This window comes from Micrococcus sp. TCR-5, assembly GCF_052220525.1.
Lineage (GTDB): Bacteria > Actinomycetota > Actinomycetes > Actinomycetales > Micrococcaceae > Micrococcus > Micrococcus luteus.
Window position 1 is genome coordinate 227,467 of sequence record NZ_JBQPDO010000001.1, and the last position, 56,750, is coordinate 284,216.

The 56,750-nt window shown below is 74.4% G+C and carries 50 protein-coding genes and 1 pseudogene (2 of these 51 only partly in view); 43 read left to right on the forward strand and 8 right to left on the reverse strand.

Annotation, left to right across the window (positions count from 1 at the left end; all coding sequences use genetic code 11):
- Positions 1-1,005, forward strand: the 3' portion of a protein-coding gene (locus ACTSKS_RS01065) for an NAD(P)H-dependent glycerol-3-phosphate dehydrogenase (RefSeq protein ID WP_163720886.1). The gene continues 33 nt to the left of window position 1, outside the view; only the last 1,005 of its 1,038 coding nucleotides appear in the window; the start codon falls outside the window, past its left edge; it ends in the stop codon at positions 1,003-1,005.
- On the forward strand, positions 1,002-2,141 hold the full coding sequence (locus ACTSKS_RS01070) for a D-alanine--D-alanine ligase family protein (protein WP_185194690.1): 1,140 nt from the start codon (positions 1,002-1,004) through the stop codon (positions 2,139-2,141). The genes ACTSKS_RS01065 and ACTSKS_RS01070 overlap by 4 nt, the downstream gene beginning before the upstream one ends.
- A gap of 17 nt (positions 2,142-2,158) precedes the next feature.
- On the opposite strand, the gene ACTSKS_RS01075 is transcribed toward ACTSKS_RS01070, so the two are convergent.
- Positions 2,159-2,638, reverse strand: a complete 480-nt coding sequence (locus ACTSKS_RS01075; RefSeq protein ID WP_036312910.1) for a DUF3515 family protein — start codon at positions 2,636-2,638, stop codon at positions 2,159-2,161.
- Positions 2,639-2,727: 89 nt separating this feature from the next.
- Between ACTSKS_RS01075 and ACTSKS_RS01080 the strand changes: the two genes are divergently transcribed.
- The 4 genes from ACTSKS_RS01080 to rsmD are packed head-to-tail and all read left to right on the forward strand — an operon-like array spanning position 2,728 to position 7,638.
- The gene (locus ACTSKS_RS01080) at positions 2,728-3,852 is read left to right on the forward strand and encodes an LCP family protein (protein WP_095347298.1); all 1,125 of its coding nucleotides are present in this window, start codon (positions 2,728-2,730) and stop codon (positions 3,850-3,852) included.
- Entirely contained in the window at positions 3,849-4,889 is a 1,041-nt protein-coding gene (locus tag ACTSKS_RS01085; protein ID WP_144826026.1) for a DAK2 domain-containing protein, read from the forward strand. The genes ACTSKS_RS01080 and ACTSKS_RS01085 overlap by 4 nt, the downstream gene beginning before the upstream one ends.
- Positions 4,879-7,071 (forward strand): ATP-dependent DNA helicase RecG, encoded by a 2,193-nt coding sequence (locus ACTSKS_RS01090; RefSeq protein WP_185194691.1) that lies wholly within the window; start codon positions 4,879-4,881, stop codon positions 7,069-7,071. The genes ACTSKS_RS01085 and ACTSKS_RS01090 overlap by 11 nt, the downstream gene beginning before the upstream one ends.
- A gap of 3 nt (positions 7,072-7,074) precedes the next feature.
- Positions 7,075-7,638 (forward strand): 16S rRNA (guanine(966)-N(2))-methyltransferase RsmD, encoded by a 564-nt coding sequence (gene rsmD, locus ACTSKS_RS01095; protein WP_041103170.1) that lies wholly within the window; start codon positions 7,075-7,077, stop codon positions 7,636-7,638.
- Between the two features lie 237 nt (positions 7,639-7,875).
- Here the strand turns inward: rsmD and ACTSKS_RS01100 are convergent, their stop codons facing one another.
- Positions 7,876-9,129, reverse strand: coding sequence for an aminotransferase class I/II-fold pyridoxal phosphate-dependent enzyme (locus ACTSKS_RS01100; RefSeq protein WP_002856397.1), 1,254 nt, complete (start codon positions 9,127-9,129; stop codon positions 7,876-7,878).
- A gap of 132 nt (positions 9,130-9,261) precedes the next feature.
- Here ACTSKS_RS01100 and coaD point away from each other — a divergent pair, with 132 nt between their 5' ends.
- From coaD to ACTSKS_RS01190, 18 genes are all read left to right on the forward strand, one after another.
- A complete protein-coding gene (gene coaD / locus ACTSKS_RS01105; RefSeq protein ID WP_036334714.1) occupies positions 9,262-9,735 on the forward strand; it encodes a pantetheine-phosphate adenylyltransferase in 474 nt (157 codons plus the stop codon).
- A 68-nt stretch (positions 9,736-9,803) separates the two neighbouring features.
- Positions 9,804-10,718, forward strand: coding sequence for a UTP--glucose-1-phosphate uridylyltransferase GalU (galU, locus tag ACTSKS_RS01110; RefSeq protein ID WP_041103167.1), 915 nt, complete (start codon positions 9,804-9,806; stop codon positions 10,716-10,718).
- 174 nt (positions 10,719-10,892) lie between these two features.
- Positions 10,893-11,465 carry a YceD family protein gene (locus ACTSKS_RS01115; RefSeq protein WP_002856392.1) on the forward strand — a complete coding sequence of 191 codons (573 nt, stop codon included), beginning with the start codon at positions 10,893-10,895 and terminating at the stop codon, positions 11,463-11,465.
- Between the two features lie 2 nt (positions 11,466-11,467).
- Positions 11,468-11,671, forward strand: a complete 204-nt coding sequence (gene rpmF, locus ACTSKS_RS01120) for a 50S ribosomal protein L32 (protein WP_017489305.1) — start codon at positions 11,468-11,470, stop codon at positions 11,669-11,671.
- Between the two features lie 73 nt (positions 11,672-11,744).
- The gene (gene rnc / locus ACTSKS_RS01125) at positions 11,745-12,407 is read left to right on the forward strand and encodes a ribonuclease III (RefSeq protein WP_012750822.1); all 663 of its coding nucleotides are present in this window, start codon (positions 11,745-11,747) and stop codon (positions 12,405-12,407) included.
- 4 nt (positions 12,408-12,411) lie between these two features.
- Positions 12,412-13,329 carry a bifunctional DNA-formamidopyrimidine glycosylase/DNA-(apurinic or apyrimidinic site) lyase gene (gene mutM, locus ACTSKS_RS01130; RefSeq protein ID WP_010078946.1) on the forward strand — a complete coding sequence of 306 codons (918 nt, stop codon included), beginning with the start codon at positions 12,412-12,414 and terminating at the stop codon, positions 13,327-13,329.
- 50 nt (positions 13,330-13,379) lie between these two features.
- On the forward strand, positions 13,380-14,525 hold the full coding sequence (locus ACTSKS_RS01135) for an LCP family protein (RefSeq protein ID WP_144819468.1): 1,146 nt from the start codon (positions 13,380-13,382) through the stop codon (positions 14,523-14,525).
- A complete protein-coding gene (locus ACTSKS_RS01140) occupies positions 14,515-15,687 on the forward strand; it encodes a glycosyltransferase family 4 protein (RefSeq protein ID WP_144819469.1) in 1,173 nt (390 codons plus the stop codon). The genes ACTSKS_RS01135 and ACTSKS_RS01140 overlap by 11 nt, the downstream gene beginning before the upstream one ends.
- An 82-nt stretch (positions 15,688-15,769) precedes the next feature.
- Positions 15,770-16,540 carry a hypothetical protein gene (locus ACTSKS_RS01145; protein ID WP_442927211.1) on the forward strand — a complete coding sequence of 257 codons (771 nt, stop codon included), beginning with the start codon at positions 15,770-15,772 and terminating at the stop codon, positions 16,538-16,540.
- Entirely contained in the window at positions 16,537-18,732 is a 2,196-nt protein-coding gene (locus tag ACTSKS_RS01150) for a glycosyltransferase (protein ID WP_144819471.1), read from the forward strand. Before ACTSKS_RS01145 ends, ACTSKS_RS01150 begins: the two co-directional genes overlap by 4 nt.
- 97 nt (positions 18,733-18,829) lie before the next feature.
- A complete protein-coding gene (gene wecC, locus ACTSKS_RS01155) occupies positions 18,830-20,086 on the forward strand; it encodes a UDP-N-acetyl-D-mannosamine dehydrogenase (protein ID WP_144819472.1) in 1,257 nt (418 codons plus the stop codon).
- A gap of 49 nt (positions 20,087-20,135) precedes the next feature.
- Complete coding sequence (locus tag ACTSKS_RS01160; RefSeq protein WP_442927212.1) at positions 20,136-21,941, forward strand: glycosyltransferase family 4 protein; 1,806 nt, start codon at positions 20,136-20,138, stop codon at positions 21,939-21,941.
- Positions 21,942-22,053: 112 nt separating this feature from the next.
- Positions 22,054-23,364, forward strand: a complete 1,311-nt coding sequence (locus ACTSKS_RS01165; protein WP_144819474.1) for a nucleotide sugar dehydrogenase — start codon at positions 22,054-22,056, stop codon at positions 23,362-23,364.
- On the forward strand, positions 23,361-23,984 hold the full coding sequence (locus tag ACTSKS_RS01170) for an acyltransferase (RefSeq protein WP_144819475.1): 624 nt from the start codon (positions 23,361-23,363) through the stop codon (positions 23,982-23,984). The genes ACTSKS_RS01165 and ACTSKS_RS01170 overlap by 4 nt, the downstream gene beginning before the upstream one ends.
- Positions 23,977-25,080, forward strand: a complete 1,104-nt coding sequence (locus ACTSKS_RS01175; protein ID WP_144819476.1) for a DegT/DnrJ/EryC1/StrS family aminotransferase — start codon at positions 23,977-23,979, stop codon at positions 25,078-25,080. Before ACTSKS_RS01170 ends, ACTSKS_RS01175 begins: the two co-directional genes overlap by 8 nt.
- Positions 25,077-26,063 carry a Gfo/Idh/MocA family protein gene (locus tag ACTSKS_RS01180; protein WP_144824296.1) on the forward strand — a complete coding sequence of 329 codons (987 nt, stop codon included), beginning with the start codon at positions 25,077-25,079 and terminating at the stop codon, positions 26,061-26,063. The genes ACTSKS_RS01175 and ACTSKS_RS01180 overlap by 4 nt, the downstream gene beginning before the upstream one ends.
- Positions 26,063-27,691: a glycosyltransferase family 4 protein gene (locus ACTSKS_RS01185; protein WP_442927227.1), complete on the forward strand. Its 1,629-nt coding sequence runs from the start codon at positions 26,063-26,065 to the stop codon at positions 27,689-27,691. The genes ACTSKS_RS01180 and ACTSKS_RS01185 overlap by 1 nt, the downstream gene beginning before the upstream one ends.
- 77 nt (positions 27,692-27,768) lie before the next feature.
- On the forward strand, positions 27,769-29,817 hold the full coding sequence (locus ACTSKS_RS01190; RefSeq protein ID WP_260446663.1) for a hypothetical protein: 2,049 nt from the start codon (positions 27,769-27,771) through the stop codon (positions 29,815-29,817).
- 55 nt (positions 29,818-29,872) lie between these two features.
- Here ACTSKS_RS01190 and ACTSKS_RS01195 read toward each other — a convergent pair whose 3' ends face one another.
- Genes ACTSKS_RS01195 through ACTSKS_RS01210 form a run of 4 tightly spaced genes read right to left on the reverse strand, consistent with a single transcriptional unit; the run spans position 29,873 to position 36,031 of the window.
- Positions 29,873-32,458, reverse strand: a complete 2,586-nt coding sequence (locus tag ACTSKS_RS01195; protein ID WP_144819480.1) for a glycosyltransferase family 4 protein — start codon at positions 32,456-32,458, stop codon at positions 29,873-29,875.
- Between the two features lie 20 nt (positions 32,459-32,478).
- Positions 32,479-34,269, reverse strand: coding sequence for a hypothetical protein (locus tag ACTSKS_RS01200; RefSeq protein ID WP_442927213.1), 1,791 nt, complete (start codon positions 34,267-34,269; stop codon positions 32,479-32,481).
- Between the two features lie 2 nt (positions 34,270-34,271).
- Positions 34,272-35,147, reverse strand: a complete 876-nt coding sequence (locus ACTSKS_RS01205) for an ABC transporter ATP-binding protein (protein ID WP_002856367.1) — start codon at positions 35,145-35,147, stop codon at positions 34,272-34,274.
- The gene (locus ACTSKS_RS01210) at positions 35,144-36,031 is read right to left on the reverse strand and encodes an ABC transporter permease (protein WP_442927214.1); all 888 of its coding nucleotides are present in this window, start codon (positions 36,029-36,031) and stop codon (positions 35,144-35,146) included. Before ACTSKS_RS01210 ends, ACTSKS_RS01205 begins: the two co-directional genes overlap by 4 nt.
- Before the next feature lie 177 nt (positions 36,032-36,208).
- Here ACTSKS_RS01210 and wecB point away from each other — a divergent pair, with 177 nt between their 5' ends.
- Positions 36,209-37,354 carry a non-hydrolyzing UDP-N-acetylglucosamine 2-epimerase gene (wecB, locus tag ACTSKS_RS01215; protein WP_409480642.1) on the forward strand — a complete coding sequence of 382 codons (1,146 nt, stop codon included), beginning with the start codon at positions 36,209-36,211 and terminating at the stop codon, positions 37,352-37,354.
- A gap of 91 nt (positions 37,355-37,445) precedes the next feature.
- On the opposite strand, the gene ACTSKS_RS01220 is transcribed toward wecB, so the two are convergent.
- Positions 37,446-38,750 carry an MFS transporter gene (locus ACTSKS_RS01220; protein WP_135039968.1) on the reverse strand — a complete coding sequence of 435 codons (1,305 nt, stop codon included), beginning with the start codon at positions 38,748-38,750 and terminating at the stop codon, positions 37,446-37,448.
- A 296-nt stretch (positions 38,751-39,046) separates the two neighbouring features.
- Between ACTSKS_RS01220 and ACTSKS_RS01225 the strand changes: the two genes are divergently transcribed.
- The 18 genes and pseudogenes from ACTSKS_RS01225 to ACTSKS_RS01310 all read left to right on the forward strand — a co-directional run bounded on the left by ACTSKS_RS01225 (position 39,047) and on the right by ACTSKS_RS01310 (position 55,932).
- Complete coding sequence (locus ACTSKS_RS01225; RefSeq protein ID WP_185194693.1) at positions 39,047-40,783, forward strand: alginate lyase family protein; 1,737 nt, start codon at positions 39,047-39,049, stop codon at positions 40,781-40,783.
- 47 nt (positions 40,784-40,830) lie between these two features.
- Complete coding sequence (gene ftsY / locus ACTSKS_RS01230; protein WP_181816366.1) at positions 40,831-42,039, forward strand: signal recognition particle-docking protein FtsY; 1,209 nt, start codon at positions 40,831-40,833, stop codon at positions 42,037-42,039.
- 234 nt (positions 42,040-42,273) lie between these two features.
- Positions 42,274-43,539 (forward strand): ammonium transporter, encoded by a 1,266-nt coding sequence (locus tag ACTSKS_RS01235; protein WP_044659143.1) that lies wholly within the window; start codon positions 42,274-42,276, stop codon positions 43,537-43,539.
- Positions 43,540-43,662: 123 nt separating this feature from the next.
- A complete protein-coding gene (gene ffh, locus ACTSKS_RS01240) occupies positions 43,663-45,249 on the forward strand; it encodes a signal recognition particle protein (protein WP_060973685.1) in 1,587 nt (528 codons plus the stop codon).
- Between the two features lie 200 nt (positions 45,250-45,449).
- Entirely contained in the window at positions 45,450-45,896 is a 447-nt protein-coding gene (gene rpsP, locus ACTSKS_RS01245) for a 30S ribosomal protein S16 (protein ID WP_020628324.1), read from the forward strand.
- A 2-nt stretch (positions 45,897-45,898) separates the two neighbouring features.
- Positions 45,899-46,138, forward strand: coding sequence for an RNA-binding protein (locus ACTSKS_RS01250; protein WP_029248213.1), 240 nt, complete (start codon positions 45,899-45,901; stop codon positions 46,136-46,138).
- 105 nt (positions 46,139-46,243) lie between these two features.
- Positions 46,244-46,750: pseudogene (gene rimM, locus ACTSKS_RS01255) on the forward strand (ribosome maturation factor RimM); the annotation flags it as partial.
- A gap of 84 nt (positions 46,751-46,834) precedes the next feature.
- A complete protein-coding gene (trmD, locus tag ACTSKS_RS01260; RefSeq protein WP_060974134.1) occupies positions 46,835-47,581 on the forward strand; it encodes a tRNA (guanosine(37)-N1)-methyltransferase TrmD in 747 nt (248 codons plus the stop codon).
- Positions 47,582-47,829: 248 nt separating this feature from the next.
- On the forward strand, positions 47,830-48,183 hold the full coding sequence (gene rplS, locus ACTSKS_RS01265; RefSeq protein WP_002853821.1) for a 50S ribosomal protein L19: 354 nt from the start codon (positions 47,830-47,832) through the stop codon (positions 48,181-48,183).
- A 36-nt stretch (positions 48,184-48,219) separates the two neighbouring features.
- On the forward strand, positions 48,220-48,963 hold the full coding sequence (gene lepB / locus ACTSKS_RS01270) for a signal peptidase I (RefSeq protein ID WP_020625066.1): 744 nt from the start codon (positions 48,220-48,222) through the stop codon (positions 48,961-48,963).
- On the forward strand, positions 48,960-49,559 hold the full coding sequence (gene lepB, locus ACTSKS_RS01275; protein ID WP_020625065.1) for a signal peptidase I: 600 nt from the start codon (positions 48,960-48,962) through the stop codon (positions 49,557-49,559). Before lepB (ACTSKS_RS01270) ends, lepB (ACTSKS_RS01275) begins: the two co-directional genes overlap by 4 nt.
- A complete protein-coding gene (locus ACTSKS_RS01280; protein ID WP_044659137.1) occupies positions 49,556-50,308 on the forward strand; it encodes a ribonuclease HII in 753 nt (250 codons plus the stop codon). The genes lepB (ACTSKS_RS01275) and ACTSKS_RS01280 overlap by 4 nt, the downstream gene beginning before the upstream one ends.
- Before the next feature lie 116 nt (positions 50,309-50,424).
- Positions 50,425-50,748 carry a DUF2469 domain-containing protein gene (locus ACTSKS_RS01285; protein WP_041103130.1) on the forward strand — a complete coding sequence of 108 codons (324 nt, stop codon included), beginning with the start codon at positions 50,425-50,427 and terminating at the stop codon, positions 50,746-50,748.
- Between the two features lie 134 nt (positions 50,749-50,882).
- Positions 50,883-51,302, forward strand: coding sequence for a YraN family protein (locus tag ACTSKS_RS01290; RefSeq protein WP_041103128.1), 420 nt, complete (start codon positions 50,883-50,885; stop codon positions 51,300-51,302).
- Positions 51,299-52,903 (forward strand): YifB family Mg chelatase-like AAA ATPase, encoded by a 1,605-nt coding sequence (locus tag ACTSKS_RS01295; RefSeq protein WP_041103126.1) that lies wholly within the window; start codon positions 51,299-51,301, stop codon positions 52,901-52,903. Before ACTSKS_RS01290 ends, ACTSKS_RS01295 begins: the two co-directional genes overlap by 4 nt.
- Positions 52,900-54,174 (forward strand): DNA-processing protein DprA, encoded by a 1,275-nt coding sequence (locus ACTSKS_RS01300; protein WP_020624515.1) that lies wholly within the window; start codon positions 52,900-52,902, stop codon positions 54,172-54,174. The genes ACTSKS_RS01295 and ACTSKS_RS01300 overlap by 4 nt, the downstream gene beginning before the upstream one ends.
- A gap of 43 nt (positions 54,175-54,217) precedes the next feature.
- Positions 54,218-55,258, forward strand: coding sequence for a tyrosine recombinase XerC (locus ACTSKS_RS01305; protein ID WP_020624514.1), 1,041 nt, complete (start codon positions 54,218-54,220; stop codon positions 55,256-55,258).
- Between the two features lie 170 nt (positions 55,259-55,428).
- Positions 55,429-55,932: a DUF3145 domain-containing protein gene (locus ACTSKS_RS01310; protein WP_020624513.1), complete on the forward strand. Its 504-nt coding sequence runs from the start codon at positions 55,429-55,431 to the stop codon at positions 55,930-55,932.
- Positions 55,933-55,960: 28 nt separating this feature from the next.
- Here ACTSKS_RS01310 and fabF read toward each other — a convergent pair whose 3' ends face one another.
- Positions 55,961-56,750, reverse strand: the 3' portion of a protein-coding gene (gene fabF, locus ACTSKS_RS01315; protein ID WP_144825294.1) for a beta-ketoacyl-ACP synthase II. Its footprint extends 455 nt past the window's final position; 790 of the gene's 1,245 nt are visible here — the last part of the coding sequence; its start codon lies beyond the right edge, outside the window — the gene reads right to left on this strand; it ends in the stop codon at positions 55,961-55,963.

Sequence of the window (56,750 nt, forward strand, 5' to 3'; positions counted from 1 at the left end):
GCCGGCAGCTGGGGGTCGGCCTTCGCCCGCGTCCTGGGCCTGAGCACCAGTCCCGAGTCCGCCCGCGCGTCCGAGATCGTGATGTGGTCCCGGCGGGCCGAGGTCGCCGAGGCCATCACCGAGCGACACGAGAACCCCGAGTACCTGCCCGGCATCACGCTGCCCACCTGCGTGCGCGCCGTCACCGACGCCGCCGAGGCGGTCCGGGGCGCCGGCGTCGTGGTGGTGGCCGTGCCCGCGCAGCATGTGCGCGAGACGCTGCGCACCGTGCGCGCCGACCTGGCCCCGGACGCCGTCGTGGTCTCCCTCGTCAAGGGCCTCGAGCGCGGCACCGACGCGCGGATGTCGCAGGTCTGCGCGGCGGAGCTGGGCCTCAGCCCGGACCGGTTCGCGGTGGTCTCCGGACCCAACCTCGCCCTTGAGATCGCGCGCGGCGAGCCCACCGCCACGGTGGTCGCCTCGGCCTCGCGCGCGACGGCGGAGCGCATCGCCGCCCTCACGGCCGGCCGGACCTTCCGGCCCTACACGAACACGGACGTCGTGGGCGTGGAGATCGGCGGCGTGGTGAAGAACGTCATCGCGCTCGCCGTGGGCATCTGCGACGGGCAGGGGCTGGGGGACAACTCCAAGGCCTCCGTCATCACCCGGGGCCTGGCCGAGACCACCCGGCTGGCCGTCGCGCTCGGCGGCGACCCGGCCACCATGGCCGGGCTCGCCGGCCTGGGCGACCTCGTCGCCACGTGCGCCTCGCCCCTCTCCCGCAACCGCACGGCCGGCCGCCACATCGGCACCGGCCTCAGCGCGGAGGAGGCGGTGGCCGCCATGAGCCAGACGGCCGAGGGCATCAAGTCCGTCTCCGCCATCGTGCACGCCGCCCGCGCCCACGGTGTGGAGATGCCCATCAGCGAGCTGATGGACCGGGTGGTCGCCGGGGACGTGGCCGTGGACCGCCTCGCCGAGCTGCTGCTCGCCCGTGACCTGAAGTCGGAAGGACGCACCGCATGACCGCCACCCCCGCCCCGAAGGCCGCCGCCGGCGCGCGTCCCCGCGTGCTCCTGCTCTTCGGCGGCCGCTCGAGCGAGCACCCCATCAGCTGCGTGACCGCGGCGGGCGTGCTGCACGCGGCCGACCGTCAGCGCTGGGACGTCGTGCCGGTGGGTGTGGCCCGCTCCGGCCTGTGGTCGCACGACGAGCTGGACGTGGCCTCGTTCCGCCTGGACGGCGACGTCCTGCCGGAGGTGCCGGAGCCCGAGGCCCCGGTGAGCCTGCGCGCCCTGCCGGACGGCACCGTCGAGCTGACCGCGGCCGACGGCTCCTCGCTGGGCCCCGTGGACGTCGTGTTCCCGCTGCTGCACGGCCCCTGGGGTGAGGACGGCACCCTCCAGGGCATGTTCGAGTCGCTGGGTCTGCCCTACGTCGGCTGCGGCGTGCTCGCCTCCGCGGTCGGCATGGACAAGCACTTCATGAAGGTCGCCTTCCAGGCCGCCGGCCTCGAGGTCGGCCCGTGGGAGACCATCACCGCCCGCGACTGGGCGCGCGATCCGGAGGCGGCCCTCGCCCGCGCCGGGGCGCTCGCCTACCCGCTGTTCGTCAAGCCCGCCCGCGCCGGCTCGTCCTTCGGCATCACCCGCGTCACCGAGCCCGCGGGTCTGCGCGCCGCCGTCGAGGAGGCCCGTCGCTTCGACCCCAAGGTCGTGGTGGAGGCGGGCATCGTCGGCCGCGAGATCGAGTGCGCCGTCCTCGACGGGCACGGCTCCGCCGCCCCGCGCGCCTCGCTGCCGGGGGAGATCGTCGTGGCCCACGACGAGGGTGAGACGCAGTTCTACGACTTCGAGTCGAAGTACCAGGACACCGGCACCACCCAGCTGTCCTGCCCGGCCGAGCTGCCGGAGGAGGAGATCGAGCGGCTGCGCGCCCTGGCGATCCGCGCCTTCGAGGCCGTGGACGGATCCGGCCTGGGTCGCTGCGACTTCTTCTTCACCCCGGATGGGCGCTGGGTGGTCAACGAGATCAACACCATGCCGGGCTTCACTCCCATCAGCATGTACCCGGCCATGTGGGAGCGGACGGGCCTGTCCTACGACGATCTGATCTCGGAGCTGCTGGACCTCGCCCTCGAGCGGGGCGTCGGCCTGCACTGACGCGGCCCGCGCCGGTCTCAGCCGACGGGTGTGGCGTCCTGCACGCTGACGCAGCCGCCGCTGGACTCGATCTGCGCGACCGCCGAGGACAGGCCCACCATCACGGTGTCCGAGCTGGCCTGGTCCTTGCCGAACAGCACCTCTACGGCCGGGTCACGGCCGTAGGTGGTGATCCGCCAGTTCTCGTCCTCGTCCCGGATGACCCAGTCGATCCCGTCCACGGAGATGCAGCGGTCCGTGGTGGGGCCGGGGACCTCGGCGCCGCAGCGCAGGACGACGGCGGCCGGGTCACCCCACACGGCCGTCGCCTGGCTGTCGGTGGGGCGCAGGTCGAGGTCGCCCAGGGCGTCGGGCATGGCCACCATGGCCGGGGCACACGCCGGGTCAGCGGCGTGGGGCGCGGCCTCCACCGTGGCCACCCGTCCGGTGCAGGCCGTGGCGCCGAGGGCGATCGCGGTCAGGAGGGGCACGAGACGACGCAGACGGCGGGATTCCATCCGCCCAGGATACGTGCGGCGCCGGGACCCGCGGGGGCCCGTGCCCTAGCATGGGCGGGACCGTTCCCGTCCCCGCCTCAGGAGCCCACGTGAGCAGCACCGCGGACCCCCGCCCCCGCCCCCCGCAGGAGGACGTCGCCGTCGGGCGGCGCCGTCGTCGTCGCCGCCCGTGGCTGATCGCCCTGGCGGTGGTGCTCGTGGCGCTGCTGGCCGTGGGCATCGCGGCGGCGGTGTACGTCGGCGGGATCGCCCGGATCATCGACCAGGACACCCAGCGCTTCGACGGCGGCGCGTTCCCCGCCGAGTCGGGCCGCCCGGGCGCCGCGGGGGCGTCCGCCCAGCAGCCCACCGCGCCGCCGCCCGGCATGGACGCGGACCAGGCCGCCGAGGGCGCCCAGGGCCCCGTCGCCCCGGACGCGGACGAGAAGGCGGACGAGCAGGCCCTCGACGTGCTGCTCGTCGGCGAGGACGCGGGCGCGGAGGGCCGTGACTCCGCCGGCCGGTCGGACACCCTCATGTGGGTCCACGTGCCCGGGGACCGCAGCGAGATCCAGGTCATGTCCATCATGCGCGACATGTGGGTGCCGATCCCGGGACACGGGGACCACAAGGTCAACGCCGCCTACCAGTACGGCGGCATCCCGCTGACGGTGGCCACCGCGGAGAACATGTTCCAGGCACGCGTGGACCACGTGATCGCCGTGGACCTCGCCGGCTTCAAGGGCCTCGTGGACGCCCTGGGCGGCGTCAGCGTGGACAACCCCAGCGCCTTCGTCTCCACCGGCGGCATCGACTTCCCCGCGGGCACCGTGCAGATGGACGGGGACAAGGCCCTGGCCTACGCGCGGGAGCGGTACAACCTGCCGCGCAGCGACTTCGACCGCGTGGAGAACCAGCAGCGCCTGGTCAAGGCCATCGTGGCCGCGTTCCTCTCCCGCGACACCCTCTCGGACCCGAGCCGCGTGCAGGCCGCCGTCGAGGAGTTCGCCCCCTTCCTGACCCTCGACGACGAGCTCGACTCGAGCACCCTCGCGAACCTGGCGTGGTCCCTGCGCGATGCGCGCGACGCTCCGATCGTGACCAGCACGGTGCCGTCCGTGGGCGTGGGGTACACGGACACCGGCGAGGACGTCGTGTGGCCGGACTGGGCGGCGATCGCCCGCCTGGGCGAGGGCATCCGCACCGGCACCCTGGGGGAGGCCGTCGCGCAGTGAGCACGCCGTCCCGGCCGTCACTGGTACGGCACTGGCTCGCGCTCGCGGAGGAGCTCGTGGGCCGGGCCGCGCCGCGACTCGACGCCCTGAACCTCTTCCCGGTCCCGGACGCGGACACGGGCACGAACATGCTCGCCACGCTGACGGCGGCCCGCACCGCGGCCGACGCCTGCCCCGCACAGGACGACGTCGGCGCCGTGCTCGCGCACGCGGGCGCGGCCGCGCTGGACTCGGCCCGGGGCAACTCGGGCATGCTGCTGGCGGTCAGCCTGGCGGGGATGGCCGAGCCCCTGCGCGGCCGGGAGCGCGTCGACGCGTTCGCCCTGGCGGCGGCGTTCGGGGCCGCCGACCGGGCCGCCCGGCAGGCCCTGTCGGATCCGCGCGAGGGGACGATCCTCACGGTGCTCTCCGCGGCCGCCCGCAGCCTCGCGCGTTCGTCCACCCAGGCCCCCGACACGCCCGCGGTGGCCGGGGACGCGGACCCGGCCGTGCGGCTCGGTCCGGCCGTGGCCCTCATGCTGGCCGACTGCGTGCAGGCCGTGGAGGAGACCGAGTCGTTGCTCGCCCCGCTGACCCGGGCGCACGTCGTGGACGCCGGCGCCGTCGGGCTGCTCTGGGTGTTCGAGGCGCTGCGCGCCGTCGTCACGGGCACGCCCGTGGACGAGGAGTTGGCCACCGCGCTCCACGGCTACGTCGAGGGCGCCCACGCCGCGGAGGCCGAGCCTGCCGCCGCGGCGGAGGCGCCGACCGAGGGGGCCGTCGAGGTGATGGGCACCCTGGCCCTGACCCCGCTCGCCGCGGCCGAGCTGCGCCGACGGCTGACCGACGTGGGGGACGCCGTGATCCTCGCCCCCGTCGGGACCGCCCGTGACGCGCAGGGCCGGGTGCCGTGGCGGGTCCACGTGCACGTGCCCCGCGCCGAGGACGCGATCGGCCCCCTGCGGGCCGCCGGCGACGTCGAGGGCCTGGCCGTCACCGACCTGGCCGAGCCGTCGCACGGCGGCGACGCCGCACCGGACGGGTGCCATGGCCGCTGAGGCCCCCGTCACCGACCTGCCCCTGTCCGAGGTGCTGGGCGGGAAGCTGCCCGCCCGCCTCGAGAAGGAGCTCGGGCTGACCACGGTCGGGGGCCTGCTGGACCACGTGCCGCGCCGCTGGATCGAGCGCGGCGAGCTCACCCCCATCGCCGCGCTGCCCTACGACGCCGAGGTGACCGTCGTCGCCGTCGTGGAGTCGGTGACCACGCGGCGCATGCACAGCCGGCCCGGGTTCATCGTGGACGTCACCGTCGCGGACCCGTCCGTGGCCGGCGTGCCGGGGGCGAGCCTGTCCATGGCCTTCTTCAACGGCCACGACGCCCGCCGCCGCCTCGCCCCCGGGATGACCGCCATGTTCCAGGGCCGCACGACCGAGTACCGCGGCCGGATCACGCTGAACAACCCGGACTTCGCCCTCCTGGACGACGACGTCGCCCCGGGGGAGGTGGACGTGCGACCGGTCCCGCTCTACCGGGCCACGGGGAAGCTGCCGTCGTGGACGGTCCGCTCCGCCGTCGCCCGGGTGCTCGAGACCGTCGACCTGGGACGGATCCCCGAGCTGCTCACCGAGCGGATCCGCGCGGAGGCCGCCGCGGCGCTCGACCTGGACGCGCCGCTGCCGGGCACCGCGCAGGCGTACCGGGACCTGCACGCCCCGCACGACGTCGCCGCCACCGGCCCGGCCCGGACCGCGCTCGCCCTGCGTGAGGCACTGCTCGTCCAGGCCGCGCTCGCCTGGCGCCGGGACCGGGAGCGGGCGGTGCCCGCCGTGCCCCGCCCGCCGCGGCCTGGGGGCCTGCTCGAGGCCCTCGACGCCCGCCTGCCGTTCGCGCTCACGCCCGGCCAGGTGGCGGTGGGGGAGCAGCTGTCCGCCGAGCTGGCCCGGGACGCCCCGATGAGCCGGCTGCTGCAGGGGGACGTGGGCGCGGGCAAGACGCTCGTGGCCCTGCGGGCGATGCTGCAGGTCGTGGACGCCGGCGGCCAGGCCGCCCTGGTGGCGCCCACCGAGGTGCTCGCCGCGCAGCACCACCGTGCCCTGCTGCGCCTGATGGGCCCGCTCGCCGAGGCCGGCACCCTCGGGGCCGGCGACGGCCCGGCCACGAGGGTCGCGCTGGTCACCGGCTCGCTCAAGACCGCCGCGCGCCGCGAGGCGCTGCTGGCCCTGGCCTCCGGCGAGGCCGGGATCGCCGTCGGGACGCACGCGCTGCTCTCCGAGAAGGTGGGCTTCGCCGAGCTGGCCCTGGCCGTCGTCGACGAGCAGCACCGCTTCGGCGTGGACCAGCGCGAGGCCCTGCGGCGGGCCAATCCCGGCACGCACCTGCTCGTCATGTCCGCCACGCCTATCCCGCGCTCCGTGGCGATGACGGTGTTCGGGGACCTGGACCTGTCGGTGCTCGAGGGGCTGCCGTCCGGGCGTCAGCCGGTCACCACGCACGTGGCGCGGATGGCCCACGGTCCGCGCGTGATCGGCCGGGTGTGGGAGCTGATCGCCGAGCACGTGGCGGCCGGCCACCAGGCGTTCGTGGTGTGCCCGCGCATCGACCCCGACGACGCCGACCCGGGCCACGCCAACGTGGAGGAGATGACACCCCGGCTGCGGGGTCTCCCGGCGCTGGCGGGGCTGCGGATCGACGCCGTGCACGGGCGCATGGACCAGGCCGAGCAGGACGCGGCGATGCAGGCCTTCGCGCGCGGGGAGACGGACGTGCTCGTGGCGACCACCGTCGTGGAGGTGGGCGTGGACGTGCCCAACGCGACGGTCATGGCGATCCTCGACGCCGACGACTTCGGCCTGTCCACCCTGCACCAGCTGCGCGGCCGCGTGGGCCGCGGGCCCGGGGCGGCGGTCTGCCTGCTGGCCACGCGCCTGCCGGACGGGCACCCGTCGCTGCGCCGGCTCGAGGTCCTGGCGCAGGAGCAGGACGGCATGCGCATCGCGCAGGAGGACCTCGCCCAGCGCGGTGTCGGCGACGTGCTCGGCGCCGCCCAGTCCGGGCTGGCCTCGGGGCTGCACCACGTGGACGTCATCGCCGACGCCCCGCTGATCGCCGTGGCCGCCGACGCCGTCGCGCAGGTCATGGTGGCCGGCCCGGGGCTCTCCGCCCACCCGGCGCTCGCCGCCGAGGTGGCCCGCTGGGAGGCCGAGCACCTCACCGCCGCCGACTACCTCGAGAAGGGCTGAGCCATGTCCCGCATCATCGCCGGCGCGGCCGCCGGGCGGCCCCTGACCGCCGTCCCCGGCACCGGCACGCGCCCCACCACGGACCGCACCAAGGAGGCCCTGTTCTCCTGGCTCGAGGCCCGCGACTGGCTGGACGGGACGGCCGTGCTCGACCTCTACGCCGGCTCCGGCGCCCTGGGGTGCGAGGCCGCCAGCCGCGGAGCGGCATCGGTGCTGCTGGTCGAGCGGGACCGGAGGGCCGTGGCCGCGTGCCGCGCGAACGCCGCGCTGGTCAACCGGGCGCGCGGGGCCGACGTCGTGCGCGTGCGCGCCGGGAGCGTGGAGCAGGCGCTCGCGGCGGAGGCCGCGCCCGTGGACCTGATCCTGGCCGACCCGCCGTACCCGGTGGCCGGCCCGCCGCTCGAGGCCGTGGTGGAGGCGGCGGCCGAGCGGCTCGCCCCGGGCGGGCTGCTCGTGCTCGAGCGGGCGGCCCGGGACGCGGCGCCGCGCCGGCCGCGCGGCCTCGAGGAGGTCGAGGTGCGCGTCTACGGCGAGACCGCCCTGTACCTCTGGCAGGACGAGCGCTGACCCCACCCACCCGCTTTCGTTCGGGAAACGGCGGCGTCTCGGCCTGCTTTCGTTCGGGAAACGGCGGCGTCTCGGCCCGTTCTCACCGGGGAGACGGGAGGGCGGAACGGACTGGGCTCAGCACGGAACCGCGAGCACGGCGGCCGCCGTTTCCCGAACGAAAATGCTCCGGGGGCCGCCGTTTCCCGAACGAAAGTGCTCCGGGGGCCGCCGTTTCGTCAACGAAAGCGTCGGGGGTCAGGCCGCGCGCAGCCGCGGGGCCGCCTCGGCCAGGCGGCGCATCGCCTCGTCGATCGCATCCGGGGACTTGCAGAACGCCAGCCGCAGCCACGACCGCAGGTGGCCTCCGTCCGGGCGGCAGAGCGCGCCCACGGGGATGCCCGTGACGCCGGCCTCACGCGTCCACCGCACCGCGGCCTCGGCCGCGTCCGTCACACCCCACGGGGCGAGGTCCACGACGACGAAGTAGCCCGCCGCCGGGACGACCGGGTCCAGGCCCGCCTCCCGCAGGCCCGCCACGAGCCGATCCCGGGCGTCGCGGTACCGCTCGCGCTGGCCGGCGAGGTGCCGTTCGGCGTCGTCGGTGGGCAGGTAGGCACCCAGCGCGCGCTGGAAGGCGGGGCCGGAGGAGTAGGTGAGGAACTGCTTGACGGCGCGCGCGGCCCCGACGAGCTCGGCCGGGCCGGTCAGCCAGCCGACCTTCCACCCGGTGACCGCGAACGCCTTGCCCGCGCTGGAGACCGTCAGGGCGATGTCCTCGGCGCCCGCGACCGAGCGCAGGCTGACGTGCTCGCCCTCGTAGACGAGGTGGTCGTAGACCTCGTCCGAGAGGATCAGCACGCCCCGGGACCGGCACAGGGCCACGAGCTCCTCGAGCAGCTCCCGCGGATAGACCGCACCCGTGGGGTTGTGCGGCGTGTTCACGATGAGCAGGCGCGTGCGGTCGGTGATCGCGTCCGCCACCCGCGCCGGATCCGGAAGGAAGTCCGGCGCCTCCACCGGCACGCCCACGTGCCGGGCGCCGGCCAGGGCGATCGTGGCGGCGTGCGAGTCGTAGAACGGCTCGACCGTGACGACCTCGTCGCCCGGGCGCACGAACGCCAGGACCGTCGCGGCGATGCCCTCGGTGGCACCCGTGGTGATCATGACCTGCGTGGCGGGGTCCTCCGTCACGCCCCAGTGGCGCCGGCGGTGCTCTGCAACGGCCCGCCGCAGCGCGGGGTCGCCCGTGCCGGGGGCGTACTGGTTGGGGCCCGCCAGCACGGCGTCGGCCGCCAGCCGCCGCAGCGCGTCGGGGCCGTCGGCGTCGGGGAAGCCCTGGCCGAGGTTCACGGCCCCGTGCTCGACGGCGAGGCCCGTCATCGTCTCGAACACGGTGGGCACGGGGCCGGCGTCACCGAGCAGGCCCGCGGCCGCCGCCGTGCGACGCCACGGCGCGTCCACGTCGACGTCGTGCGGTGCTGCCCCGGGGGTGGGCTGGGTTCCGTCCATGGCCGCACTGTACCCATCGCCGCGGACCGCACACGGCGGCGCACGCCGCGCCCGGCAGGACCGCGACGCGCCGGGGCCGGACCGGACGGGCGTCCGTCGCCGCCCGGCGCGGCCCCCGCTAGGCTGGCACCCATGCGTCGTGCCGTCTGCCCTGGTTCGTTCGATCCCCTCCACAAGGGGCACGTCGAGGTGATCGCGCGAGCCGCGAACCTCTTCGAGGAGGTGGTGGTCGCCGTGTCCTCCAACCCGGCCAAGACGTACCGCTTCAGCGTGGACGAGCGCATCGCCATGATCGAGGCGACGGTGTCGTCCCTCGCCGGCGTCGCGGTCCGGCCCATGGGCCCGGGCCTGCTGGCCGAGTTCTGCCGGCAGATCGGTGCGGACGCGATCGTCAAGGGACTGCGCGGCGGTGCCGACCTCGAGTTCGAGGCCCCGATGGCCGCGATGAACCGCCACCTCACCGGGGTCGAAACGGTCTACCTCCCGGCCGACGCCCGGTACACCCACGTGTCCTCCTCGCTCATCAAGGAGGTCCACGGATTCGGCGGCGACGTCGCCGAGTTCGTCCCGGCCGCGGTCCTGCGCGGCCTCGACGGCGGGGCCTGACCCCGCCCGGCCCACCCGCGGGCCACCCTTCCGCTCGTCCCACCGCATCAACCGCAGGAGAACCGCCGATGACCGTCCCGCCCCCCTCCCGCCCCCGCACCCGCAAGGCCGTCATCCCGGCCGCCGGCCTGGGCACCCGCTTCCTGCCGGCCACCAAGGCCATGCCGAAGGAGATGCTGCCGGTGGTGGACCGGCCGGCCATCGAGTATGTGGTGACGGAGGCCCGGCGTGCGGGCCTCGCCGACGTGCTGATGATCACGGGCCGGAACAAGCGGGCCCTCGAGGACCACTTCGACCGCCATCCCGCGCTGGAGGCCGCGTTGGAGCACAAGGGCGACACCAAGCGGCTCGCGCAGATCCACGAGTCGGACCTGGTGGGGGACATCCACTACGTCCGTCAGGGCGAGGCCCTCGGGCTCGGCCACGCCGTGAACTGCGCACGCCGCCACGTCGGCGAGGAGCCGTTCGCGGTCCTGCTGGGCGATGACATCATCGGCGACGGCGAGGCGCTGCTCGAGCGCATGATCGACGTGCAGCAGCGCCTCGGCGGCTCCGTGATCGCCCTCATGGAGGTCCCGGAGGAGGCCGTCTCGGCCTACGGCGTGGCCGCGGTGCAGGCCGTGCCGGGGGAGGGCGACGACGTCGTCCGCGTCACCGACCTCGTGGAGAAGCCGGCCCGCGAGGACGCCCCCTCCACCCTCGCGATCATCGGCCGCTACGTGCTGGCCCCGCAGGTGTTCGACGTGCTGGACGAGACCCCGCCCGGCCGCGGCGGGGAGATCCAGCTCACCGATGCGCTGCAGAGGCTGGCCACGGAGGACGGCGAGGGCCGCGGCGTGCACGCCGTCGTCTTCGACGGCCGCCGCTACGACACGGGGGACAAGCTCGGCTACCTGCAGGCGGTCATCGAGTTCGGGACGCGGCACGAGGACCTCGGGGCCGACCTGCGCGCCTGGCTCCAGGAGTTCACCGCCGGGCTCTGAGCCGGGCCGGCGAGGCGCGGGCCGCCGCCGGCTTTGGCCGAGGCGGACCCACCCGGTAGGATGGGCTGTCGGTCCGTCGTGGCTGGACCCGTGTCCAGGCCGCATCGCATCCCCGCAGAGGGCGTGCGGACGGGCCGTGTACCCCCGCCGTCCCACCCGCCGAGAGGAGCGACCATGGACAGCATCCAGCACCACGGCGCCGACTCGCCGTGGGTGATCCCCGTGCGCGATCTGACGCGCGGGGCCGGAGTCCAGCGCGAGCTGACGGCCGAGTGGCCCGCCCCCGCGGGCGTCTCCACGCCGCTGCTGGGGATCCCCGAGGGGGACCCCGTCGAACTGGACCTGCGTCTGGAGTCGGTGCACGAGGGCGTCCTCGTCACCGGCACCGCGGACGCGACCCTGAAGGGCGAGTGCGGCCGTTGCCTGCGCCCGCTGCACGAGGGGATCACCGTGGACCTGCAGGAGCTGTACCTCACCGGCACGTCCGAGGACGACGCCGGCGAGCAGCCGCTCGTGGTGCGCGAGACCGTGGACCTGGAACCCGTGTTCCGGGACGCCGTGGTCATCGCCCTTCCGTTCCAGCCGCTGTGCCGGCCGGACTGCGAGGGCCTGTGCGCCGACTGCGGCATCCGCCTCGAGGACGCGCCCGAGGGGCACGCCCACGAGCGCGTGGACCCGCGCTGGGCCGCCCTGGCCCACCTCGCGGGCACCTCAGAGACCTCCATCACCGAGACAGAAGAGAGATAGTCGTGGCAGTCCCGAAGCGGAAGATGTCCCGTGCCAACACCCGTGCCCGCCGGTCGCAGTGGAAGGCCACCGCGCCCACCCTGGTGAAGTCCGTCGAGAACGGTCGCGTCTCGTACCGCCTGCCCCATCAGGCCGAGCTGAAGACCGACGCCGCCGGCACCCCCCTGTTCTTCGAGTACAAGGGCCGCAAGGTCGCCGACGCCTGAGATGGCGTCCCCAACGGCTCGCCGCGGGCCTGAGCCCGCGCCCGAGCCAGAAGAGCTGTTCGAGCGTCTCGGCGTGCACATCACCGCCGGGACGCTCGAACGTGCTCTGACGCACCGCTCGTTCGCCTATGAGCAGGGCGGGCTGCCCACCAACGAGCGCCTCGAGTTCCTCGGGGACTCGGTGCTGGGCTACGTGGTCACCGACCACATCTTCACGGTGTACCCGGACCTGGCCGAGGGCGACCTCGCCCGCCGCCGGGCCGCCGTCGTGTCCACGCGTGCCCTGGCGAAGGTGGCGCGCCGGATCGGCATCGGCCCGTTCGTGCGCCTGGGCACGGGGGAGCGCCGCACCGGCGGGGCGGACAAGGACTCGATCCTCGCCGACACCCTCGAGGCGCTCATCGGCGCCGTCTACGTGGACCACGGGGCCGTGGCCGCGGCCGCACTCGTGCACCGCCACGTGGTGCCGCTGCTGGACGAGCCGGACCTGCTGCGCGAGAGCACCGACTGGAAGACGGTCGTGGCCGAGGCCGCCAGCCGCCATGGTCTCGGCGCCGTCCGCTACGCGATCGAGGGGCAGGGCCCCGCGCACGACCCCCGCTACCGGGCCACGCTCGTCGTCGGCGAGCGCGAGTACGGCTCCGCCGTCGCCAGCTCCAAGAAGCAGGCCGAGCGGGACGCCGCGGCCGCCTCGTGGCCCGCCCTCGAGGCGGATCTGCCGGCCGCGGGGCGCTGAGCCCGTGCCGGAGCTGCCCGAGGCCGAGGTCGTCCGGCGCGGCCTGGCCCGGTGGGCCACGGACGCCGTCGCCGCGGAGCTCGAGGTCCTCGACCCCCGCTCGCTGCGTCGCAGCCCCGGCGGTGCGGACGCCCTCCGGGAGCGGCTGCGCGGCGCCCGGCTGGCCGAGCCGGCTCGCCGCGGCAAGTTCCTCTGGCTGCCCCTGGCCGAGGGCGACGACGCCGTCGTCGTGCACCTGGGGATGAGCGGGCAGATCCTCGTGGACGAACCGGGGGCCGCCGACCAGCGTCACCTGCGCCTGCGCCTGCCCGTCACCGCGGCGGACGGCTCCGCCCGCGAGCTGCGGTTCGTGGACCAGCGGATCTTCGGCGGCTGGTGGCTCGACGCGCTGCGGCCCGACGACGCCGCCGGGGGCGAGCGGATCCCCACCACGGCCGCCCACATCGCCCTGGACCCGCTGCACCCGCTGTTCGACCCCGCGGCCGTGCACGCGCGCCTGGCACGGCGCCGCTCCACCCTCAAGCGCGCGTTGCTGGACCAGTCGCTGGTCTCCGGGATCGGCAACATCTACGCGGACGAGGCCCTCTGGGGCGCCCGCCTGCACCCCGAGCGCCCGACCGAGCGCATGCGCCGGGCGGACACGCTGCGCCTCCTGGCGGCCGTCCAGGACGTGATGCGCCGGGCCCTGGAGGTGGGGGGCACGAGCTTCGACGCGCTCTACGTCAACGTGGACGGGCGATCGGGCTACTTCGCCCGCTCCCTGGCGGCCTACGGGCGCACCGGGCAGCCGTGTCGCCGCTGCGCCGCCGAGGGGGTCGACTCCCGCATCGTGCGCGAGCCGTTCATGAACCGTGCGAGCCACCTGTGCCCGCGCTGCCAGCCCAGGCCGCGCCGTCGCCGGGCCGCGGCGGCCGACGCCTGACGGGGCGTCCGTAGACTGGGCTGACCCCCGACCTCGAGCAGGAGACCCGAGTGAGCCATCCCCCGGCCGCGTCCTGGACGCCCGAGCCCCTGCCGCGCCCCGAGCCCCCGCGCGACGACGCCCCGCCGGTCGCGCGGCGCCGCCGGCGCTGGCCGTGGGTCGTCGGCCTGCTCGCCGTCCTGCTCGCGGCGCTGCTCGGCCTGGGCGCCTGGTACGCGGGCTCGCTCGGGCGCACCTTCGACGACCACCGGCAGACGGTGGACGTGGGGGCGCTCGAGCAGGCGGCCGGGGACGGCCCGCTGAACGTGCTCGTCCTGGGCTCCGACTCCCGCGAGGGCGAGGGCGAGCAGGACATGGGCCAGCGCTCGGACACCATGATGCTCGTGCACATCCCCGCGGACCGACGCCAGGTCTACGTCATGTCCGTGCTGCGGGATTCGTGGGTCACCGTGCCCGGCCACGGTGAGGCGAAGATCAACTCGGCCTTCGACACGGGCGGCTACGCGCTCGCCGTGGACACGGTGGAGCTGCTGCTGGGAGTGCCGATCCACCACGTCCTGGAGGTCGACTTCCAGGGCTTCCGGGGCGTGACGAACGCGCTGGGCGGCGTCGAGGTCTGCAACCCGCAGGCCTTCTCCTCCGGTCAGGCCAACCCCTCGTACTACCCGCGCGGGCACATCCTGCTGCAGGACACCGCCGCCCTGCGCTACGTGCGCGAACGGCACGCCTTCGACGACGGCGACGTCACCCGCGTGAAGAACCAGCAGCGCTACCTGGCCGGGGCGATGGACCGCTTCCTCAGCCCGCAGATCCTGGGCAATCCCGCCCGCACCACCGAGGTCGTCGCCACGTTCTCCGACCACCTCGGTGTGGACGAGGGGCTCACGTCCGGCGTGATCGCCTCGCTCGCCTGGCAGCTGCGCGACGTCCGCGGCGAGGACGTCGAGATGTTCACGGTGCCTCGCAAGGGCTTCGCGGAGGGGCCGAACGGCGACGCCATCGTCGAGCTCGACGAGGACAAGCTGGCGGACCTGCGCTCCGCCCTCGCCGATGACGACGTCCAGCGCTATGTCGACGAGCACGAGCCCACGAAGGAGAAGAAGGCCCAGGCCGCCGGCGGGCCCGCCCCCGTGCTGACCCTGCTGACCGGCACCACGCCCGCACCCGCCCTCGGGGAGGACCCCTGTGACGACTGAGCCGCGCCGCCCCCGCCTCCTGCTGGTCTCCCACTCCTACCGGCCCGAGCGCACCCCGCCCGCGCGTCGCTGGGGCGCGGTCGTGGCGGCGCTGCGGTCGGCGGGCTGGGACGTCGACGTCGTCGCGCCCGGGGGTGTGCGCCCTTTCGCCGGGCCCGACGGCGAACGCGTCCTGCCCACGCCTCGCCTGCCCCTGGGGGAGGCCGGTCGCAACGGTCGCTTCGCCGAGGCGGTGGTGCACGCGCTGCTCGCCATCCCGCGCGGGATGGCCACCCGACGCCCGGACGTGGTGGTGGCCACCGTGCCCGCCCTGCCCGTGGTGGTGCCCGGCGTCGTGCTCTCCCGCCTCTGGCGCCGTCCGCTCGTGCTGGAGATGCGCGACGCCTGGCCGGATCTCGCCCACGAGGCCGGGGTCCACCAGGGCCTGCTGGGCGCCGCGATGGAGCGTGTCGTGACTGGCGGCCAGCGCGCGGCCCGACTCGTGGTGACCGTCACGGACGGCTTCGCGGAGACGCTGCGCGGGCGGGGGGTGCGGGTGGTCCGCACCCTGGGCAACGGTGTGGACCTGGCCCGCCTGGCGGTGGCGCCGCGGCGGGAGCGGGCCGCCGGTGAGCTCCACGTGCTGTACCTGGGCAACATGGGCGAGAGCCAGGGGCTCGAGCGGCTCATCGACGCCGCGGCGACGCTGCGTCGCACCCGGCCGGGGGTGCGCGTCCGGCTGGTCGGGGAGGGGACCCGGCGTCCGGCGCTGGAGGCCCGCAACGCCGAGTTCGGCTCGCCGGCCGAGATCCTCGGACCCGTCCACGGGTCGGCCGTGGCCCAGCAGTACGCGTGGGCGGACACGCTGGTGGTGGCCCTGCGTCCCGACTGGCCGAGCTTCCGGCACACCGTGCCCTCCAAGACCTACGAGGTGCTCGCCGTCGGCCGGCACGTCACGGGCCTGGTGACGGGGGAGGCCGCCCGCACCCTCGAGGCGGCCGGCGGCGCCGAGGTCATCGGCCCGGACGTGGACGACCTGGTGCAGCACCTGACGGCGCTCGCGGACGACCCGCACCGCACCGACGTCGGCGCGGGCGGACGCGACTGGGTGCGCCGCCACGCCGACCTGCCGGCCGTGGCCCGCCGCTACGAGCGAGTGCTGCGCCGCGTCGCCGGTCGCTGAGCCCGACGTCGACCCCTTGCTAGGGTTGACGCCGCCGCACCCGGCCGGGTGCACTCCACCGGGACACCGAGGAACGGTTCTGATGCCAGCTGGGAAGTCCATCCGTCGGGTCGCGCGCGCGGGCGCTCGCCTGCTGCCGCCCGAACAGCGCCGTCGGGTGCGCCGCACCGGCGGCGCGCTGCTGCGCAGGCTGCCGCCGCAGGTGGCCGAGGAGGTCCGCGGCGTGTTCGGCATCCGCTGGGGCGACCGTCCGGCGCACGCCCGGCCGGCCGACGCCCTGGGCCTGGCGGGCGGGCAGGCCCGTGTCCGCCCCGGCAGCGCCTCCCTCACCGGCCGCGGTGCGGCCGCCGTCGGCGCCGATCCGGAGGCCGCGGCCCGACTCGAGCGGGCCCTGGGCCTGGCCGACACGTCCCGCGCCGAGCGGGGCGGGCGGGCCGTCGGCGTCGTCGCCGCCCCGGACGTGCGCGCGGCCCTCGCGGCCGCCGGGCACCGTGTCGTGCCGCTCGTGCCGGGCACCGCGGGCGCGGTGGCCGAACGCGTGGAGGCCGTCGTCGTGGATGTGGACGGCGTGGACGGGCCGTGGGCCGGGGCCCTCGACTCCGCCGGCGCGGCCCTCTACCTCGAGCTGCGGGGTGCCGTGAGCGCGGCCGCCGCGCGCGGGGTCACCGTCTGGGTGCTCTCCCGGGGCCGTCACCGGCACCGGCTCGGGGCCCTCGCCCTGCTCCACGCCGAGGACGTCATCGTGGTCGAGGCCGGCGCGGACCGGACGCCGTTGCACTTCACCGAGGACCCGGGCGACGCACCCCAGGGGATCGCCGACGTCCTCGCCGCCTGCCCGGAGGAGAGCGCATGAACACGCACCACCCCGACCGCCTGACCGATGCCGCCGGCGTGCGCGTCCTGCTCTACGGCGACGTCGACCTGAACGTCATCGACGGCTCCGCCACGTGGCTGCCCTCCCTCGCGGAGACCCTTGCCCGCACGGGTGCGAGCGTGGACGTCCAGCTCAAGGCCGTCGAACGCCGGGACCTGCTCACCGCTCCGCTGCGCGCCCTGACGGGGGTGCGCGTGCTCCCCGCTGAGCCGGCGGCCGGGCAGGGGGGAATGACCCCCTCCCGCGCCGCGGACGTGCTGGCCCGCCGGGACGAAGAGTCCCGGTACGACGTGGTGCTCGTGCGCGGCATCCACGCCTGCCTCGAGCTCGCCGACCGCGGCGCCTTCCCGGGGCGGCTGTGGTCCTACGTGACCGAGTACGGCTACGTGGAGGACGGCTTCCCGGCCGGGCGCGTCGAGGAGCTCGGCCGCATCGCCGCGGCGAGCCGTCTGATGCTGGCCCAGACGCCCCAGGCCCGCGCCGTGCTCGAGGCGATGGTCCCGGCCGCCGCCGGGCGCACCGAGCTGCTCTCGCCGATGGTGCCGGACGGGCTCGCTCCGGCCGAACGCGGCGAGGCGCCCGCCGACGGCCCGGTGCGTCTCGTGTACACGGGCAAGTTCGCCCACGACTGGCGCACCGACCTCATGCCGGACGTGCTGACCGCCCTCCACGATGCCGGCGTCCCGGCCACGCTCACGATGGTGGGGGACAAGGTGCACCCCGAGCGGGACCGGCCCGGCTGGGCCGCGGCGATGCGCTCCCGCCTCGAGGCCGACCGGCCCGACTTCGAGTGGACCGGAGCGCTCTCCCGCGAGGAGTCCATGGCCCGCACCGCGGTCGCGGACGTCTCTCTGGGCTGGCGCGCCCCCGCCCTGGACCTCTCGCTCGAGATCTCCACGAAGGTGCTCGAGAGCTGCGCGGTCGGAGTGCCGCCGCTCCTGAACCGGACCGTGGCGCACGAGGAGCTGCTGGGGGCCGACTACCCCCTGTTCGTGGACGGGGTGAGGGACTCGGCCCGGGACGTGGCCGCCCGCATCGCGGCCGCCCGCCACGACCTGCCGGCCCTCTCGCGGCGCGTCGTCGAGGCCGCCGCTCCCTACCGCATGGCCGCCCGCGCACGCGCCCTGACGGGCCTCATGGACCGGCTCGGCCTGCTCGACCGACGGCCCGCCCGCGGCGGGTCACGCACCCGCGTGGTCCTGGCCGGCCACGACCTGAAGTTCGCGGGGGAGCTCGTCGACCTGCTGCGGGACGACCCGGGCGTCGAGCTGCGCATCGACCACTGGCAGGGCCTGCACCGCCACGACGAGGCCGCCTCACGCCGCCTCGTCGAGTGGGCCGACGTCGTGGTGTGCGAGTGGGCGGGCCCCAACGCCGTCTGGTACGCTCGACACAAGCGGCCCGGCCAGCGGCTCGTGGTCCGCCTGCACATGTTCGAGCTGCGCGGCGGCTGGCTCTCCGCGCTCGAGACCGACGCCGTGGACCGCCTCGTGACCGTCTCCGATCTCTACCGGGACCTCGTGCGCGAGCACCTGCCCATCGAGCCCGCGCGGGTCTCGGTGATCCCCAACGCCGTGTCCGTGGCGGACCTGGACCGTCCCGGCCTGCCGGGTCGCCGGTTCCGGCTCGGCCTCGTCGGCGTGGTGCCGTTGCGCAAGCGCCTGGACCGGGCCGTGGACCTGTTGGAGATCCTGCGCACCCATGACGAGCGGTTCACCCTGCACGTGCGCGGCCGCATGCCGTGGGAGTACCCGCACGAGTGGCGCAAGCCCCTCCAGCGCGAGGGCTACCTCGACCTGTTCGCCCGCCTCGGCGCCGGTCCGCTGCGCGAGGCCGTCGCCTTCGAGCCCTTCGGGGCGGACATGGGCTCGTGGCTGACGAAGATCGGCTGGGTGCTCTCGCCGTCCACCACCGAGAGCTTCCACCTCGCGCCCGCCGAGGGCATGGTCTCGGGCGCGGTCCCGCTCGTCTGGGACCGGCCCGGCGCGAGGGGCGTGTTCGGCGACGAGTTCGTGCTCGACGACACGGACGCCGCGGCGCGGCGGGTGCTCGAGACGGTCGCCGACGACGCGCGGTGGGACGAGCTCTCGACCCTGGCCCGGGACCGGGTGCGCGCGTACGACGAGCGCGTCGTGGCCGGCCTGTGGCGCGAGGCGCTGGGGCTGGACTGAGGCAGGCCGGGCGACGGCGGTAGGGTGGGACGCGTCCGCCCCCGCCCGCCGGTGCCTGGGGCCGCCGCCGTGAACCATTCCCCATCGAGGAGACCCCGTGAAGAAGATCGAGACCGTCGCCGTCATCGGCCTGGGCTACATCGGCCTGCCCACCGCCGCCATCCTCGCCGAGAACGGCGTGAGGGTGCTCGGCGTGGACGTCTCGGACCGCACGGTGGACGCCGTGAATGCGGGCACGGTGCCCTTCGTGGAGCCGGACCTGGCCGGGTTCGTTACGCGCGGCGTCGAGAAGGGCCTGCTCAGCGCCTCGAAGACGACGCCGGCCGCGGACGCCTACATCGTCGCCGTGCCGACCCCGTTCAAGGACGGACACTCCCCGGACCTGGGCTACATCGAGGCCGCCGCCCGCGGCCTGGCCCCGCAGCTGACCGGCGACGAGCTGGTCATCCTCGAGTCCACCTCGCCCCCCGGCGCCACCGAGCACATGGCCGAGGTGATCTTCGCCGAGCGTCCTGAGCTGCGCGAGTCCGAGCTGGACTTCGCCCACTGCCCCGAGCGGGTGCTCCCGGGCCGCGTCATGGTCGAGCTCGTGACCAACGACAGGATCGTCGGCGGCTCGACCCAGCGCGCGGCCGAGCGGGCCCGCGACCTCTACCGCACATTCTGCGAGGGCGAGATCCTGCTGACGGACACCCGCACCGCGGAGATGGCCAAGCTCGTGGAGAACTCCTTCCGCGACGTCAACATCGCCTTCGCCAACGAGCTGTCCGTGATCTGCGCCGAGCAGGGCATCGACGTGTGGGAGCTCATCGAGCTCGCCAACCACCATCCCCGCGTGAACATCCTGCAGCCGGGCCCCGGCGTGGGCGGCCACTGCATCGCCGTGGACCCGTGGTTCATCGTGGACGCCGCCCCGCAGACCGCCCGGCTGATCCGCACGGCCCGGGAAATCAACGATGGCAAGCCCCAGTGGGTCATCGACCAGGTCAAGGCCGCGGCCTTCGACGTCCAGCAGGAGACCGGCCGGGCGCCCGTCATCGCCGCCCTCGGGCTGGCCTTCAAGCCGAACATCGACGACCTGCGCGAATCCCCGGCCCTGAACATCGCGGCCGAGCTGGCGGGCCAGTTCTCCGGGTCCGACGTGCTCGTCGTCGAGCCGCACGTGACGGAGCTGCCGGCCGCGCTGCAGGGCAAGGACAACGTGCGCCTGGTCGCGGTCGACGAGGCCCTCGAGGCCGCCGACATCGTGGTGCTGCTGGTGGACCACTCCGCCTTCGCCGACCTCGGCGACCGCGTGGCCGACAAGCGCGTGATCGACACGCGCGGCCAGTGGCGCACCGACCCGTCCCTCTGACCCGACGCGGCCCGCGCCCCGCCCGCCCCGCCGACAGGAGCCTGCACCGATGACCGCACGCGAGCGCCCCGCGTCATCCCGCCGCCCGCTGCTGCGGTCCCTGGCCCTGACCGCCCAGACCGTCCGCGAGCACGTGACGGACGATCCGGTGCTGCTGGCCCTGCAGGTCTCCCGTCGGCTGCCGCCCGCGCTGGCGGGCGGGGCGGCCGACATCCTCACCCGCCTGGGCCGGAACGGTGTCGTGCCCGCGCTCGGCCACGAGATGCGGGGCGAGCGCGCGGCGGCCCTGGCCGCCCTCGGCGTGGACGAGGCCGGCCGGCCCGTCCGCGCGTCCCGTCCGAGGGCGGGGAACGTCCGCGGGCTGGTCCACCGGGCCGACGCAGCCCTCGGCATGGGCCGGCCCGACGTCGCCGAGACGCTGCTCGGCAGCGTGCCGGAGGAGCATCGCGGCGCGGCGTGGACGGCCGCCGCCGCACGCCTGGCGGCCCACCGCGGAGACCTGGGCGGCGCAGCCGCGCTCGCCGCGCGGCATCCCCGCAACCGTCATCTCGCCCGCCGCATGGCGGGCGAGCGGGACGCGTTCCGCGGCGTCGCCCCGACCGTGCCGACCGAGCCCGGCTACCGCCCGGTCCCGGGGCGGGTGCTGCACGTGCTGACCAACTCCCTGCCCCACACCGGCTCGGGGTACGCCCAGCGCAGCCACGCGATCCTCACCTCCCTGCGGGACGAGGGCTTCGATGCCGCCGCCGTGACGCGGCCGGGCTACCCCGTGCAGATCGGCGTGCCCTGGGCGGCACAGCGGGATGTCGTGGACGGGATCGGCTACGCCCGGCTGCTGCCGGCGCGGCTCGCCCAGGGCCAGGCCGCCCGCATCCAGCAGCACGCCGAGCTGCTGGCCGCGCACGTGCGACGACACCGCCCCGCCCTGCTGCACACGACCACGCACTTCGTGAACGCGCTCGCGGTCGAGGCCGTGGCGCGGGCCTTCGGGATCCCGTGGGTGTACGAGGTCCGCGGGCAGCTCGCGGACACGTGGGCGGCGGTGCGCGGTCCCGAGGCCCTGGCCTCGGAACGGTACCGGCTCTTCCAGGAGCGGGAAGCCGAGGCCGCCCGCCGCGCCGACGGGGTCGTGACGCTCGGGGCGGGCATGCGCGACCGCCTGGTCGCGGCCGGGGTGGCCGAGGACGCCGTCGTGCTCTGCCCCAACGCCGTGGGCCCGGCCTTCGTCGCCGAGCCGGTGGAGCGGGACGAGGCACGCGCCCGGCTGGGCTGGGACCTGCCGACCGACGCCTTCGTGGTGGGCACCGTCTCGAGCCTCGTGGACTACGAGGGCCTGGACACCCTGCTGCGCGCCGCCGCGCGGCTGGCCCCGCACCGTCCCGGGCTGCGCGTGCACATCGCCGGCGACGGCGTCGCCCGTCCCGGGCTGCAGGCCCTGGCCGCGGAGCTCGGCATCGCGGAGCTGTGCGCCTTCCCCGGGCGGGTCGACCGCGAGGATGCGCGCCTGCACCACGCCGCCCTGGACGTGTTCGCGGTCCCGCGCCGGGACCTGCCCGTCACGCGCGCGGTGACGCCGATGAAGACCGTCGAGGCCTCGGCCACCGGTCGGCCCGTCGTCGCCTCGGGCCTGCCGGCCCTGGCCGAGCTCGTCGAGGACGAACGGACCGGCCTGCTCGTCCCCGCGGAGGATCCCGCAGCGCTGGCCGCCGCCCTCGACCGGCTCGCGGGGAACCCGGCCGAGCGGGCGCGCCTCGGCGCGGCCGGCCGGGAATGGGCCCTGCACACGCGCACCTGGGAGGCCAACGCGGGTCGCTATCGGGCGCTCTACGACCGGCTCGGCGTCCACCCGCGCTGATACAGTGACGCTGGCGCCGGGCCTCCCGCACCCTCGTGTTCCGGAGGCCTCCTCGGCGCCCGCCCGACGCTCGCCGCGTGGGGCCCGTGCACGGAAGGAAGACTGGACCCGCATGAAGATCGCCGTCGTCGCCCTGGGCAAGATCGGCCTGCCGCTGGCCGTGCAGTTCGCGAGCAAGGGACACGAGGTGGTCGGCGTGGACGTCAACGCCACCGTCGTGGACCTCGTCAACGCGGGAACCGAGCCCTTCCCGGGCGAGGCCCACCTGCAGGAGAAGCTCTCCTCCACGGTGGCCGACGGCCGCCTGCGCGCCACCACCGACTACGGCGACGCCGTCCCGGGGGCCGACGCCGTCGTGCTCGTCGTGCCGCTCTTCGTGGACGACGAGGCCCGCCCCGACTTCGGCTGGATGGACGGCGCCACCACCGAGCTGGCGAAGCACCTGACCCCGGGCACCCTCGTCTCCTACGAGACCACGCTGCCCGTGGGCACCACCCGCACCCGGTGGAAGCCGATGCTGGAGGAGGGCTCGGGCCTGACCGAGGGGGAGGACTTCCACCTCGTGTTCTCGCCGGAGCGCGTGCTCACCGGCCGCGTGTTCGAGGATCTGCGCCGCTACCCCAAGCTGATCGGCGGCCTGACCCCGGCCGGCGCCGAGCGCGCCCGCGAGTTCTACGAGGCCGTGCTGGACTTCGACGAGCGTCCTGACCTGTCCCGTCCCAACGGCGTGTGGGACCTCGGCTCCGCGGAGGCCTCCGAGATGGCCAAGCTCGCGGAGACCACCTACCGCGACGTCAACATCGGCCTGGCGAACGAGTTCGCCCGCTACGCCGGCTCGAACGGCATCGACATCTACCGGGTGATCGAGGCTTCCAACTCGCAGCCGTACAGCCACATCCACCGTCCGGGCATCGCCGTGGGCGGCCACTGCATCCCGGTCTACCCGCGCCTGTACCTGTGGAACGACCCGGCCGCGGACATCGTCCGCACCGCGCGCGCCGTGAACGCCTCGATGCCGGACTTCGCCGTGGACCTGCTCGCCCAGGCGCACGGCGACCTCGCCGGTCAGCGCGTCGTCGTGCTGGGTGCCGCCTACCGCGGCGGCGTGAAGGAGACCGCGTTCTCCGGTGTGTTCGCCACCGTGGGCGCCCTGCGCACCCGCGGCGCCGAGGTCACCGTGGACGACCCGATGTACACGGACGAGGAGCTCACCGCGCTGGGCTTCACCCCGCACTCCGCAGGCGCCGAGGTCGACGCCGCGATCCTGCAGACGGACCACGCCGAGTACCGCGCCCTCATCCCGGCCGACCTGCCGGGCGTGCGCACCTTCGTGGACGGCCGCAACGTCACCGACGCCGACGCCTGGGCGGGCGTGACCCGTCGGGTCATCGGCCTGCCGCAGGACGCCGAGGCCGCCCGATGAGCGGGAACGTCTTCACCGCCGCTTCGGCCGACGTGGCCGAGGACGCCATCCTCGGCGCCGGGACCAAGGTCTGGCACCTCGCGCAGGTCCGTGAGCAGGCCCGCCTCGGCGAGCGCTGCATCGTCGGTCGCGCGGCCTACATCGGCACCGGGGTGGAGCTCGGCGACGACTGCAAGGTCCAGAACCTCGCCCTCGTCTACGAGCCGGCCCGTCTGGGCCGCGGCGTGTTCATCGGACCCGGCGTCGTCCTGACCAACGACACCTACCCCCGCGCGGTCAACCCGGACCTGTCCCAGAAGTCCGGGGACGACTGGGACGCCGTGGGCGTGGACATCGGCGACGGCGCCGCGATCGGCGCGCGGTCGGTGTGCGTCGCGCCGGTGCGCATCGGCGCGTGGGCCCTGGTGGCGGCCGGCTCGGTGGTCACCCGCGACGTGCCGGACTTCGGCCTCGTGGCCGGGGTGCCCGCGAAGCGCATCGGCTGGGTCGGCCGGACAGGCCGCCGGCTGGAGGAGAAGGACGGCGTCTGGGTGTGCCCGGACACCGGGGAGACGTTCATCGAGCGGGACGGGGCGCTGCGCCCGGCCGGACCCGCGCAGGAGGAGGAGAACCATGGCTGAGTTCATCCCGGCGGCGAAGCCGCTCATCGGTGACGAGGAGCGCGAGGCGGTGGACCGCGTCCTGCGCTCCGGCATGGTGGCGCAGGGCCCCGAGGTCGCGGCCTTCGAGGAGGAGTTCGGTGCCGCGATGGTGGACGGCCGGGCCTGCGTGGCCGTCAACTCCGGCACCTCCGGCCTGCACCTGGGCCTGCTGGCCGCGGGCATCGGCCCCGGCGACGAGGTCATCGTGCCCGCCTTCACCTTCGCGGCGACCGGCAACGCCGTCGCCCTCACGGGCGCGACCCCGGTGTTCGCGGACGTGGACCTGCAGACGTACACCCTCGACCCGGCGGACGTGCGCGCCAAGGTGACGGAGCGGACCGCCGCCGTCATGCCGGTGCACCTGTACGGCCACCCGGCCCGCATGGACGAGCTCGAGGCGATCTGCCGCGAGCACGGCCTCCAGCTGTTCGAGGATGCGGCGCAGGCGCACGGCGCCCGCTGGAGGGGACGCCCCGTGGGCACCTTCGGGGCGTGGGGCATGTTCAGCCTCTACCCGACCAAGAACATGACCTCGGGTGAGGGCGGCATGGTCTCCGTGGCGGAGGAGGACGTCGCCCGTCGCCTGCGTCTGCTGCGCAACCAGGGCATGGAGGTCCAGTACCGCAATGAGCTCGTGGGCTTCAACAACCGCATGACGGACATCCACGCGGCCATCGGCCGGGTGCAGCTGACCAAGGTCGGCGCGTGGACCCGGCGCCGGCAGGAGATCGCCGCCCGCTTCGACGCCGAGCTGCGCGGGGTCACCGTGCCGACGGTGCTCGAGGGCGCCGAGCACGTGTACCACCAGTACACGGTCCGCCTGCCCGAGGAGCTGGCCGGGAAGCGGGCGGACGTGCTCGCCCGCCTGAAGGACGAGTTCGGGGTCGGCACGGGTGTCTACTACCCGGTGCCCACCAATGAGCTGCCCTCCTTCAGCGTCGAGGCGGACCTGCCGAACACCCGCGTGGCCGCGTCCACCGTCTTCTCCATCCCGGTCCACCCGTCCCTCACGGACGCGGACGTCACGCGCGTCGTCGAGGCCGTCAACACCGTGGTGGCGGAGGCCGCCGCATGAGCGTGCTGCGCACCGGACTGATCGGCCTGGGCATGATGGGACGCCACCACGCCCGTGTGATGCGCTCCATCGAGGGCACCGAGCTGGTCGCCGTGGCCGACGCCATGGGTGACCCGCACGGCGTGGCGAGGGACCTGCCCCTCTACGACTCGGTCCAGGGGCTCATCGACCACGGCGTGGACGCCGTCATGTGCGCGGTCCCGACCGGCCTGCACGAGGAGGTCGGCATGGCCCTGGCCGAGGCCGGGGTGCACGTGATGGTCGAGAAGCCCATCGCGCACAGCACCGAGGCCGGCACCCGCCTGGTCCGCGCCTTCGACGAGGCCGGCCTCGTCGGCGCGGTGGGCCACATCGAGCGCTTCAACCCCGCCCTCCAGGAGATGCGCCGCCGGATCCAGGCCGGCGAGCTGGGCCGGGTCCTGCAGATCACGACCGTTCGCCAGGGCGGCTTCCCCGCCCGCATCGCCGACGTCGGGGTCGTCAAGGACCTCGGCACGCACGACATCGACCTGACCGCGTGGCTGGCGGACAGCCCGTTCACGCGCGTGGCCGCGGAGACCATGACCAACTCCGGCCGTGAGCACGAGGACATGGTGGTCGCCAGCGGCCGCCTCGAGTGCGGGGTCATCACGAGCCACGTGGTGAACTGGCTCTCGCCGGTGAAGATCCGCCAGACGGTCGTCACCGGTGAGCTCGGCGCGTTCGTGGCGGACACCGTGCACGCGGACCTGACCTTCCAGGCCAACGGATCGGTCCGCACCCGCTGGGACGCGGTGTCCGCGTTCCGTGGCGTCTCCGAGGGGGACGTCACCCGGCTGGCGATCGAGAAGCCCGAGCCGCTGCACACCGAGCACGAGGCGTTCCGCGACGCGATCCTCGGCGTCCGGCAGGAGCACGTGTCCATGGCGGAGGGGCTCGACACGCTGCGCGTGGCCGAGGCGATGATCGCGTCGGCCCGCACGGGCGAGAGGGTGGCCCTGTGATGCCCCCGAGCGGAAGCCGGTGGTGGCGCCAGGCACGTGGACACGCCGTCCGCTCTCTCATCCGGCGTGCCGAAGGACTGCCGGGGCCTGGCCGTCGGTTGCTCCGTGACGGGTTCACGGCGCTGCCCGAGTGGACGCCGGGGAAGGACAGCATGCGTCGGATAGCTGGGCAGACCCGGTCCCGCCGACGTGATGGCGACGAGTCGCCGCCTCAGAAGGCGACACCGCGTCGTCGACCTCCGGGAGGCTACGGTGGATACCTGCATTGGTCAGACGCGGGATCGACATACTCCGAACGTGAGATCGCCACCTTCCTTCAGCTGGAGCTCGCCCACCTCAAGCAGGCTCTCTACGCCGAGCCGCTCCCGCCCCTTGAACCGACGGGGTATGAGGAAGAGGACGCGAGCAACACCGAAGACCGCATCGCCGAGTACTTGGATCTCGTCGAGGATTCCTCAGTGGCCGAAGGTGATGTGAGCCACCTCGTCATTCTGAATCAATACCCGAAGGTGGGGGCGGAGTATGGGAACGGATTCGTTCACCGCCGGGTCAAGTACTACATCGAGGCCGGTGTCCGAGTGCATGTGGCAGTGGTCAACGCGTCGGAGGAACCCAGCTCGTATGTGTATGACGGCGTGCCGGTTCTCGTGGGCAGGGGCGCCGAGGCCCGTCGTCTCCTCGAGACAACCGCGTACACATCGGTCTCGACACACTTTCTTCAGCCGTATATCTGGCGTCAAGTGCGTGAGGCGATGCGAGGGCACAGACTCTTCTCCTTCATGCATGGCTTCGAATCACGTCGATGGATCCGAACAATTCGGAACTACCGGTCACCTGAGCCGTTGGTGAATGGCATTAAGGACAGCCTCACTCGACAGCGATTCTGGCGCGAGGTTCTGAATGACCCGGCGGGACCCGAGAAGTTCGTGTTCGTCTCCCGCTGGTGGCGTCAGGGAGCCCAGGATGACCTGGAAATGGTATTCCCAGAGCAGCGAGTTGCGGTGGTGCACAATGTCATCGACACCGAGCTCTTCCGCTTCCATGAGAAAGACCCCGCACAGCGATTCCGGTTGCTGTGGGTCCGGTCTGCTGCGAACCTGAACTACGCCTCGGATCTCGCCGTCGCAGCATTGGTGCGCTTGAGGGAGACCGAATGGTGGCCGCAGCTGGACATCCGGATCATCGGCGACGGGAAGTACTTCGGTGCATTCGAGGAGACCTTCGCCGACGATGAGAACGTGGTTGTTGAGCGACGCTTTGCCTCTCAAGCAGAGATTGCTCGACTTCACCGGGAATACGGCATGTTCCTCGTGCCCACACGATGGGACTCGCAGGGCGTGTCCCGAGATGAAGCGATGTCGTCTGGCCTGGTCGCCGTGACCAACGCGGCGTGTGCTGTCCCCGAATTCGTCGACTCCAGTTGCGCCGTTGTAGCTCGTCCGGAGGACGTTGAAGGCCTGGTGGCCGGGATGATCCGGGTGTTCGAGTCGCCCGAACTCTTCCTCCGCCTGGCACGTGCGGGCGCACAGAGGGTCGCAGCCTCCACGTCACCCACGCACACCGTGATGCGTGAAATGGCGCTGATGGGACTCCTGCCCGAGTCCGGGGGGAGCGAGGCTTCGTCATGAGGTATCTGATGATCACGGCCGGTTTCGGGGTTGCCGAAGCGCGGCTCGTCGATGACGCACGGCGGAACGGGTCCACCATGGACGTCATCGACGTTCAAGGGCCCTCCTGGCTCCGATTCACCGGCTCCGGGAGGCCCGTGCCCCTGTTCCGCTGGATCGCCCAGTGGCCCCTGCGGGACTCCAGCAACCAGGTCGCGCGGGTGATGCGTCAGGTCCTTGAGCGCGGTGCATATGACCTGATCCTCGCGTCCGGCCTGCGGGCGTGCGGGTTTGCAGGACGATACCTCGAAGCCGAGTTCGTCCCCCTGCTCTGGCGGGGCGACCTGGACTTCTCGGCGGTCCGCCGGCACTCGGAAGAGGATTTCGCAGCCGTCACGAGGGCCGTGGACCGGCTGTTCCTCGAGGACGAATGGGAGTTCGACAAGGCCCTCTCGAAGGGGTCGTGGAGCGCCCACCTCCGCCATCCACGTCGAGCCCTGCCGCCCGAGTTGTTGCCTCCGCTGGCCGAAGAATTCGAGACGCCGAGCGTCGTCGTCCTCCACCCCGAACACGTCGACGCCGACCGCCTCGCGGCACAGATGGAGGCGCTCCAGACCGCGGTGGACACGGTGCCGGGCGCCTCGCTCCGCAGCCTCTCGGCCTCCGCCCTCTACCGCACCCGCGACCTCGTCGCGGGACGCGCGTTCGACGCGGTCGCGGCGACCCGGCTCGGCGGCGCCACGCACGTGGTCCTCGTGGGCTCGTCGCGCGACCACACGGCCGTCGGCGAACTCCTGGTCGGCGCCGGCGTCGCGGAACGGTTGGTGGTGGAGGACACCATCGGCTCGGGCGCGTGGGCCGCGGGCCATCCGGGCGTGCGGACGGGGCGGGGGCTGCGCCTCGTCACGGAGCTCGCCGCGGCCCTGCGCGGGGGGCCCGAGCCTCACTCCGCCGTCGACACCGTCGACGCCGGCACCACCGACCTGCTCGCCGCCTACCGCACGGCGATGACCGGTCTAGTGGACAGGACGTTCGAGGACCTCGCGGTGCTGCGGCACGACGGCCCGTTGGACGTGTTCTTCTCCACCTCGCCGCTCGAGGACCGCACCGACGGGGCCCGTCCCCAGCGGGTGCGCAACATGAACGACGCCCTCTCCGAGCCCGCCGCGGCGCTGCGGCTCTCCTCCGTCCCGGGCGTGTTCGACCGGCGGCTCCGGGTCCTGGACGATGCTCTCGCCGCCGGCCGTCCCCTCGGACTCCTCTACGGCGAGAACTCGACGTCGCCGATCCCGGTCGGCCGGGTGACCGCCGCCCTCGCGGACGTCATGGCCCGCTTCTCGGCCGGCGGCGGCACGAGCGTCTGGTTCGTTCGTGACCTGCACTGGCTGGACGAGATCGACGGGTACCTCGAGGACGCCGACGCGCGGCGCGACGTCCAGGAGCGTGGGCTCGCCGAGTTCGACGCGATGGCGGCGGCCGCGGATCGGCTGGCGGCTCCGTCTGCGGAGTCCGGGGCGGGCTTCGACGCCCTGCTGGCCCGCCATGGCCGCGGGCCCGTGGACTGGCTGCCGCTGCCGCCGGCCGTGTCTCCGGCGAACACCGTCCCCGCCGACGCCCCGGCGATCGGCGAGGAGGGCGTCACCCTGCTGTACGCCGGAGGCGTGGGCGGGATCTACGGTCTGGGCCAGTATCTCACCGCCGTCGGGACGCTCGACCCGCAGGTGCGACTCGACTTCGTCGTGCGCGCGGGGGAGCGTTCCGTGTTGGAGGACATGCTGGCCGAGCACGGCCTGGCGGACCGACCCGGGCTGCGGATCACCACGGTCCCGCTCGAGTGGTACGTCCCCGCGACGAAGACCGTGGTGGGCGTGGTGCTGCTGGGCGGCGAGTACGTCCGGTTCAGCTTCCCCTACAAGACCATGTCCCTGATCGAGCGCGGCTACCCCGTGCTCTGCTTCGCGGACATGGGGATCGCCGACTTCCTCGAGCGCAACCGCGTGGGGCTCGGTGTCGCGCGCTCCTCGGAGGCGATCCGCGCCGGCATCGACGCGCTCGTGCGGGACGGGGCGCCCGGCATGACCGACGCCCAGCGCACGCAGTCCTGGGCCGCCCGGGTGGCCACCGCCCGGGCATCGGCCGAGGACTGAGTCCCGGCCCCACCGGGGGCGCCCATCCGGGGACCCGGCAGGGGCCCGCGACGGATCACACCCCGGCGGGCCCGTCCGTCGTCTCCGCGGGGCTGAGCAGGGCCTGCATCCGCACCAGCACGGCTTCGGGCGCGTGCAGCCGCGCATGGTACGCGCGGGCCCGCTCCCGGCGCTCCCGCGCGGCCGCCGGCGCCTCCTCCAGCAGGCCCAGCACCGTGGCGAGGAGCGTGGCGTCGTCGGCTTCGATCGCCGGCGGGGCGCACTCGTCCGGCGCGGCAGTCACCGGCGGCCCGGCGACCACAGCGCTGCCCGCGGCCAGGGCCTGCAGGGCCGCGACCTCCAGTTCTCCCGTGTGCAGCGGAGCCACGACGACGTCGCCGTGGAACGCGTCGGGTCGACGACGGAACCGGGGACCCGACGGGGCCTCGACCGGGATCCCGCGTGCGGTGAGTTCCGCGACCAGCTCGTCCACCGCTGCCGACTCGGCCGAGGTGCGGTCCCCGGGCAGGACGAGCACGCTGCGGGGTGCAGACGCGCCGTCGTGACCGGGTCCCCGGTCCGTCGGCGTCGGGATCGGTGCGGGCAGCCACAGCACGCCCGGCGTCAGCAGCGCCTCCACGCGCCGGTGGGAGAGCACGGGGACTCCGGCGGCCAGGGCGGCCTGGAACGGGCGGCCCTGACGCCGGATGCGGCGGTCCACCGCCGCCCGCGCGTCCGGGGCCAGCCCTCCCCAGGGGTGACCGGGGACGGCCGTCAGCCGCCGGTCGACGCCGGCGAGGTTCCGCTCGCCGGCCACGAGCGCGACCTGGCGTCCGCGAGCCCGGAGGGAGAGCAGTTCATGGACGGGGGACTGCTCGGCCCGGCCCCACAGCGGCCCCTCGCCCCCGCTGAGGACCGTGCCGTGGGCACGGTCGTCCGTGACCCAGTCCTGCAGGACGCCCCAGACCGCCTCGGGGCCGCCCACGGCGAGGCCGCGGCCCTCGGGGACCTCCCGTGGCGGCCGCAGCGTCACGGGGCCGGCGTCGGCGGGCCAGGCGTCCACGAGGGGCCGGACCGTGGGCGGGTCGCCCACGACCAGGAGCCCGCGGGGCTGGGGATCGCGCGCGGGGTCCGGGGCGATCTCCACGGGCGGCGGCGCGGCGGGCGTGGGCACGAGACGTCGCCAGAGGCCGTGCAGCGCCCGCTCGGCGGCCTCCCACCCGTGACGGGCGGTGATCTTCGGGGTGCGTGCGGCGGCGGTCAGCTCGGCTTGTCGCGCCAGGAGGTCGCGCACCGCCCGGGCGAGGTCCGCCGCGTCCCCGGGGGTGAACACGGTCCCCACCCCCTGCTCCCGGACGAAACGGGCCTGCTCGCGAAGGTCGGACACGATCAGCGGCAGACCCGCCAGCAGGCATTCACGCAGCTTGGTGGGGACGGCGCTCTCGTGGGCCGGGGTGGGGAGCAGAGGGCTCACGCCCGCGGTGGCGGAGGAGACGTACCACGTCACAGAGGCCGAGGGCACGTAGTCGACGATGTGCATCCGGTCGGCGACGTCGAGCTGGGCCGCCCGGTCGCGCAGGCCCTGCCGGGCGTCGGGGTCGGGGGAGCCCACGAACGCGACGTGGACGCCGGGCAGCAGCGGCAGGGCGTCCACCAGCGTGCCCACGCCGCGGACCGCGGCCAGCCTGCCGAGGTAGACGAGCAGCGGGACGTCGTCGGACAGGCCCAGCTCGGTGCGCAGGGGCGGGCGCTCGGCCGGGTCCATCGGGAGCTGCGTGCCCCACGGCCCGTTGATCACCGTCACGGGGCGTTCCGGCAGGGCGTGGTACTCGCGCATCCGTTCGGCCAGTTCGTCCGTGACGGCGACGACGGCGTCGGCCCCGTGAATCAGCTCGGCCTCGGCCGCCTTCCACGCGATGCGCTGGTCCACGGGCCCGGGCATCATCTGGCCGGGCAGCCACTCGTGGGCGTCGTAGACCCACGGCACCGGCGGCAGGCCGCGCGCGGCGCGGTAGCGGTCGTAGGCGGCCGCGGCGGGCAGGGGATGGCGGTCGTGCACGTGGACGAGGTCGGGCGCGAGGTCGATCAGGGCACGCAGGAAGCCGTCCTCGTAGTCCGCGATCAGGGGCCAGACTTCGCGCCAGGCGCCGGTCCGTCCGGCGGCGAAGTTCTTCAGCGCGCGCCGGCCCCGCGTTGCTGCCGGGCCCCGGCGGCCCCGTGCCGGGCCGAGGCGGTCCAGGCGACGGGCGGCCCGGCCGAGTCGGCCGCGGGCCCGGTCGGGCAGGGCGTGGGGCGACAGCCCGTGCACCACGGCCTGGGGCAGGCCCGCCCCGGCCTCGTGGGCGAGGTCCCAGGCGGTCATCGCCGCAGCCTCCTCGGGGTCCAGCACGGCGGACCAGTCCGTCACGTCCGGCCGGGCGGTCCCGTGCAGGGTCTCCCAGGCCAGGTGCCGCCGGAACGTCACGGGCACGCGCAGGATGGGCACGGACCCGTACCGGCCGAGGTTGAACGTGGTGCGGTGCGAGACGCCCACCACGACGACCTCGTAGCCGGCGCGCACCGCAGAGACCGCGGCCTTCTCCACGCGCGAGTCTCCGACGACCTGGTTCCCCACCAGCATCGCCATCCGAGGTCGGCGGGGGGCGGGCGTGGCGACGGCCATGGGGCTCCTCCTCGGCGGGGTCAGGTGGCGGTGCCTCCCAGGATCCGGCGGACCAGGGCAGGCACGACGTCCTCCTCAGCATAGGTGTGTGCCACGTCTTGCCGGGCCTGGGTCACGGCGGACCGCCAGGCGCGCGCGTCAGCAGTGGCACGGCGAAGGGCGTCGGCCATGGTGGCCACGTCCGGGCTCAGCCACGCGGCGGGGTAGAGCAGGTCGGCGCCCGCCCACGCGAGCGCGGCCGGCAGACAGCCGTGCGCGGCGCCGTCGGGCAGCGTGAAGTGGAACGACTCGAAGTCCGAGACGGAGAGCGCGACGCCCACCCGGGCGTACCACGCGGGCATGTCCGGCCCGTGGGGGTCCCAGGTCACGGCTCCGGCGAGCAGCGGGTCGGTCTCGATGCGGCGCAGCTGCGCCCGGTAGTAGGCCGCCGCGGCGGGGCGTTGCGCCATCCAGCCGACCTCCGCCGGGTGGTGGCCGCGGATCCGGAGCGTGTGGCGGGGCTCGACCCGGCGTAGCGTGGCCAGCAGGTCGAGGGCGCGGTGCAGTCCCTTCCGCTCGGGCAGCACGCCGACCAGCCCGAGCACGAAGCGCCGGTCGTCGTCGCCGTCCGAGAGCGTGGGCGGCACGGCCACCGCGTTCGGCACCACCGAGGTCCGCGCGGCCGGGAAGCGGGTGTCCCGCAGCACCTGGGCGCGCACGTGCTCGGCCACGAACACCCACGCGTCCAGGGCGTCCTGCCGCACCCGGGACGGGAACGCCGTGCCCGCCTCCTGCAGGTGGAGCCTGCTGGTCAACCGCGTGGTGCGGCGCGGGGAGTCCAGGTGCCGGGAGTACCAGGCGAGATTGCCGAGGCTCCATTCGCAGTGCACCACGTCCGCCCACGCGGCCAGGGCGCGGCTGCGCTCGACGTCGTGGCGGGCGTGGCCGCGCCAGGCGTCCACGCGCACCTCGTGCCCGTCCGCCCGCAGCCGGTCCATCAGCGCGCCCGCGAACTTCAGGTCGTGGCCCGCGACGACGACGCGGCGCGGCTCCGCGGTCACCCGCACCCGGGGTGCCGATGCGGCGGGCGGGCCGGCGGCCTCGGCGGGCGTGAGCGAGTCCAGGCGCGCCGCCCGGCCGGCGGTGGCCAGGCGCTCCCACGTCTCGCCTGCCCGGTCCGGTCCGATCACGGCGCGGCCCGCGCGTGCGGCCACGCTGGCGGGCACGGGGTCCAGCCGGGTCCCCTCCGGGGCGAGGACAGCGTCGACGAGCCCCAGCGCGGCCAGGAACCGCGCCCGGCCGGCTGCCGTCGCCGGGTCCGGGCACACGACGAGGACCACCCCGGGGAGGCGGGCTCCGGCGGTGCGCAGGGCGGCGATCAGGGCCCCGCGGGAGGCAGGGTCAGTCACCAGCACCGTGTGCAGGCCGGGCGTGCCGGGGGGCGTCTCCAGGTCCGTGCAGCGCCGGGCGGCCAGCTCGGCGGCCGCCTCGACGGACCACCCGCCTGCCGCCGGCCCGGCCACCGGCAGGAGCAGGACAGCCGGCGCATCGGCCGGCCGGGGGCCGAGGGGGGAGAACGCGTCGAGGGAGGGGACGCGCCCACCCGTCAGGGCGCGGCGCAGCGCCGCCGCCGCCGGGAGCGGGAGCGCGGCCGCCGCGTCCGGCACGTGCACGTCCGCCGCACGCCAGGTGCGCTCCGGGAGGGTGGCCGCGCCCCGGGCGCCGCGCGCCGCACGGAGGGCCGAGGCGCCGGCGTCGCCGGCCGTGGCGGCCGCGCGCTCGCCCACGATGCGGGCCCGACCCGCCCAGCGACGCACCCGCGCCCCGGCCATGTTCACAGCGCGGTGATCCCGGTGGGCCGCTCGCCACCGGTCCACGCGATGCGCTCCCGCACGAGCTCCGACCGCTTGCGCTCGAGGATCTCCTGGGCCTCCTCGGTCCGCCCCTGGGCCATGGCCCGGGCGTAGAGGTTGTAGCCGCGCGTCACGGCGCGAGGGCTGCCGTCCATCGTCAGGACGCCCCGCTCGATCCAGATCACGCGCTGGCACATCTCCTGGATGGTGCTGAGGGAGTGGCTGACCAGGAACACGCAGCCGGCCTGCTCGCGCAGCTCGTCGAGCCGCTGGCGCGTGCGCTCCCGGAACTGGGCGTCACCCGTGTTGAGCGCCTCGTCGATCACGAGGATGTCCGGGTCCACCGAGGTGGCGATCGCGAACTGCAGGCGCGCGGCCATGCCCGAGGAGTAGGCCTTGAGCGGCAGCTGGAGCGCGTGGTCGTCGAGGCCGGACAGGGCGACGACGGCGTCCCGCTTGGCCTCCGCCTCCGCGCGGGACATCCCCATCGCCAGGCAGCCCAGACGGATGTTGTCCTCACCGGAGACCTGGCGGACGAGTGCGGCGTTGACGCCCAGCATCACGGGCGTGGAGGTCGCGTAGATGTGGCCGGTGGTCGGGCGCATCTGGCCGGTGATGAGCTTCATCAGGGTGGACTTGCCGGACCCGTTCGTGCCGATCACGCCCACGGACTCGCCGCGCCCCACCACGAACGACAGCGGCTGCAGCGCCTGGACCTCCGTGGTGCGCACGCCCCGGGCGGCGCGGACCCGGCCCCGCAGGCCCCGGCGGGGCTGGACCGCTTCGGCCGAGAGGACGCGGTAGGTCATGGACGCCTCGTCGACGACGACGGAGGGGGTCAGCGGCTCCGCGCTCATCGTTCCTCCCCGTAGGTCTCCTCGGCACGCCAGAACACCACGGTCCCCACCAGGAGCAGGGCCGCCGCCCACGCTGCGAGGACGATCCACCGCATCGGGTCGGCGTCGGAGGCGTACAGCAGGGACTGACGCGCGATGTCCAGGACGCAGTACAGGGGGTTCAGATGCATGGCGGTCATCAGCGGCGGGATGTTCGCGAAGCGGTCGGCGCTGAAGAACACGGCGGAGATGTAGAGCCAGATCCGGGTGCCGAACGCGATGAGGTTGGACAGGTCGGACCAGCGGGCCACGTAGCGGGCCAGCAGGAGGGAGGCGCCGACGTTGAACAGCGTCTGCAGCGCCAGCAGCGGGATCAGCAGCAGCCAGCGCCACGTGATCTGCTCCATCGGCGGGATGGCGAGGACCAGCAGCAGCATCACCACCAGCGTCGGGCCGAAGAGCATCAGCTCTCGGATGTTCGTCGCGATCGGCAGGGTGGCCCGCGGGAAGCGGAAGGCGCGGACGATGGAGAGGTTGGTCGAGATCGACCGCGACCCCGCCGTGATCGCACTCGAGGTGTAGCGGAACAGGAACACGCCGATGATCAGGTAGCCGAGGAAGTTCGGCACGCCGCGGCCCGTGCCGAGCAGCAGCCCGAACACGAGGAAGTACGCCGCACCGTCGAGGATCGGGTTGAGGGCCATCCAGACGCGGCCGAGCGCGTTGACGGAGTTCGCCCCGGCGATCCGGGAGCGGGAGTCGAACAGGATGAACGAGCGGTACTCCCAGAGGGAGGCCAGGTAGCGCGCCAGGCCCGGGCGGGCGCCCACTCGGCGCAGGCTGGCTCCGTCCACGGTCAGGACCGCGGTGCCGCTCGGGACGCGGGGGTCGCCGGTGTCTGACATGCCGTCGCGGCCTCTCTTCATGCAGGCGGGAAGGCGGGCCGGGGCGGCCCGCCGCGAGTCGTCACTCTAGCAACCGGCGGTGCGGCGGCGCCGTCAGTAGACTGGCGCCAGCTCGCGCCCGCGTCGAGCCTGATCGAGCCGCGGCCGCGGTCCGTCGTCCAGTCAAGAGGAGCAACTGTGCCCAAGGTCATGCCCATCTACGGAACCCGCCCGGAGGCCATCAAGGTGGCCCCCATCGTCAAGGCGCTGCAGGCCGACGAGCGGTTCGAGTGCGTGGTGACCGTCACGGGGCAGCACCGCGAGATGCTGGACCAGGTCAACGAGCTGTTCGGCATCGTCCCGGACCACGACCTGAACATCATCCAGCCCCGCCAGACCCTCAACGGCGTGTTCGCCCGCACCCTCGACGGGCTCGACGCCGTCCTCGAGCAGGAGCGGCCGGACGCCGTCGTCGTCCAGGGCGACACGACGACCTCGACGGCGGGCGCCGTCGCCGCCTTCAACCGCGGCATCCCCGTGGTGCACGCCGAGGCGGGCCTGCGCAGCTTCGACATCCTCTCCCCGTTCCCGGAGGAGGCCAACCGCAAGATCACCAGCCAGATCTCAGCGCTGCACCTGCCCCCGACCACCGTGAGCCGGGACAACCTGCTGCGTGAGGCCGTGGCCGCGGAGGACGTGTACGTCACGGGCAACACCGTGATCGACGCGCTGCTGGAGGCCGTCGGCCACCAGGTGCCGTTCGAGGACGAGCGTCTGGCCGAGCTGGAGGCGTCCGACCGTCGCGTCGTCCTGGTGACCACCCACCGGCGCGAGAACCAGGGCGACGCGATGCGCGGCGTCGGGCGCGCCCTGGCCCGCCTGGCCGCGGACCACCCGGAGGTCACCTTCGTCCTGCCGGCGCATCGCAACCCGGTGGTGCGCGAGGCGATCCTGCCGGAGGTCGAGGGCCGCGAGAACGTGCTCGTGACCGAGCCCCTGGCCTACGGCGAGTTCACCCACCTGCTGTCCGTGGCCACCGTCGTGCTGACGGACTCCGGCGGCGTCCAGGAGGAGGCCCCGTCGTTGGGCAAGCCTGTCCTCGTGATGCGCGAGAACACCGAGCGTCCCGAGGCCGTGACCGCCGGCACCGTGCGTCTGATCGGCACGGACGAGGAGGTCGTGGTCACCGAGGTCACCCGCCTGCTGACGGATGAGGCCGCGTACACCGCGATGTCCCAGGCGGTGAACCCCTACGGCGACGGCCGCGCGGCCGAGCGCACGGTCTCGGCGATCGCCGAGCTGCTCGGCGTGGGCGAGCGGCTGCCGGCCTTCGACGGCGCCTGAGCCGCACCGCACCCCCGGACGGGGACACCCCCGTCCACGCCACGAGGCCGCCGTCCCCGCGGGGACGGCGGCCTCGTGCGTGCCCCCGACTTCACCCGTCCTCGCGCGGGGTCACCCGGGCGTCCTCCGGGCGGACCAGCGGCAGGGACCCGGTGCGGGGCCCACCGGGCACGATCGGCAGATTGGTCTCCGGGGCACGCCACCACGCGAGCGCGCCGAGCAGGATGACGCCGCCGGTGAGCGCGAACGCCCATCCGTAGCCGGCGGTGTCCACCACGAGCCCGGCCAGCAGCGGACCGGAGATGGCGCCCAGGTCGGCGGACATCTGGGCGGTGGACATCACAGCGCCGGAGCGCCGCCCCTGGCCGACGACGTCGCCGATGGCCGCCTGCTGCGGGGCGTTGAGGGTGCCCGTGCCGGCGCCGGCCAGCAGGCACGCGAGCAGGAAGAGCGCGGGCGAGCTCATCCAGCCGATCACCCCGGTGGTGACGGCCATGACGAGCAGGCCCGCGAGGATCAGCGGACGGCGTCCATGCCGGTCGGACAGCCGCGAGCTGAACGTCACGGCGGTGACGTTGCCGAGCGCGAACACGGACAGGGCCAGGCCCGCCATGAGCGCGCCGTCCACCTCCCAGCCCAGCAGCGCCGTGCCGGCGAAGGCGGTGGCCGCGAACAGGGGCATCACCGAGTTCCGCACCCCGAACGTCGCCCAGCCGTTGGCGAAGAAGGAGACCAGCGCGGCCCGGTAGGACGGGTTGGCCAGGGCCTCCCGGATCGGCATGGCGGGGCGGACGTCGCGGACGGCGCGGTCCGCGAGCCGGGTGTCCTTGAGCAGGAAGAAGACGAGGGCCGCCGCCACCACCAGGGAGCTGCCGTAGATGAGGAACGGGGCCCGGTACCCGAAGACGGCCAGGGCGGAGCCTACGATCGGACCCACGATGTTGCCGATCAGGAACGCGGATGCGTAGGCGCCCGAGATTCGGCCACGCATCGTGGGCGGGGACTTGCGGGCCAGGAACGCCATCGCGGACACGGTGAAGAGGGTGGAGCCGACGCCGCCGAGCGCCCGGAAGAGGAGCAGCTGCGGGAAAGTCTGCGCGAAGGCCACCAGGAACATGGACGCGGCCACGATCAGCACGCCCGTCATGTACACGGGCGTCTCGCCGAGCCGGTTCGTCAGCTTGCCGGAGACCGGGGCGAACAGGAGGCGGGTCAGCCCGAACACGGACACGACGGCGGCCACCCCGACGGCGGACGCGTCGAACGTCGCCGCGTACTGCGGCAGCAGCGGGGCGATGATGCCGAAGCCGATCGCGATGACGAACGCGGCGGCGACGAGGACCTTGATCTCACGGGGCAGGGGGACCCGCGAGGAGCGGGCGGACGACGACGGCATGACCGCCATCTTCGCACGGCGCCGGGTGGGCGGCCCGGGGCGACGTCCGCCACGCCTCGTGGGATCCTGGTGAGATGGACCACCGTTCTTCCTCCGGCCGTCGCCGGATGTTCCGCGTCTGCGCCGGCCTGCTGGCCGCTGCCGTCGGGTTGGCGGGCTGTGCACCTCACCCTGCCGCGGCGCCCGGCGACGAGTCCGGGGATCCTCCCCAGACAGCTGGCCACCCCATGACCGCCGTCGAACGCGCAAGCCTCTCTCCGTGTCGAGGCTATGGGCAGCTCCAGAGATTCAACACCGTGGAGACCAACGCGCGGGACGTCTACGGGTGGCGCCAGTTCGATCCCGTCGCGGTGGGTGACGGATCGGGTGACATCGACTGGGATGTAGATCCTTACCAGGACGAAGGCTGGCGTCTGTGGCTGTCTTCCCTCAGGTGGATCGGGCCCAGCATCGAAGCCGGCCGGGAAGGCGACGAGGAGGCCCTCGGTGTCGCTGAGCGGGTCATACGCGATTGGCGGGCTGACCACGAGGGCGGATGGGGCGGCGACCATGATGATGCGGAGGCCAACCATCATCGCATGGGGGTCCTCCTCTGCTTCCGTGAAGTGGTCGCCGACCGCGCAGCACGTTCTGCTGAACTTGCCAAGGACGGCAGTCTGCCGGAGGAGTATGCCTGGCTGGATGATCTGATCGGCCAGCACGCAGCGCAGAACATGGCGCGCTACTCGAAGCGGCACAATCACGGGTCGATGGAGAATCTGGCTCTTCTGGGCGCCGGGTGCGTTCTGGGCCGACCGGACTGGATGGAGCACGCCATGGAGCGCGCCGAAGGAGATATCCCCTTCCAGGTGGACGACCAGGGCCTCAGCAACGAAGCGGCACCGCATTACGCGCAATTCAACTATGTGCTCTTCCAAGCCATCGATGAGACGGCAGCCCGATGCGGGGTCGAATCCGGCGCCTTCGAGGATGGGGTGGAAAAAATGGGTCAAGCCCTTCCTCATATGGTTGATTCGACGGGCTCATATTGGCAATACGGGGACAGTGCAGAGTTCCCTGTCAAGCCATTCGACGGCATGAGCGATGAGCTGCGCTACGCGGCCACCGACGGGGCGGAGGGCGTCGCGTCCGCCGACCGTGTCCGTGCTTTTGACTCCGGCCCCGTATTCGGCCGGTCATCCTGGGGAACTCCCGACGACGGCTTCGCGGACGCCGCCGCGTGGATGCTGCGCACGGGCACGGGGCGGGAGACGAAGTCCCACCGCGGTGATCTGATGCAGTTCCTGTACACGGCGCGCGGTCGCCAGATCGTCGAAGACGGGGGACATCCCGGCATCGTCGAGGACAGTTGGCGACCGTGGGGTCTGGGGCCGACTGCGCACAACGTGATCCACATTCCGACGCTCGACGAGTACCCGGGCGCGGGTCCCGCCGAGCGGGGTGATGTGTGGGTGTCGTCGGATGGCTCTGCCGACGGTGCGACGGCGCGCCAGAACCTGGACGTCGGCGGGGAGCGGGCCCGTTCTGTTCTCGTGCTCACCGACCCGGACGTCGCCGTCATCGTGGATCGCACTCGCATCCTCGACGGCCGGACGGACCATGTGGTCGAGACGCTCTGGAATCTTCCGGCGGAGTTCTCGGCAGAGAGGGTCTCCGAGGACACCGTCCGGGCGGTGGACGCAGGCTCCGGCGAATCGACGACCCTGGTGCAGGTGCGCCTGGACGGTGAGCCGGTGCCGCGTGGCGGTGTGCACCTGCGACGGGGCGAGACCGACGTCGAGGGCGGCCACGCCCACCACGGATGGCACTACCCCGCAGAGCAGGAACGGGAGGAGGCGACTCAGGTCGCGTTCCGTTCGACCGGAGCCGAGTCCGCGATCGTGAGTGTGCTCGTCCCGGCCGCCGCGGGTGACGCCGTGAAGGTGGACAGTGAGAGCGCCCCCGACGGCTCCGTCATCCTCACGGTCCGGAGCGAGGATGGGCACGCCCGAGTCGCGGTGCAGCAGGACGGCACCCTCTCCCGCCTGACGTGAACCGTGCGGCCCGGGGCGGGCGACGGCCCGTGTGACAGACTGGGCCCGTGGAAATCGTGCTCATAGTCTCAGTCGTGGCCGCCCTGCTGCTGGGCGGCGTGCTCGTCGGCCTGCTGGACCGGCGCCCCGCCCCGCCGAAGGGGTCGTACCAGGAAGTGCGGGACGCGGACGACCCGCGCCCGAGCCCGCGGCACGCGGCCCCGTCGGGCTCCACCGCCGTCCTGGAACGCCCCGAGGTCGACGAGGCGCCGCCCGTCGTCGCCGAGCCGGAGCCCACCGTCGTCGAGGAGGCGGAGACCGCCCCGGCGAAGCCCGAGTACGAGCGGCCCGAGGCCGCCGGCTCGCGCCTGGCCCGCCTGCGGGCCCGCCTGCTCAAGTCCAACAACGTCTTCGGCAAGGGCCTGCTGGCGCTGCTGTCCCAGGACCGCATCGACGACGACGTGTGGGACGAGATCGAGGAGACGCTGCTGATGGCGGACCTCGGCACCGAGCCCACCCTGGAGCTCGTCGACCGCCTCAAGGCCCGCGTCACGGTCGAGGGCACGCGTGACCCCGAGCAGGTGCGCACCCTGCTGCGCGAGGAGCTCGTGGCGATGGTGGACCCCTCGATGGACCGCCGTCTCGCCGCGACCCGCAAGGGCGACCGCCCCGCCGTGACCATGGTCGTGGGCGTCAACGGCGTCGGCAAGACCACCACCGTGGGCAAGCTCGCCCGCGTGCTCGTGGCGGAGGACCGCACCGTCGTGCTCGGCGCCGCGGACACCTTCCGCGCCGCCGCCGCCGAGCAGCTCGCCACGTGGGGTGCCCGCGTGGGCGTCGAGACCGTCCGCTCCGAGAAGGAGGGCGCCGACCCGGCGTCCGTCGCCTTCGAGGCCGTGGAGCGCGGCATCGCCGAGGGCGTCGACGTCGTGCTCGTGGACACCGCGGGCCGCCTGCAGAACAAGGCCAACCTCATGGACGAGCTCGGCAAGATCAAGCGCGTCATCGAGAAGCAGGCCGAGGTGGACGAGGTCCTGCTCGTCCTCGACGCCACCACCGGCCAGAACGGCCTGACCCAGGCGAAGGTGTTCGCCGAGGTCGTGGACGTCACCGGCATCGTGCTGACCAAGCTGGACGGCACCGCCAAGGGCGGCATCGTGATCGCCATCCAGCGCCAGCTCGGCGTGCCCGTCAAGCTGATCGGCCTCGGCGAGGGCCCCGATGACCTCGCGCCGTTCACCGCCGAGGGCTTCGTGGACGCGCTGCTGGCCGACTGACCCGCCGCGCCGCGCACCGGGCCCCTTCCGACGTCGTCGGGAGGGGCCCGCTGCGTCCCCGGTCACCCCCGGCGGCGCGGCGCGTCACATTGCGTCCGATTCCGTGCGCGCCACCGTGCCGCGCCTCACGCTCCGCTACGCTCCTTGAGCAACGGTCCGATCCTGGACCGGGCGACGACGCCGGACGAACGGCGTCGACGCGGCGGGCGTCCGGCTCAGACCGAGGAGACGCCCATGAACGAGATGACCCTGGACGCCGGAACCGTGTGGATGGTGGTGAGCGCAGGCCTCGTCCTCTTGATGACACCGGGGCTCGCCTTGTTCTACGGCGGGATGACCCGCTCGAAGTCCGCGCTGAACATGATGATGATGTCCTTCGTCTCGATGGGCCTGGTCGGCGTCGTGTGGATCCTCTGGGTCTCCGGCATGACCGGCGGCGAGGGCTGGCTCGGCCTCGTCGGCAGCCCGCTGGCCGACCCCGGCCTCACCACCGCGATGGAGGAGGGCGGTCTGATCGCCGCCGGCTTCGGCGCCACCTTCGCCATCATCACGGTGGCCCTCATCTCGGGCGCGGTCGCGGACCGCGCCCGCTTCCTCACCTGGTGCGTGTTCGTGCCGGTGTGGGTGACCCTGGTCTACGCGCCGCTGGCCTACATGGTGTGGGGCGGCGGCCTGCTCGCCGAGGAGGGCGCCATCGGCTCGCGCCTCGGCGAGGCCCTGGACTTCGCCGGCGGCCTCGTGGTGCACATCAGCGCCGGCGTGGCGGCGCTCGTCCTGGCCCTGATGATGGGCAAGCGCAAGGGCTTCGGCGTGGACCCCGGCCACAAGCCGCACAACGTGCCCTTCACCATGCTGGGCGCCGCCCTGCTGTGGTTCGGCTGGTTCGGCTTCAACGGCGGCGCCGCCGGCGACACGGGCCAGCTCGGCCTGATCTGGATCAACACCCTGGCCGCCGCCGCGGCCGGCATGCTCGGCTGGGTCGTGGTGGAGTGGGTGCGCCGCGGCCGCCCGACCTCGATCGGCACCGCCTCCGGCATCGTGGCCGGCCTCGTCGGCATCACTCCGGCGTGCGCCTTCGTCAGCCCGCTCGGCGCCCTGGTGATCGGCGTGGCCTCCGGCGCGGCCAGCGCCCTGGCCGTGAACCTCAAGTACCGCCTCGGCTTCGACGACTCCCTCGACGTGGTGGGCGTGCACCTGACCGCCGGCATCCTGGGCACCGTGCTCATCGGCTTCTTCGCCCTGCCCTCCGAGGGCCCCGCGGGCCTGTTCTACGGCGGGGACGGCCGTCTGCTGCTGGCCCAGACGGTGGCCGTCGTCGTGGCCGTGGTGTTCACCGCGGTGCTCACCTTCCTCATCGCGCTCGTGCTCAAGGCCACCCTGGGCCTGCGCGTGAGCGAGGAGGACGAGGAGCGCGGCGTGGACCTCACCCTGCACGACGAGTCGGCCTACCACTACGACGTCGGCTTCGGCGGGGTGCCCGTCCCCGCCGAGGCGCGGTGAGCCGCCGCGGACGGGTGAGGCCGGTCGGTTGCTAGGCTTGGCGGGCGCCGCGGTGGATGCCGCGGCGCCCGCGACCGACCGCGTCCGGCTCAGTCGACCCCGCTTCGAAGGATCACACCCGCCGTGTTCAACTCCCTGTCCGACCGCCTCACAGCCACCTTCCGCAGCCTCAAGGGCAAGGGGCGGCTGAGCGAGGCGGACATCGACGCCACCGCACGCGAGATCCGCCGCGCCCTCCTGGACGCCGACGTCGCCGTGCCCGTGGTCCGCCAGTTCATCGCGCAGATCAAGGAGCGCGCCCTCAGCGCCGAGGTGGCCCAGGCCCTGAACCCGGGCCAGCAGGTCGTGAAGATCGTCAACGAGGAGCTCGTGGGCATCCTCGGCGGTGAGACCCGGCGCATCCAGCACGCCAAGACGGGCACCACCGTCATCATGCTCGTGGGCCTGCAGGGCGCCGGCAAGACGACCCTCGCCGGCAAGCTCGCCCACCTGCTCAAGTCCCAGGGCCACACCCCGCTGCTCGTGGCCTGCGACCTCCAGCGCCCGAACGCCGTGAAGCAGCTGCAGGTCGGCGGCGAGCGCGCCGGCGTCCCGGTCTACGCGCCGCACCCCGGCGTCTCCTCCGAGTTCGAGGCCGCCTCCGGCGACCCGGTGCAGGTGGCCCGCGACGGCGTCGCCGAGGCCAACACGAAGTACCACGACGTGGTCATCATCGACACCGCGGGCCGCCTCGGCGTGGACGCCGAGCTCATGCAGCAGGCCGCAGACATCCGCGCCGCCGTGGACCCGGACGAGGTGCTCTTCGTCATCGACGCGATGATCGGCCAGGACGCCGTGGCCACGGCCCAGGCGTTCAACGAGGGCGTCGGCTTCACCGGCGTCGTGCTCACCAAGCTCGACGGCGACGCGCGCGGCGGCGCCGCGCTGTCCGTCCGCCACGTGACCGGCAAGCCGATCATGTTCGCCTCCACGGGCGAGGGCCTGAAGGACTTCGAGGTCTTCCACCCGGACCGCATGGCCTCGCGCATCCTCGACATGGGCGACGTGCTCTCCCTGATCGAGCAGGCCGAGCAGAACTGGGACCGCACCGAGGCCGAGAAGATGGCCCGCAAGTTCGCGGACCAGGAGGACTTCACCCTCGACGACTTCCTCGCCCAGATGCAGCAGCTCAAGAAGATGGGCTCGCTGAAGAAGATGCTCATGATGATGCCGGGCGCCCAGGGCATGCGGCAGCAGCTTGAGCAGTTCGACGAGTCGTCGATCGGCCGCGTCGAGGCGATCATCCACTCGATGACCCCGCACGAGCGCGTGGCCCCCAAGATCATCAACGGCTCGCGCCGTGCCCGCATCGCCCGCGGCTCGGGCGTGAGCGTGTCCGAGGTCAACGGCCTGCTCGAGCGCTTCGCCGAGGCGCAGAAGATGATGAAGCGCATGGCCGCCGGCGGTGGCATCCCGGGCATGCCCGGGATGCCGGGCGGCGCCTCCCGCAAGACGAAGGGCAAGGGCAAGAACGCGAAGCGCGATCGCGTGAAGTCCGGCAACCCGGCCAAGGCCGCGGCCGAGCGCAAGGCGATCGAGGAGCGGCGCGCCCGCGCCGCCCAGGCGCAGGCCGGGGCGGTGTTCGGCCGCGACGGCGCGGGCATGGAGGGCTTCGACCCGTCCACCCTCAACCTGCCGGCGGGCTTCGAGAAGTACCTCAAGGACCGCTGAGCCGCCCGCTGCTCGGTCGCGGCGCGCCGGGTGTGCACCGGCCCGCCCGATCTGGCAGAATGGCACGGTACTGAGCGTGAGCCCGGACGACCCTCTATCCTCCGCTGCGCTCCGTTCCGTGTGCCAGGTCGTCGACGCCCGCTGCCCCCACGCGGCGTCGTGCCCCGGCCCCCCAGATCCACTGAAGGAGAACCACACTCGTGGCTGTCAAGATTCGTCTGAAGCGGTTCGGCAAGATCCGCGCCCCGTTCTACCGCGTCGTCGTCATGGACTCGCGCACCCGCCGCGATGGCCGTGCCATCGAGGAGATCGGCAAGTACCACCCCACCGAGGAGCCCTCGTTCATCGAGATCGACTCGGAGCGCGCCCAGTACTGGCTCTCCGTCGGCGCCCAGCCGACCGAGCAGGTCGCCGCGCTGCTGAAGGTCACCGGTGACTGGCAGAAGTTCAAGGGCGAGTCGGGCGCCGAGGGCACCCTGAAGTCCAAGTCCGAGAAGGAGGCCTTCGTGGCCCCCGAGAAGGGCTCGGTCATCCTGCCGGAGGAGCCGAAGCAGGAGGAGGCCCCGGCCGAGTCCGAGCAGGCCGCCGAGGCTCCGGCCGAGGAGGCCGCTGAGGCGCCGGCCGAGGACGCCGAGAAGTCCGAGTGACCATGCTGACCGAGGCCCTCGAGCACCTGGTGCGCGGCATCGTGGACACGCCCGAGGCGGTCCGCGTGGACGCCCGCTCCCAGCGGCGCGGCGACATGCTGGAGGTCCGCGTGGCCCCCGAGGACCTGGGTCGCGTGATCGGCCGCCAGGGTCGCACCGCCACCGCGCTGCGCACCGTGCTGGACGGCCTGGCCGGCCACCCCGTCCGCGTGGACGTGGTGGAGACCGACCGCCGCTCCTGACGGCCCGTGACGCACGGCCCGCCCGCCCCTCACCGGGCCGGCGGGCCGTCGTCGTCTTCCGGCCCCGCCCCCTCCCGCCACCGACCGTCCCACCCAGGAGAGCCCATGAGTCCCGCAGCCCAGGACGACCTCGTCCGCGTCGCCCGCATCGGCAAGCCGCACGGCATCCGCGGCGAGGTGACCGTGCAGGTCTTCACCGACGACCCGGATGCCCGCTTCGCCCCCGGCGAGCGCCTCGTGGTGCGCGACGGCGCCCCGGGCCTGCCGGCGGAGCTCACCGTCACCCGCGCCCGGTGGAACAAGCAGATCCTTGTGGTCGGCTTCGAGGAGTCGCCGGACCGCAACGTCGCCGAGACCCTGCGCGGCGCCCAGCTGTTCGCCGTTCCCGCCGCGCCCGAGGAGTCCGACGAGTGGTACGAGGAGGACCTCGTGGACCTCGAGGTGCGGGTCGACGGCGAGCGCGTCGGCGTCGTCACGGCCCTGACCACCGGGGCGGTCCAGGATCTGCTGCACGTCGCGTTGGACGGCGTCGAGGAGGAGGCCCTGGTGCCCTTCGTCGAGGAGATCGTCCCGGAGATCGACTCCGAGGCCGGCGTGCTCGTGCTGACCCCGCCGCCGGGGCTGCTCGAGCTCGCCACCGGCGAGGACGAGGGCGCCGTAGACGGGCCCGCCGATGCGGATGCGGAGGACCGAGCGGTGCGCTTCGACGTCGTCACGATCTTCCCCGAGTACCTCGCGGTGCTCGACGTCTCGCTGCTGGGCCGTGCCCGCCGCGAGGGCCTCGTGGACGTGCACGTCCACGACCTGCGCGACTTCACCTTCGACCGGCACCGCACCGTGGACGACACGCCCTACGGCGGCGGCGCCGGCATGGTGATGAAACCGGAGCCGTGGGCGCTCGCGCTCGAGCACGTGGCGGCCCAGGGGCCCGTGTCACCGGCCCCCGCCGAGTCGTCGTCGGCGGAGCCGGGGGACCGCCCCGTGCTGCTCGTGCCGACGCCCTCGGGGGAGCGCTTCACCCAGCGGTTCGCCCGGGAACTGGCGGGCCGGGAGCACGTGGCGATCGCGTGCGGCCGCTACGAGGGGATCGACGAGCGCGTCTTCGGCTGGGCCGAGGAGCTCTTCGAGGTGCGGCTGGTCTCGCTGGGCGACTACGTGCTCAACGGCGGCGAGGTCGCGGCGCTGGCGATGATCGAGGCCGTCGGCCGCCTCGTGCCGGGCGTCGTGGGCAACCCGGCCTCGCTCGTCGAGGAGTCCCACGAGGACGGCCTGCTGGAGTACCCGGTCTACACCAAGCCCGCGGACTGGCGGGGCCGTGCGGTGCCGCCCGTGCTGCTCTCGGGCGACCACGGCAAGGTCGCGGCCTGGCGTCGGGCCCAGCAGAAGGAGCGCACGCGCGAGCGGCGACCGGACCTGTGGGCGGCGTACGGCTCCGAGGCCTGACCCGCCGCGCCCGACGGGCCGGAGGGGCGTCGCGACGTCGTCGGCTGTGGCATAATGGATCCTCGCGTCCGCCGGACGCCCGACCTGCCACAGGGGGCGCGCGTCAACGGATCGGACCCCGGGACCGCACCCCACGTGCGGAGCCCGGCCCTCGGCTCGGGACCCGGCCCCCTCGTCATGCGGACGTGGACGGGCCGTGCGCCCGCATACCACGCGGTTGACCTGTGGCATCCGCCAGGAGAGATGACATGCACATTCTCGACTCGTTCGACAAGAAGACGCTGCGCGACGACATCCCGGAGTTCGCCCCCGGCGACACCGTCAAGGTGCACGTGAACATCATCGAGGGCAAGACCGCCCGCGTCCAGGTGTTCCAGGGCTACGTCATGGGCCGTCAGGGCTACGGCGTGCGCGAGACCTTCCGCGTCCGCAAGGTGTCCTTCGGCATCGGCGTGGAGCGCGTGTTCCCGGTGCACTCCCCGGTCATCGACAAGATCGAGGTCGTCACCAAGGGCGACGTGCGCCGCGCGAAGCTGTACTACATGCGCGACCGCCACGGCAAGGCCGCCCGCATCCGCGAGAAGCGCGCCGACGCCAAGTGATCATCCCGGTCGGCCCCGCCGACCGGTGATCGACCCATGCGCACCTCGGAGCCCCGTGACCCCCGCCGGTCACGGGGCTCCGTCGCGTCCGGGGCCGGCTCCTCCTCGGGCCCGACGGCGGCCCCCGCCTCCGGCACGAGCCGCTGGTGGGCGTGGCTCGGCCTGACCGTGGTGGCCGCCGTCGTGGTGGCCGCGGTGCTGCGAGCCCTCACCGGCCCCGTCTACCTCATCCCCTCCGGGTCGATGGAGCCGACCCTGCAGCCCGGCGACCGCGTGCGGGTGGAGGCCGCCGCGGCCGGCGGGCAGGGCCTGCACCACGGCGACGTGGTGGTGTTCGACGGCGCCGGCAGCCTGGCGCCGTACCGTTCGGCCGGATCGCTCGAGCGCGGCCTCGAGGACGTCGCCCGGTGGTGGGGTGTCGGCGCGGCCGAGGACGTCTTCGTCAAGCGCGTGCTGGCCCTGCCGGGGGACCGCCTCGAGTGCTGCGCCCCGGACGGCCGGCTGCTGCGCAACGGTGAGCCGCTGAACGAGCCGTATCTCGGCAGGCCCGTGACCGCAGACGAGCCGGCCGCGGCAGGGACCTGGTCCTTCGAGGTGCCCGACGGGCGCATGGTCGTCCTGGGCGACCACCGCGCCGCCTCCCGGGACTCCCGCGCACTGCTGGGCGCCCCCGGCGGCGGGCTCATCCCGCTCGAGCGGGTCGAGGGCCGGGCCGCGGAGATCGTGTGGCCCCTGGCCCGCCGCGGGACCGTGGACGCCCCCTCCGGGGACACGCCGTGACGGGGCGCCGCACCGCGCTGATCGCCGCCGCCGTGACCGTACTCGCCTGCGTGCTGGCGTGGGCCTTCCTGGCGCGCATGTACGCCATCCCGTCCTCGTCCATGGAGCCCGGGCTGCAGGCCGGCGACCGCGTGGTCGCCACGCTGCTCACCCCGGACCCGTTCCCGGTGCGCCGCGGTGACGTGGTGGTGTTCGAAGACACGAAGGGCTGGCTGCCCGGGGGCGGCCACGTGATCAAGCGGGCCGTCGGGCTGCCGGGGGACACCGTCTCCTGGACGCCCGGCGAGGAGACGCTGCGCGTGAACGGGGTGCCCGTGGATGAGCCGTACCTCGCGCCGGGGGAGACGCCCGCGCAGGAGGCGTTCGAGGTGACCGTCCCCGCGGGGCGACTGTGGGTGCTCGGCGACCATCGCTCGGCGTCGGCGGACTCCCGCGCGCACCGCGCCGGGCCCGGGGGCGGGTTCGTGGCCCTCGACGACGTGGTGGGCCGCGCCCGGCTCGTGGTCTGGCCGCTGGACCGGATCGGCGGCGCCGGCGCCGACCCCGACGCGTTCGCCGCCGTGCCGGACGCGCCCGCGCCGGAGGCCCGCACGTGACCGCGAGCCGGGGCGGTGGCCGGCCGACGGTGCGCGCCGGCCTGGACGTCGAGGCGGGGCTGGCCGCGCCGGTCCTCGCCGCGCGGGGAGTGGACCGGGTGCTCGTGGCGGGCATGGACGAGGTGGGCCGTGGCGCGCTGGCCGGGCCCGTCGTCGTCGGGGTGTGCGCCGCGTGGCTGCCCGCCGCCGGGCAGATCCCTCCGGTGCGTGACTCCAAGGCGCTCACGGACCGACGCCGGCGCGCCCTGGTCCCGCAGATCGAGGCCTGGGCGGCCGGGGTGGCGCTGGGCGAGGCCGGCCCCGCGGAGATCGACGCGCTCGGGATCTCGGCGGCCCTCGGCCTCGCCGGGCGCCGGGCGTGGGCGGCGCTGTACGCCGCGGTGGGGCAGGAGCCGGTCGCCCTCGTGCTCGACGGCCGGGACGACTGGCTGAGCCGCTCCGATCCCGACGCCGGCCCCGCGCCCGCGCCGCGCCCGCTGCCGCCCGTGCCCACGATGCTGGTGCGGGCCGAGGACCGGTGCGCGACGGTGGCGGCCGCGTCGATCGCCGCGAAGGTGGCCCGCGACGACGTCATGATCGCCCTCGACGCGGCGCACCCGGGGTACGGGTGGGCCGGGAACAAGGGGTACGGCTCAGCCGCGCACCGGGCCGCCCTGGCCGAGCGCGGGGCGAGCGAGCAGCACCGGCGCAGCTGGAACCTCGGGCTGCCGGACGCGCCCGCGCAGGCGCCGCCCACGCTGTTCGACTGAGCCCCCGGGGCCGGGCGCGGCCGCCCGTTCGACGTGCGACCCCCGGACGGGGGAGGATGGAGGCCGTGCGTGCCCGGACTGTCGCGGGTGCGCGGCGAACACTGAGGAGGCATGTCATGAGCGCAGACGACGTCGAGGACTTCGAGGCCGAGGCCGAGCTGCTGCTCTACCGCGAGTACCGGGACGTGGTGGGCCTGTTCCGCTACGTCGTGGAGACCGAGCGGCGCTTCTACCTCGCCAACGACGTGCAGCTGACGCCCCGCCAGGCGGACGGGGACGTGTTCTTCGAGATCCTGCTCGAGGACGCCTGGGTGTGGGACGTGTACCGCACGCAGCGGTTCATCAAGCGCGTGAAGGTGCTGACCTTCAAGGACGTGAACATCGAGGAGCTGCCCACCGAGGACCTGACGGTCCCGCCGGACGGCCAGCTGCCGAGCTGACCCACGCCTGATCGGCCCCGAGGGCGGGACGCCGACGTCCACTCCTGCACAGGCGTCCGGCCCCGCACAATCCCCGCCGTCGCCGACCCGGCGACCCTGCTCGGGACCACCCTGGTGCCCAGGAGGTGGTCGGGATGACGGGGACCGCGGAACGGATCGGGGCGCAGCCGCCCGGAGACAGGCGCGCCAGCCGCGCGCACACGGCGCTGGGCCGGTTCGGCGAGGACGCCGCCGCACGCTGGCTCGCCGAGCGCGGCTACGTGATCGCCGACCGCAACTGGCGGGGTGAGGCCGGAGAGCTGGACATCGTGGCCCAGCACGCCGGCTGGTGGGTGGGCGTCGAGGTGAAGACCCGCTCGGGCCTGGCCTTCGGCGACCCGTTCGAGTCGATCGACCGGCGCAAGCTCACCCGGCTGCACCGCCTCACCGCGGCATGGGTGCGGACACACGCCGGAGAGCGCCGGGGAACGCCCTGGCGCGTCGACGCCGTCGCCGTGCTGGTGCCGCGCACGGGCGGGATCCGCTTCGATCTGCTGCAGGACGTGCGGCCGTGAGCGGCATCGGACGCACCCGCTCCATCACGCTGGCGGGTCTGCGCGGGGAGGTCGTGCACGTCGAGGCGGACATCGCCCAGTCCCTGCCCGGGTTCACCCTCCTCGGCCTGCCGGACCAGGCGCTGCAGGAGAGCCGGGACCGCATCCGCTCCGCCGCGCGCAACGCCGGACTGCCCCTGACCCGGCGGCACCTGACCGTGAACCTGCTGCCGGCGGGGGTGCACAAGCGGGGCGCCTGCCACGACCTGGCGATCGTCCTGGCGGCCTACGCCGCGGACGGGCGGGTGCGGAACGTCGAGGGGCCCGTGTTCCTGGCCGAGCTCGGCCTCGACGGCGCCCTGCACCGCTCGCCGGAGACCGTGGCGATGGTGATGGCCGCCGTCGACGCGGGGTGCTCCGAGATCGTCGTCGCCGAGGACGCGGAGGCCGAGGCCCGACTGGTCCCCGGCGCCGAGGTCCGCGGCTTCGCCCATCTGCACGACGTCATCCGCGCCTTCGGCGGGGAACCGGACGGAGAGGCGCCCCGCCGCCCGGCCCGACGGCAGGTGACAGCCCCGGAACCGGAGCCGGCCCGTGCGGTGCCCGACCTCGCCGAGGTCGCCGGGCAGGCCGAGGCCCGGTTCGCCCTCGAGGTCGCAGCCGCCGGCGCCCACCACCTGCTGCTCATGGGCGCCCCGGGGGCGGGCAAGACCATGCTGGCCGAGCGCCTGCCCGGAATCCTGCCGCCCCTGGACCGGCGCACCGCGCTCGAGTGCGCCGCCCTGCGCTCCCTCCGCGGCGGCGCCGCCCGTGTCCGGCGCAGGGGCGGGACGGCCCAGGGGTTCGACGGTGACATCGACCGGACCCCGCCGTTCGAGGCACCCCACCACTCGGCGTCCCGCTCGGCCCTCGTGGGCGGCGGCAGCGGCCTCGCCCGGCCGGGAGCGGCCTCCCTCGCCCACGGCGGCGTGCTGTTCCTGGACGAGGCCCCCGAGTTCGAACGACGCACCCTCGAGGCGCTGCGCCAGCCCCTCGAGTCCGGGGAGGTGCTGCTGCACCGGGCCCTCGGCGCCGTCGTCTACCCGGCCCGGTTCCAGCTCGTGCTGGCCGCCAACCCCTGCCCGTGCGGCAAGGGCGGCGGCACGGGCGTCGAGTGCCGGTGCAGCGTGCCCGAACGCCGCCGCTACGCCCAGCGGCTCTCCGGACCGCTGCTGGACCGTGTCGACCTGCAGGTCACCGTGCGGCCCGTCGACGCGCGGCAGCTCACGGGGGCGCCCGCCTCCGAGACCACCTCGCAGGTGGCCGCCCGGGTCGCCGCGGCCGCCGACCGCCAGGCCCAACGCTGGGCCACCGCCGCAGAGCGCGGGCTCGTCCCGTCCGGGCTGCGCCGCAACGCGCACGTCCCCGCCGCGGTGCTGCGGCACGGCCCGTACGCCGTGCCCCGGGCGGCCCGCCGGCCCGCGGACGACGCCGTCGACCAGGGCCTGCTGAGCGCGCGCGGCCACGCCCGCGTCCTCCGCCTCGCCTGGACCCTGGCGGACCTGCGCGGCGCCGAACGGCCCGCACCCGAGGACACCGACGTGGCACTCACGCTGCGCCACCAGAACGAGGAGGACGCATGACCACCCACGTCACCCCGGCGGCAGACCACGTCCCCGTCGCCGGGCCGCGCCGGCCGGACGCCGCCCGGCTCGCCCGCGCCGCCCTGACCCGGCTGGTCGAGCCCGGGGACGCGCTCGCGGTGCAGACCGTCACGGCGCTGGGGCCGGAGCGGGCGCTCGCCCTGCTCACGGGCCGGGAGACGATCCAGCCCGCCGAACGCGATCTGCTCGCCGATCACGCCGGCACGCCCGACACGCTGCCCCGGCGCTGGGCCGCGGGCCTGGCCCGCTGGGCGCCCCGGGCCGCCCGACTGGAGCCGGAGCGCGACCTCGTGACTCTGCACCGGCTCGGGGGAGGCCTGCTGATCCCCGAGGACGACGCCTGGCCCGCCGCCCTGGCGGACCTGGGCGAGGAGGCGCCTCTGGGCCTGTGGTTCCGCGGCTCCGGAACGCTGCCTCCCGCGGACCGGATGCTCGCCGTCGTCGGCAGCCGGGAGGCGACCGCGTACGGGCGGACGGTGACCGCCCGCTGTGCCGCCCACGCCGTCCAGCAGGGCGCGTGCGTGATCTCCGGCGGCGCGTACGGCATCGACGGCGCCGCCCACCGGGCCGCGCTGCAGGCGCTCGCCGCACCGGGAGACGCGGCGGATCGCGACGGCGTCCCGCCCACGGTGGCGGTGCTGGCCGGCGGCCTCGACCGGTTCTACCCGGCCGGCCACGAGGACCTGCTCCGCGCGGTGATGGCCGCCGGGCTGCTCGTGTCCGAGATGCCGCCCGGGGCGAGCCCCACGCGCTACCGGTTTCTGCAGCGCAACCGAGTCATCGCCGCGCTCGCGGGGGCCGTGCTGGTGGTCGAGGCGCGCTGGCGGTCGGGAGCGCAGAACACGGCGGGCCACGCGTTCGGCCTCGGCCGCGAGGTGGGCGTCGTCCCCGGCCCCGTGACCTCGCCCAGCTCCGCCGGCTGCCACCGTCTGCTGCAGGAGAGCCCCGCCCGTCTCGTCACCACCGAGCAGGAGGCCCTTGCCCTGCTCGGTCAGGGGCCCGCCCGGAGCGGCGGCGCGGGTGGGCCGTCGTCCACCCGGGCAGCTCCCGAGCCTGCCGCGCGGCCCACCGACGGGCTCACGATGGAGGAGGCCCTCGTCCACGAGGCGCTGCCCCTGCGCCAGGCGGTGCCCGTCGACCGGATCACCGTCAGCGCCGGGCTCGCGCTGCCCACCGTCCTGGCCTGTCTGTCCCGGCTGCAGCGGGCGGGCCTGGCCGAACGGGTCGAGGACCGGTGGCGGCGCGCATGACCTCCGGCCGCGTCGCCCGGGGCGCGGATGGCAGAGTGGGGGGATGGCCCCGTCGTCCTCCGTCCGTCCCGCCCCGGCCCCGCGCGCCCCCTCGCCCCGGGACACGGCCTGGCTCGAGGCGTTCGAGGAGCACCTGCGCCACGAGCGGAACCGCAGCCCCCAGACCGTGCGCGCGTACCTCGCCGATCTGCATTCCCTCATCGACTACGTCGCCGGCACAGCCGCCACCGCGGGGACGCCCCCCGTGGACGACGATGCTCCCGCTCGCCACGGGCCCAGCGCACCGGACGTCCTCCCCGAGCTGGACATCGAGGACCTGCGCGGCTGGTTGGCGGACATGAGCGGGTCCGGCCTCGCCCGCGCGACCCTGGCCCGCCGGGTGGCCGCCGTCCGCACCTTCACGGCCTGGCTGCGCCGCGAGGGCCTGCGCTCCGACGACCCCGCCCTGCGGCTGCGCTCGCCCCGGCCCGAGGGGACGCTGCCCCACGTGCTCCAGGAGCAGCAGGCGACCCGGCTCCTCGCGGCCGCCCAGGAGCGTGTGGACGCGGCCGCCGCGGGCGACGACCCCGCCGCCCACGCGCTGGCCCTGCGGGACGCCGCCCTGCTCGAGCTGCTCTACGCCACGGGCGCCCGGGTGGCCGAACTCTCCGCCCTGGACGTGGACGACCTCGAGGCCGGCCGCGGCGTCGTCCGGCTGACCGGCAAGGGAGACCGGCAGCGCACCGTCCCCTACGGCACACCCGCGGGCCGCGCCCTCCAGGCGTGGCAGCGGCTCGGTCGCCCCCGCCTGGCCCGGCCGGACTCCGGCCCCGCCCTCTTCCTCGGCGCACGCGGCGGCCGGCTGGGGGTGCGCCAGGCGCGCACCGTCGTCGACCGGGCGCTCGAGGGCCTGGGGGACACCGCGGCCCGCGGGCCGCACGCGCTGCGCCACACGGCCGCGACCCACCTCCTCGACGGCGGCGCCGACCTGCGCAGCGTGCAGGAGCTGCTGGGCCATGCATCCCTGCGCACCACGCAGGTCTACACGCACGTCTCGATCGATCGCCTCCGCGAGGGCTACCGGCAGGCCCACCCACGCGCCTGACGCCTCCCCGGAGCGCCCCCGGCCCCTCCACTGCGCCACCGCGACACGCGCGGCGGCGCACCGCCTCGTTGCCGGCCCGGCATCCCTGGTGCACAATGGCCCCAGGATCCACCGGAGCCGCGACGTGGTCGTAGGGGAAGACGCACCGCATCGCACCCCCGGAGGCATCCATGACCAGCACCCAAACCCGCGGCGTGGTCCACATCCTCTCCGCCCCCACCGCCCTCTGCCCCCACGTGGAGTGGGCGCTGAGCTCCGTGCTCGGCCCCGCGACCTCGGTGGAGTGGGAGGGTCAGCCGGTCGCGCCCGGCCAGCACCGCGCCGAGGTGCACTGGACGGCGCCCGCCGGCACTGGCGCGCGTCTGGCCTCCGCCCTGCGTGGCTGGCCGCACCTGCGCTTCGAGATCACGGAGGAGCCGTCCGCCGGGGTCGACGGCTCGCGCTGGTCCCACACCCCGGACCTCGGCATCTTCCATGCCACCACGGACGTCTCCGGCAACATCATGGTCTCCGAGGATCGCATCCGGTACGCCTACGAGGCCGGCGCGGGCGACCCCAGCGTGCTGATGCACGAACTCTCCCTCGCGCTCGGCGAGGCCTGGGACGACGAGCTCGAGCCGTTCCGGCTGGCCGCCGCCCACGCCAACGTGCGCTGGCTGCACCGCGCTGTCTGAGCCTTCGCCCGGCCGGCGGCGCTCCGGCTCAGACGCTGCGGAACACGGCCACCGCGTTGTGGCCGCCGAACCCGAACGAGTTCTTCACGGCCACGCGCGGCCCCTCGGGCAGGCGGGCGGGGGAGCCGGTGACCACGTTCAGCGGGATCTCCGGGTCCTGGTGGTCCAGGTTGATGGTCACGGGCGCCTGGCCGTGGTGCACGGCGAGCACGGACAGGATCGACTCGATCGCGCCTGAGGCGCCCAGCAGGTGGCCGGTCTGGGACTTCGTGGCCGAGACCTGCACCTGGTCCAGGTGGTCGCCGAACACGGCCCGCATGGCCAGGTACTCCGGGGCGTCGCCCTTGGGTGTGGACGTCGCGTGGGCGTTCACGTGGCACACGTCCTCGGGGGTGATGTCGGCCGACCTCAGGGCGGCGCGCATCGCACGGGTCGCGCCCAGGCCCTCGGGCTCGGGCGCGGTGATGTGGTGGGAGTCGGAGCTGACGCCCGCGCCGGCCAGCTCGGCGTACACGCGGGCGCCGCGGGTCTTCGCGTGCTCCTCCGACTCGATCACCATGACGCCGGCGCCCTCGCCGAGAACGAAGCCGTCGCGGTCCACGTCGTAGGGGCGGGACGCGGCCTGCGGGTCGTCGTTGCGCTTGGACAGCGCCTGCATCGCGGCGAACGCGGCCATCGGCAGCGGGTGCACGGCGGCCTCGGCGGCGCCGCAGATCACGACGTCGGCCTGGCCGGAGCGGATGAGCAGCAGCGCGGTCTCGAGCGCCTCGGTGCCGGCGGCGCACGCGGACACCACCGTGCGGGCGCCGGCGCGGGCG

Excerpts from the sequence above, each read along its gene's own strand:
- galU (WP_041103167.1), top strand. The coding sequence starts at position 9,804 with ATGACCGTCCCGCCCCCCTCCCGCCCCCGCACCCGCAAGGCCGTCATC.
- ACTSKS_RS01150 (WP_144819471.1), top strand. The coding sequence starts at position 16,537 with ATGAACACGCACCACCCCGACCGCCTGACCGATGCCGCCGGCGTGCGC.
- ACTSKS_RS01090 (WP_185194691.1), top strand. The coding sequence starts at position 4,879 with ATGGCCGCTGAGGCCCCCGTCACCGACCTGCCCCTGTCCGAGGTGCTG.
- ACTSKS_RS01310 (WP_020624513.1), top strand. The coding sequence starts at position 55,429 with ATGACCAGCACCCAAACCCGCGGCGTGGTCCACATCCTCTCCGCCCCC.
- ACTSKS_RS01165 (WP_144819474.1), top strand. The coding sequence starts at position 22,054 with ATGAAGATCGCCGTCGTCGCCCTGGGCAAGATCGGCCTGCCGCTGGCC.
- ACTSKS_RS01070 (WP_185194690.1), top strand. The coding sequence starts at position 1,002 with ATGACCGCCACCCCCGCCCCGAAGGCCGCCGCCGGCGCGCGTCCCCGC.
- ACTSKS_RS01220 (WP_135039968.1), bottom strand. The coding sequence starts at position 38,750 with ATGCCGTCGTCGTCCGCCCGCTCCTCGCGGGTCCCCCTGCCCCGTGAG.
- lepB (WP_020625066.1), top strand. The coding sequence starts at position 48,220 with ATGCGCACCTCGGAGCCCCGTGACCCCCGCCGGTCACGGGGCTCCGTC.
- coaD (WP_036334714.1), top strand. The coding sequence starts at position 9,262 with ATGCGTCGTGCCGTCTGCCCTGGTTCGTTCGATCCCCTCCACAAGGGG.
- ACTSKS_RS01195 (WP_144819480.1), bottom strand. The coding sequence starts at position 32,458 with ATGGCCGTCGCCACGCCCGCCCCCCGCCGACCTCGGATGGCGATGCTG.
- ACTSKS_RS01250 (WP_029248213.1), top strand. The coding sequence starts at position 45,899 with ATGCTGACCGAGGCCCTCGAGCACCTGGTGCGCGGCATCGTGGACACG.
- ACTSKS_RS01170 (WP_144819475.1), top strand. The coding sequence starts at position 23,361 with ATGAGCGGGAACGTCTTCACCGCCGCTTCGGCCGACGTGGCCGAGGAC.
- rsmD (WP_041103170.1), top strand. The coding sequence starts at position 7,075 with ATGTCCCGCATCATCGCCGGCGCGGCCGCCGGGCGGCCCCTGACCGCC.
- ACTSKS_RS01300 (WP_020624515.1), top strand. The coding sequence starts at position 52,900 with ATGACCACCCACGTCACCCCGGCGGCAGACCACGTCCCCGTCGCCGGG.
- ACTSKS_RS01305 (WP_020624514.1), top strand. The coding sequence starts at position 54,218 with ATGGCCCCGTCGTCCTCCGTCCGTCCCGCCCCGGCCCCGCGCGCCCCC.
- ACTSKS_RS01290 (WP_041103128.1), top strand. The coding sequence starts at position 50,883 with ATGACGGGGACCGCGGAACGGATCGGGGCGCAGCCGCCCGGAGACAGG.
- ACTSKS_RS01075 (WP_036312910.1), bottom strand. The coding sequence starts at position 2,638 with ATGGAATCCCGCCGTCTGCGTCGTCTCGTGCCCCTCCTGACCGCGATC.
- ACTSKS_RS01175 (WP_144819476.1), top strand. The coding sequence starts at position 23,977 with ATGGCTGAGTTCATCCCGGCGGCGAAGCCGCTCATCGGTGACGAGGAG.
- ACTSKS_RS01235 (WP_044659143.1), top strand. The coding sequence starts at position 42,274 with ATGAACGAGATGACCCTGGACGCCGGAACCGTGTGGATGGTGGTGAGC.
- ACTSKS_RS01145 (WP_442927211.1), top strand. The coding sequence starts at position 15,770 with ATGCCAGCTGGGAAGTCCATCCGTCGGGTCGCGCGCGCGGGCGCTCGC.
- ACTSKS_RS01185 (WP_442927227.1), top strand. The coding sequence starts at position 26,063 with ATGCCCCCGAGCGGAAGCCGGTGGTGGCGCCAGGCACGTGGACACGCC.
- ACTSKS_RS01115 (WP_002856392.1), top strand. The coding sequence starts at position 10,893 with ATGGACAGCATCCAGCACCACGGCGCCGACTCGCCGTGGGTGATCCCC.
- ACTSKS_RS01205 (WP_002856367.1), bottom strand. The coding sequence starts at position 35,147 with ATGAGCGCGGAGCCGCTGACCCCCTCCGTCGTCGTCGACGAGGCGTCC.
- ACTSKS_RS01210 (WP_442927214.1), bottom strand. The coding sequence starts at position 36,031 with ATGTCAGACACCGGCGACCCCCGCGTCCCGAGCGGCACCGCGGTCCTG.
- ACTSKS_RS01285 (WP_041103130.1), top strand. The coding sequence starts at position 50,425 with ATGAGCGCAGACGACGTCGAGGACTTCGAGGCCGAGGCCGAGCTGCTG.
- ACTSKS_RS01100 (WP_002856397.1), bottom strand. The coding sequence starts at position 9,129 with ATGGACGGAACCCAGCCCACCCCCGGGGCAGCACCGCACGACGTCGAC.
- rplS (WP_002853821.1), top strand. The coding sequence starts at position 47,830 with ATGCACATTCTCGACTCGTTCGACAAGAAGACGCTGCGCGACGACATC.
- ACTSKS_RS01180 (WP_144824296.1), top strand. The coding sequence starts at position 25,077 with ATGAGCGTGCTGCGCACCGGACTGATCGGCCTGGGCATGATGGGACGC.
- ACTSKS_RS01200 (WP_442927213.1), bottom strand. The coding sequence starts at position 34,269 with ATGGCCGGGGCGCGGGTGCGTCGCTGGGCGGGTCGGGCCCGCATCGTG.
- ACTSKS_RS01160 (WP_442927212.1), top strand. The coding sequence starts at position 20,136 with ATGACCGCACGCGAGCGCCCCGCGTCATCCCGCCGCCCGCTGCTGCGG.
- ACTSKS_RS01190 (WP_260446663.1), top strand. The coding sequence starts at position 27,769 with ATGGACGTCATCGACGTTCAAGGGCCCTCCTGGCTCCGATTCACCGGC.